Genomic DNA, 57671 nt, shown 5'->3' with positions numbered 1-57671 from the left:
ATGCGTTCTTCTATGAATTGTTCTTTATTAAGCTCTTTATAGCAAATCGTAATAAAATGACTCGCTTCCTCTATTAATTGCTTCGTTTTACTCATAAGCGATCTCCTTCTATTTCAACAAAACGTTACTACTTTACAGTATAAGCAAAAAGAATAAGAGTCACAAACGAAAGTCGAAGTGTTACTTTTATTGTACTATCTTTCAGAAAATTAAGAGATTACTATTGACTTTCATGAAAAATAGGTGTATTTTTTACTCAGGTAAATTATTTTTACCTAGACCAACTTTTAGAGAGAAAGGAGGAAATGTCATGTCTTCATTTCAATTGCCAAAGCTTTCATATGACTATGATGAACTAGAGCCATATATCGATAGCAATACACTTTCTATTCATCATGGAAAGCACCATGCGACATACGTAAATAATTTGAATGCCGCATTAGAAAACTATTCGGAATTACATAATAAATCTTTAGAAGAGTTACTATGTAATTTAGAAGCTTTACCAAAGGAAATTGTTACAGCTGTCAGAAATAACGGTGGTGGACATTATTGTCATAGTCTTTTTTGGGAAGTAATGAGCCCACGGGGTGGCGGCGAGCCTAATGGAGACGTTGCAAAAGTAATTGATTATTATTTCAATACCTTTGACAACTTAAAAGATCAACTGTCTAAAGCAGCAATTAGCCGTTTTGGAAGTGGTTATGGATGGCTTGTCCTTGATGGTGAAGAACTTACTGTAATGAGTACACCTAATCAAGATACACCTTTGCAAGAAGGCAAAATTCCATTACTTGTCATTGATGTATGGGAACATGCCTATTATTTAAAGTACCAAAATCGTCGCCCAGAATTTGTTACCAACTGGTGGCATACAGTGAACTGGGACCGGGTAAATGAAAAATATTTACAAGCAATTCAATCACAAAAACATTAGTCGTGCGTATAAGGTAAGTTTGGTAATGTAAAATTAGTATTGTCGAAATCCTCCAGAATCCCCCGGATTGCCACCGGGGGATTTATGATCATTTCATTGCATGTATGTAATAACGTAATACTTTTTCTATTTCTATTTTCAACCCTCGGAACGGGAATCCTAATTCATTAGCTTTTCCATTATGTAATGTACAATTAGTCAATTCATTATAAGGTGCTACATGATCTCCTACTTCTTGAATGAGTGATTTTATTCCCGTATTTTCTTCTATAAAATGAATAATTTCCCGAGTAGAAACTACCCCGTTGCTACAAGCATTAATTGGCCCTTCTATATCTTTCATCCCACACCAAGCTAAAAATTCCCCGGCTTCTTCTTCATGTATAAACGACAATTTTCCATCTAGATCATTCACTGCGACAGGTTCTTCTCTCACAATATGTTCAACGTAAAATTGTAACCTTTTCGTATAATCGTTTTCTCCAATAACAACCGGAAAACGGGCTGCAACAACTGGGAATGTTGCTTGTTGAAGTACAACGGCTTCGGCTAATCTCTTTCCTTCACCATAATTGAAGTCATTCCTATCTCCATACGCGATTGCATACTCGTACGGATTAAAGTCTTCTTCTGATAAGCTTAGTGCAGGTTCATAGACAGCCATTGAAGATGTCATAACATACTTCTTCGTTTTCCCTCGTAACACTTCACATATTATCTTCGCTGCATTCGAGCTATAGCATAAATTATCGTATACAATATCATAACTTTTATCTGTTAGACGCTCTGCTAGTTGTTTTTCATCTTCTCTATCTACAATAAGTCTTTTTACTCTACTCCCAAAAAAATCTTCCGTAATTCCTCTCGTCGCAATCGTTACATCGTGCCCATCTTGCAAAAGTGCTTCTACTAAATGTTTACCAAAAAATCTAGTTCCCCCTAGCACCAATACTTTTTTCAACTTTATCATCCCCATTTCGATAAATTGTAAAATACTACCTCTCTATTATAAATGCTAACATATAAAAAGCATGGAACTCGTTTAACGATTCCATGCTTTTCTACAAAAAATATATTAACGTACTCGATATTTATAAATACAATAACAGAAGTATAAAATAGAAATTACAGATACATAAACCCATAATTCATATACGAATCCCTCTCCCCATACTCCCATAAAATAAAAGAGTGAAGGTAACGTCAATGTTACCCATGATTGTACGAAGGCAATCCTTCCAAGATATTGATTGATGTTCTTTTTTTGTGTATTTAATACAAAGAATAAATACCAAAGTAATGCCCACATAAACCACGTTAACGCATTCACAACATCGTGGAATTGAACAAATGAAACAACCATATAGAATAAAGCAATAATTGCTACCCAAATGCAGAACCAACCTAAACCGCTACTATCCATTCCTTTTATAAAAGTAACACCTACATATAAATAGGTTAATCCGAATAAGAAAGTAGCTGCATATGAATATACCGTCCAATTACTTTGATCAGAAATCATGATTAAATAGAACGGAATAATAATTTGTAGTGCACCCACAAATAAATTAAAAACACCTGCACTTTTCATCTCTGCTTTTCCTAATATAACGAGACTATTTAAAAATAAAGCTGCACCAGAAAGTAATAATCCTACGTAACCCATATGTATTCGTGTGAAAGTCTTTCCCTTTCACACTTTTAACCCCCCCACAATATAAAGTAATTCTTTATTATTTTTCTTCCTATTTAAAACTACATACATAATTTTTAATCCGAATAAGTCAGACTTCATACCTTGAAGAACACCAAATTTAAAACGCTTTCAATCATAAATAACCCTATCAGAACATTAATAGGATTCCTTGATTATAAACGTACTCTAACCATGACACAAGTATTGATGTTATTTTAAATATTACGTTTTTTATTTCTATAAAAATTAATAGGATAATGCACTTTTTCTATCTTATTCTACTAATTTCTAACATGAAATATTATAAAATGAGCTAGTCAGTAATACATTCATCTTTATAAGATAATCGTATACTGACCTAAACTTTCATATTCAATATTGATAGTTTCTCATCCCTAATAATTGCTATTTATCATAAATATCATTCGGATTAATTGTAGGAATAAATCCATTTATAGAACTATATTTTTTAGATACGGTATTTGGAGTAACGGTAAACGTTACAATCTTATTACTTTGTTGTTTAAAATAGTGCATCCAATTTTGACTCCATTCATCTTTCGTAATAACTTGTTTATTGAAGTCCTCCCACAATACACCATGTATAAAATTCAAGGATGTATTTTTGATTGTGTCAAATCCCCAATTCTGTATAAGAAGCAAATCAGAATCAACACCTTTTATTTCTTTTAATAAATTTACATATGCTTCGCGAAATTTCCCTTGTGTAACTGGCTGATCATAAAAATAGTCGTCAATATCACCAGCGGTATCTAAAAACACACCGTCTATTCCTTTTCCAATAACTTGCTGTTTCACTTTATTTACAACAATCCGTCGGTAATGTTCATCAGCTAAATTCATAATATATGTATCCCACTGCTCAATCTTCATTTTCTTACCGTCTCGATAATAATAGTCTGATTCAACTACTTGCGATTTATGCCACGATTCTAATTCTAAAACACTAACATACCCAAGGACTACTGTTCCTGATTTTTTTAATTGCTGAACTTGCTCTTTCGAAAATGCATATGGCTCTATAATGACCATGTCATACTTTGAAAGTCCCTCAATTACTTGCTCATTTGCTTCACCATAATAAATTTTATAACTTCGTACATTTTTTAAAACTGGTTCCACGACATTTGCTTGGGTGGATGTACTTGAGGAAAAAATAAAAGAAAATATAGCTAAAAAGCATATGGAACGTTTCCACTCCATAATAATATTCCCCCCCTATAAAACTGTAATTTTTTACATTTTAAATATTAATACAAGTATAGTAATACAATAACATTTTACATTTTTTCAAGCTCGATATTTAATAAAAATCCCAATAAATACAATACATTAACAAAAATTAGAATTTATTTCACTTGAATTTACTACATCTCTGTTGATAAAATGATTTGGGCTTTATATATTTTAAAATAATTCTTTTAAATTATGTATTTTATTTCAGTGTACTATTCCTCAAAATTAAATTTGCAAACGAAAGAAGGGATTTTTTATGCACTATAGACAATCTAATTTATTACAAAAAATGATTGAACCTACGATTCTCTTTATTGCTCTATTTTTTCTCTCAATACTAACTGATTTTCTAACACCAACGTATGAATACTTCTTACTCTTATTTATTACATTAATTATTTCTAGCCGGTATGGCATATCTATCGCCCTTTTCACCTTTCTAGAAGCAATGATTTATATTTTTGTAAGCGGTATATATAAGGAAGATGATATATTACTGTACTTTTATTCATTAGATTACTGGATTAATTGGATTTTCTTACTTGTTATTAGTTTATGTTGTGGACTAATGAGTACTGCACAAAAGGAACGGTATGAAGATGTACATATGATAAATAATGAGCTAAAAGCCGAAAATAAAGAATTAAAATATGTTGTGAAACAATTGGATGAAACACGTATTACACTACGTTCTCGTGTACTTGAATCAAATAATCACTTATCTAAAATGTATCATATGTTTAAAGCTTTAAATCATACACATCCTGAAATTGTACTCGATGAGGGGATAAATGTATTAAAAATGTATTTCGGAGCAAAAAAAATTGGTATCTATCACGTCGATAACAATAAACAATCACTTCGTATTAAATTAAGAGCAGAAACTGGTAAAAATACCTTACCTCAATCCATTTTTGTTAAAAATGCTTCGCTAGTCATCAAAAATGCTCTAGCACATAATCGACCTTTTTTCCGTACAGAAGAGGATTTTCAAGACGCTCCACTTTTAGTTGGTCCCGTCCTATTCCAAGATGATGTACAATATGTCATTATCTTAGACGAAATTGAATTTTCAAAAGTAACTTCTGAGCAATTCGAACTTTTCACATGGTATTTACGCTGGATGGGTGATCGTTTACAAAACGCTTCTAATCTTTGGCTATCAAGTCAAGAGGATCGTACATTCCCTAAAACGAGCATTTATTATGAAGATGAATTTGAACATTTACTAAAAATAGAAAAGAAACGTTACGAAACATTATCTTATCCATATTCCTATTTTGAATTTACTGTTCCACAAGATTCCTTAGAAATGATAAATTCTATTTTAAAAGATCATTTGCGTGATATCGATATATTCGGTTATAGTATGACCGAACAAAAAGTTATGATTCTATTACCTGGCACTGAAGAAAAATTTTTATTACCAGTCAAAACTCGTATACAAAACGCTCTTTCTTCTAAAGGAGTGGTATTCTAATGATTTTACTCCTTCTTTACTTTATTTATGCTATTTTGGTTTTTCTTTTATTTCGATTTACGAAAGGTTTGATTACTGAAGATAAGAAAGGAATTATTGAGTTTTGCTTGATTATCTCTCTCCTTTTCCCGCTTGTCGGACTTATTGTATCAGCAATCATGTTATTACTGAATATAAGACGCTCCAAGACCGAGTGGTTACAGCAATACTCTGAGTATGTTTCCTTTCAAGTTGATCATTATGAAGATATTTTGGCATCAGCAAAACAAGATATGGACCTAATTTCATTTTCTTCTGGATTAGAACTAGATAAGCCTGAATTACATAAACAACTCATTGTACAGTTAAGCTCCTCCCCTATTTCTAATGAAGGAGGCTTATTGAAAGAAGCCATTCACCATAAAGATCCTGAAACTGTACATTACGCAGCAACTACTATTAATTTACTAAATGAACGGTACGAAAAACAGATCGAATACTTAAATAAGCAATTTCTACAAAATCCACAAAATGAAATTGCAAAAGAATTGGTTTCTAACTATTTAAGATATGTAGACAGTGGTCTTCTTTCTAATCAGCAAAAGGAAAAAATAATCGCCGAATTTATGAATTTTATTACACAAAGTGTAGAACTATTCCCTACCGAACCTCTTTATCCTTTCCACCTTGGAAATCTGTTTCTACATACAAAACAATATGCAAAGTCTGAAGAACAATTTTTAAATCTTATTCATTTCTATCCTGAATCATATTACGGTTACGTTGGGTTACTTGAAATATATTATGAGCAAAAGTTATGGGACGAGCTCTATAACTTAATCAATAATCTAGCAGCTGCAAAAAGAGTTCATATACTACCGCGTAAATATCAATTATTTGTAAGGCAGTTTGGAGGCGCACACATTGAAAAAGGGGATTAATATATATATCGGAATTGTTAGTATCATTTTATTTCTCTTAATTATATCCATCCTTATATATCGAACAGAAAATTTCTATCAAAAGTTTTCTGTTCCTAAAACTAAAGAAACAGATACTGTTAAAACACTCAAAGCAAAAGATGTAGCCCAAAATGGACAAAAAATGCAATTATACGTTTTAAAAACGGATAATACATTAGGGCAACAAGTCGAATTTAATACGAAAAAGGCAATGGATTACGCACACCTACACTATAAAAATATTACAGCTAATGAAATTAAGGGACTTACTCCCTCTCCCTATACAGGAATTATTATTACAGGTGAAATAATGGCGCAACTTCCACAAGCCGATATTCAAAATTTTGTACAAATGGGCGGAAGGATTATTATCGCAAACCGACTTGATTCAGATTCTTCCTGGAACACATTATTTGGTATTACAAAAAAAGAAGGCTTCAAAGATGTGAAGGGATTAACCTTTGAAGAAGTTTTATTCCCTGGTTATCCTGATCTCTCAAGTTCTTCTCCATTGTTCACTCATAGCTCAATGAATATTACGCTAGATGAGAATACAACTAATACTTGGATTACTGCAGAAGATACTCCCATCCTTTGGACCAATGACTACGGTGAAGGAAAAGTCTTATATTGGAATACAACAGCATTGAACGATAAATTAGGTAGAGGTATGTTCGTTCAATCACTGGGTACTATTTTCCCGACTTTCGCTACAGTACAACTTGGAGCGGAGATTATGTATATCGATGACTTCCCATCTCCAATTCCAAGTGGAGAACTAAAAAACTTAACAACAGAAAAAATTTCTGTTGAAGAATTTTATAAAAAACATTGGTGGAAAAATATGAAGGATATCTCTGAAGAGCTTGATATTAAATATACAGGGGTTGCAATTGGGACATATCAAAATAAAGTAACGCCACCCTTTGAAAATTTTACAGGTAAAAATAGAAATACCTATTTATTATTTGGGAGAGAATTATTAAGTCACGGTGGAGAAATCGGTATTCATGGCTATAACCATCAACCTTTATTATTACCACCAGACCCAGTAGATAAAGCGCTTGAATATGTTCCATGGAATTCAAAAGAGGATATGGAGAGATCCTTAGATACTTTACAAAAACTCGTGTATAACTTCTTTCCAAACGAAAAACTAAAAACCTATGTACCACCATCCAATATTATAAATACAACTGGATTAAGTGCATTAAACGACGCGGTCCCAACTATGGAAACAGTTGCTTCTCTATATGTGGGAAGTAAAAGTAACGGCAGTTTAATTCAAGAATTTGGACCAGACGAGCACAACAAAAATATTTATCACTTCCCACGTATTACAAGTGGCTATGCTATTTCAGATGAAGAACAATTTATTTTAGCTGATGTTACTGCAAATTTAGGGGTTATCTCACATTTCGTCCATCCAGATGATATCCTTGATGAAAAACGTTCGGGTAATTTAACGTGGGAAGAATTATTTAAAGCTTATAAAACGACAATTAAAGAAATACGAGAAAGATATCCTTATATAAAAAGTATGACACAAAGTGAAGCAACTGCTTCCATGAAAATTTATCAAACCGGTGATTTAGCTGTTTCTTATGAAGATGATGCTGTTCACATTGCATATAAAGGATTACCAAACCACACTGCAACGATTATACGTGTGGAAGAAGGGAAAAAATTGAAAACCGGTTCATTCCCATACGGCACAGTTACAAAGCTAGATTCACAAATTTATAGCGTTATATTAAAACAAGCTAACGCTACAATTCCAATTAAAGGGGTATAGCAGATGAGAATAGGTTTAGTCGTTGAAGGAAGTTATCCTTTTGTCAGTGGCGGAGTAGCAAGTTGGGTACAAATGATTATCCAACAATTTAAAGAACATGAATTCACCATTTTTGCGATCGTACCGCAAATAAAAACAGAAGAGGAATATCAATATGAAATTCCTAACAATGTAAAAGATATCATTATGATTCCCTTACAATCAGAAAGTGACTCAAACCATATAAAAACCAATTTAACGACTAATGAAGTACAAACACTTCAAAAATGGTTTACATTCCAAGCTAACGACACAGAAGCATTACAAATATTAGGGAACAAGCAAAAGCTAGGAACACTACATTCCTTCTTCGAAAGTCGTGAATTTTATGAAATAGTGAAAAAAAGCTATTTGTATGAAGAAAGTAGTGGTTCTTTCTTAAATTACTTTTGGATGTGGAGATCTATGTTCACACCAATCATTCAAATTTTACAAATTGATTTTCCTGAATTAGATCTTATCCATTCTGTATCTACAGGCTATGGTGGGCTTCTTGGAGCTGCAATTAGTGCCAAATCTGACATACCATTTATTCTAACAGAGCATGGTATTTATTCTCGGGAACGTGAAGAGGAAATACTCCAATCAACTTGGATACCAATCGAATACAAAAAAAGATGGGTTTCTTTCTTCCATCATTTATCTCACCAAGCATATGAACAAGCTGCTGATGTGATTACGTTATTCGGACGGAATAGTGCATATCAAAAGGAACTAGGAGCTCCGGCCCACAAACTAAAAATTGTTCCAAATGGTGTTACTTTATCTGACTATAAAGGGCTACGTAAGCCAAAACATAATTCAGATAAACTCATTATTTCTGCTATTATACGAGTTGTGCCAATTAAAGACGTAAAAACAATGATTTATGCAGCTAAATTATTATTAGAAAAAGATATTCCGTTTATCTTCTACTTATTAGGTCCTGATACAGAAGAACCAGAGTATGCCCAAGAATGTCGTGATTTAATTCAGCAACTTGGATTAAAAGAATATGTAATAATGACTGGCAGAGTAAACATTAAAGATTACTTAAAACAAACGGATATTCTCGTATTAACTAGCATATCTGAAGGGCAACCACTAGCTATGTTAGAAGGAATGGCATCGGGATTACCATGGGTTGTTACAGACGTTGGTTCTTGTAAGGAGTTAATTTATGGACAAGATGAAGATCCTTATGGCCAATGTGGCTTTGTTGTACCACCTGTATCTCCTGAACAAGTTGCCACCCACTTAGAATGGTATTATCGCCACCCTGAATCCATTCAACAATTCGGAAACAATGGGCGTAATCGTATTGAAGCATATTATCAATTATCAGGTGTTGTTGATAGTTATCGTAAGCTTTATTTAGAAAGGGGTGCGAAAACATGGCAGGTATAGGATTTCGATTACAAAAATTATTTCAGGAAGACTACTATTCTTCAAGGGTAAAAGCTTATGGATTTTCGTTATTTGTTACAGCTGGTCCTTGGTTAGTCGTTATTTTAGCAGTAACAACTATTAGATTCATTTTGAGTTTATTTCATTCTATTTCAATTGAAGAACAGCGTCTTTTCACTATTTCAATTTCATATTGCTTTATTTTTTCTCAAATTATTTACGGAGCATTGCAGCTCATTGTAACTAGATATGTAGCTGACCTTTTATACGAACAAAAAGCTGATAAAGTATTTTCTTCATTTTTAGGAATGACGAAGATCACACTTTTTTTAGCTATTATGTTATGGCTTTTGTTTGCATTTTTCACACCGTTAGCTTTATATTATAAAATCGTGATGCTATTTTTATTTTTAGCTTTAAATATCATCTGGATTCAGTCCATTTATTTAACAGCAGCTAAAGATTATCAATCAATTGCACTGGCATTTTTAATCGGATCCATTTTTTCCCTATTAGGAATTATCCTAATAGCTTACTGGCACCCTACACTTGGGTTAGAACACGGATCTGCCCTATTGCTTTTAATTTCTTTTACAATTGGTACTTTCATTACACTAGTATGGTTAAGTATCGTTATTGTACGAATGTTTCCAAATAGCGATGCTACTGAACAATTTACCTTTCTTTCTTATTTAGATAAATATCCAGAGTTATTTTGGTCAAGCCTATTTTACAATGTGGGTATTTGGGTATGTAATTTTGTTATTTGGTTTGGAGACGGTCGTGGAAATATTGAAAACACATTTATTTATCATCAAATTTATGATACTGCTGTTTTCTGGGCGTATTTAAGTATTATCCCAACCTATATTTTCTTTGTAGTATCCATTGAAACCAGGTTTTATGAAAGATATAAAAAGTTCTTCGGTTCGGTAAACAATGGCGGAACATTACATACGCTTTTACAATTAAAAGATTCCATGAACTTTGTCTTAAAGCAGGAAATGGAACGTATACTTCGTAATCAAGGTATTTTTTCCTTACTTATTATTTTTATAATATGGATGTTTAGTTCGCAATCTGGAAACACAACACTTAATTACTCTATTCTGCAACTAACTATAGTTGGTGCTTATGCAAATGGAATGGTGCTCGTTATTACATTACTACTCCTATACTTTGAGGATCGTAAAGGGGCATTTCGAACATCAGCTATTTTCTTTTTTGCAAACCTGTTATTAAGCCTTCTCTTGCTTCCATTTGGATTCAATGGTTACGGCATTAGTTTCGCAGTTGGATCTTCTATTACATTCCTATATGCTATTTCTAGACTCTTTACTTACATTAAAGATATTGATTATTATACATTTTGCCAGTCAAATATTCCTATAAAACAGCGGACCTTTTTTACCAAATTAGCTAATAAACTTAACGGGAAATAGATACAAAAATGACCTTTGCTCATGCAAAGGTCATTTTTTGTATCTACATATTAAACTTCCAAATAGCCATTTTTATTATTTGATTGCCATCTCCAAGAATCTGCACACATTTCTTCTAATCCACGTTTTGCTTCCCATCCTAGTTCACGTTTTGCCTTTGATGCATCTGCAAAACATATTGCCACATCGCCAGGACGACGCTCTGTAATTTTATAAGGAACTTTTTTTCCTGAAACCCTTTCAAATGCTTCAACCATCTCAAGTACACTATACCCTGTACCTGTGCCCAAATTATAAGCATCTACTCCTGTTGTATTCAGTACTTTCTCTAGCGCTTTTACGTGACCTTTTGCTAAGTCTACAACATGTATGTAGTCACGGATGCCTGTTCCATCTTTCGTTGGGTAGTCATTTCCAAATACACTTAATTCTTTTAGCTTACCTACTGCCACTTGTGTGACATATGGCATTAAGTTATTTGGAATTCCATTTGGATCCTCTCCAATACGTCCACTTTCATGTGCACCAAATGGGTTGAAATAGCGAAGTAATGCGATACTCCATTCTGTATCCGCAAATGCTACATCACGCATAATTTGCTCAATCATTAATTTCGTTTGACCATATGGATTTGTTGCACTTAATGGAAACTCCTCTGTAATCGGTGACGTTTCCGGGATACCGTATACAGTTGCGGATGAACTAAAAATCATCTTCTTTACATTATGTTTCTGCATTACTTCACATAGCACTAAAGTGCTCGTAATGTTGTTATGATAATATGTTAATGGAATTGCTACTGATTCCCCTACAGCTTTAAATCCTGCAAAGTGAATAACTGCTTCGATTGCATTTTCTTCAAAAATTGCGTCAAGTGCTTCTTGATTTAAAACATCTTCTTTATAAAACTTAAATTGTTTTCCTGTTATTTCTTTCACTCGATTTATAGATTCTACCGAGCTATTCGAAAGATTATCAACTACTATAATTTCGTAACCGCTATTTAGTAATTCTACACATGTATGACTACCAATATACCCTGCTCCACCTGTTACAAGTATTGCCATAATTATAGTCCTCCATATTTCATTCATTATAAACTTCTCAAAGTATATCACATATTTCTTATCCTATGTTTAATATGCGAACACAGAAACTTACATTTTATCCCATGATAATTTTATAACATATACGATTCCAATCAAGTAATAAGAAAAACGCCACATAATTTTTGTTATGTGGCGTTTTTCTTATTAAATTACGTAACAATATACACTTAGAAAATGTGCAAGACTACCTAATAATACAAAAACGTGAAAAATTTCATGATGTCCCATATATTTAAACTCTAGCCATTTTGGCTTTGTTCCATAAATAAATCCACCAATTGTATAAAAAATGCCCCCAAGTACTAAGAAAACAATGCCTCCTGTACTTAAATTCTCAGCTAACGGTGCAAAGAATAAAACAATTAACCAACCCATCGTAATATAAATTGCTGTCGATAACCATCTTGGACAATTAAACCAAAACATTTTAAACACAATGCCACAAATCGCAGTTGCATAGACTAAACAAAATAATAGCAAACCACTTGCTGAATTTAATGTAATTAAGCAAAAGGGTGCATATGTACCTGCAATTAATATAAAAATCATAGAATGATCTAGCTTCCTAAAGAAGTAAATAACACGTTCATTGGCCACAACACTATGATATACAGCTGATGCCGTATAAAGGACCATCATTCCAATCCCAAACAAAATAACAGCTGTAATTGCAGCAAATGATGGCATCTTGATAGAAACTTTCACAAGCATAGCTAATAAGGCAATAAATGATAATATCGCTCCACCTAAGTGAGTAAATGCATTAACTGGTTCCCTTACGTAAGCATTCATAATAACACCCCTCATATAATTACATGTAGTTTTGATAACTACGTGTAATTATATACATATTTCTTTTTAAGGTCAACATTTACAATTTATTTGTTTCGTAATACCATATTTAAGGATGTATTAGACATTAAGTTCCACTAAGTTATAAAAGTGAGGGATTCTACGTGGAAAATATAAATGAATTACTTGAGACATTGCATTTAGAAAAAAATATTAAACTTGAGGATATTCCAAATGTCGACTTATATGTAGATCAAGTTGTCCAACTATTTGAGAATACTTATGCAGATACAACGAGAACTGACGATGAAAAAGTATTAACAAAAACGATGATTAATAATTACGCAAAAGGGAAACTATTCATCCCTATCAAAAATAAAAAGTATTCAAAAGAGCATATGATTTTAATTAGCCTAATTTATCAATTAAAAGGTGCTCTTTCCATTAACGACATAAAAAGTTCATTAGAAACTATAAATGACTCCTTATTAAATGATGATTCATTCGAATTAAATACGTTATACAAAAATTATCTTGCTCTTACTGAAAGCAATGTCGAAAGCTTTAAACAAGACGTAAATAACCGTGTTACAGAAGTAAATGAGATTTCTTCCTTAGAAGACACAAAGCTAGAAAAATTTCTACTACTAACATCCTTCGTGACTATGAGTAATATGTATAGACGTTTAGCGGAGCAACTAGTGGATGATTTAAAAGAATCATAAATAAAAAACTATCCACCTATTAAAGTGGATAGTTTTTATTTACTTAATTGCTTCATGAACTTTTAGTTGTTTCCCTTTAATCGTTGTAGTCTTCATGACTTTCAAGACAAGTGGTCCTTTTCCATTTAATATTTCAACGTAAGAAACATTATCTTGTATCGTAATAATGCCTATATCTTCTGCTGTAACACCTTTAATTTTAGCGATTGTACCGACGAAATCTACCGCCCTAATTTTCTTTTTCTTCCCGCCATTAAAGTAAAGCTTCATAATGCCTTTGTTGATGTCTGCATTTTTATCTTTCTTTATAATTGGTTTAGTATGTATCTTTTCTTCAAATGCAGCTTTCCCTTTCATAACTTCTTCTTTTGAAGGTCCAATTTCCTTTGGAATTTCAAAGCCAATATACTCCTCAATCTCTTCTAAAAATCTATTTTCATATGGTGTTATAAATGTAATAGCTTTTCCACTATTTCCAGCTCGTCCCGTTCTTCCAGTACGATGTACATAGCTTTCTTTTTCAAGTGGAATATCATAATTAATAACATGTGTAATATTATCAATATCAATTCCCCTCGCAGCCACGTCTGTTGCTACTAAATAACGAAATTTTCCTTTTCTAAAATCATCCATGACTTCAAAACGATCTTCTTGTACCATACCACCATGTATTTTGTCACAAGGATAGTTAGCTCGGTTTAATTGTCTATATACATGATCTACATTTTCTTGTGTACGGCAGAAAATAATACAGCTATCAGGATTCTCAATCGTTGTTACATCTTTAAGTAGTGAAAGCTTCTCGTCTTCTATCGCCTCAAAAAGAGTATGTTCAATTTTATCCGTCGTAATCCCAGCCGCTTTAATTTCAATATGAGTTGGTGCATTCATATATGTACGTGATAACCTTTCAACATCTTCCGGTAAAGTTGCTGAAAATAGCATTGTCATTCTATTTGTAGGTAATTCATCAATAATTGCCTCTACTTGATCGATAAAGCCCATGTTTAGCATTTCATCCGCTTCATCAATCACTAAATATTTTAATCGCTCTAAAGAAAGGGTCTCTTTTTCAATATGATCCAATACACGCCCTGGAGTCCCTACTACAATATGCGTCTTTTGCTTTAACTCTAATTTTTGACGTGCAAATGGGGACTTACCATAAATTGCGGCGGCTTTAATTCTTTTGAATCGCCCTATATTTGTAATATCTTCTTTCACCTGTACCGCAAGCTCTCTCGTTGGTGTTAAAACTAATGCTTGTGGTTTATTCTCTGCCCACTCCACCATTTCACAAAGTGGAATACCAAATGAAGCTGTTTTTCCACTTCCCGTCTGGGACTTCACAACAAGATCCTTCTTTTGTAATGCGACTGGAATAACCTTACCTTGTACTTCTGTTGGATGATCATACCCTAAGCCAGTAAGTGCCCTTACAATTTCTTTACTTAATTTATACTCAAAAAAACCTTTTTTACTCATATATTAACCTCATTTTATTCTGTATTATTTTCTTTTTTATCTTTTGTATACGTTACTATCGCCCTACTTATTATACTTGAAACCTCACATAAAAAGATGGATTATGCCAGATTCATCTTTTTACATAGAAATAAACCTTATCATTTCATATATTGTTCAACTACTTGATAACATCTTTTGCTCGTATTGTTAGCATTAACCTTTTCATAGAATCCTACATCCACTCAAAAAAAATAAAAAGAATACATACATCCTTGTATAATTATCTTAATTTTTCAACCTTTTTTATAGACGAACAATATAAAACAAAAAACATTTTAAATTCGTTTTTAACGTTGTTTTTTACATATAAAATCTACTTTTTAAAAAAATGTTAAGAAATCCTTTGACTTTTTAATGAAAACAATGTAAATTATCATATGGACGAACATTTTTGATTAATAAAAATAAAATATTCGTATTTTAGGGGTGTAAATGATGGAAAACGTATTCGACTATGAAGATATTCAATTAATTCCTGCAAAATGTATTGTGAACAGCCGCTCTGAATGTGATACAACTGTCACTTTAGGTAAACATAAATTTAAATTACCTGTCGTACCTGCAAATATGCAAACGATTATTGATGAAAGAATTGCAACTTATTTAGCTGAAAATAATTACTTCTATATCATGCATCGTTTCCAACCAGAGAAACGAATCTCATTCATTAGAGATATGCAATCACGTGGATTAATCGCTTCTATTAGCGTTGGTGTAAAAGAAGACGAGTATGAATTCGTACAACAATTAGCTGCTGAGCACCTTACGCCTGAATACATCACGATTGATATCGCGCATGGACATTCTAATGCTGTAATCAACATGATTCAACATATTAAAAAGCATTTACCAGAAAGCTTCGTTATCGCTGGAAACGTTGGAACTCCAGAAGCGGTAAGAGAATTAGAAAATGCTGGTGCTGACGCAACAAAAGTTGGTATTGGACCTGGTAAAGTTTGTATTACTAAAATTAAAACAGGCTTTGGAACTGGTGGTTGGCAGCTAGCTGCACTTCGCTGGTGTGCAAAAGCTGCAAGTAAACCAATTATCGCTGACGGTGGTATTCGTACACATGGCGACGTAGCTAAATCTATTCGATTTGGGGCGACTATGGTTATGATAGGTTCTCTATTCGCTGGTCATGAAGAGTCTCCAGGGGAAACAATCGAAAAAGACGGCAAGCTTTATAAAGAGTACTTCGGTTCAGCTTCTGAATTCCAAAAAGGTGAGAAGAAAAACGTTGAAGGTAAGAAAATGTTCGTTGAGCATAAAGGTTCTTTAGAAGACACTTTAATCGAAATGGAACAAGATCTTCAATCTTCTATCTCTTACGCTGGTGGAACAAAATTAGACTCCATTCGTACTGTAGATTATGTAGTCGTGAAAAACTCTATTTTCAACGGTGATAAAGTATATTAATTTTTAAACTTAACTCGAAGGACAAGCATTTTTATGCTTGTCCTTTTTCATATATAGAAATGTAAAATATTTTCATTTTACTGAATTTTCTAGTATCATGTCTTTAGATACTTATAATAAGGGGGATATAATATATATGAAAGATGTAATTGAGAAACGCCATATTCGCGCAGAAGTTCCTACTGAATTAACATGGGACCTCTCTGATTTATACGAATCTGATAAAGAGTGGGAAACTGCATTACGTGTATTAACAGATGATATAAAAAAACTTGATGCGTTTAAAGGTCAATTACACACTAGCCCCACTATCTTATTACATTGCCTACTTTTAGAAGAAGAGCTTTTAATGAAGTTAACAAAACTATACTCCTACGCAAATTTAAAAGAATCTGTTGATCGTACAAATCCAGTTATTCAAGCGAACTCTTCCAAAGTTGCTGCTTTATGGACGAAAGTACATACTGCATTATCCTTTATCCATAATGAAATTCTCTCATTAGAAGAAGGCACAATTGAAAAATATTTAACGGAAGAAACAAAACTCGAACCTTTCCGTAAATCATTACTAGACATACTACAAAAAAGGCAGCACACGCTCTCTCCTGAAACAGAAGAAGCTCTTGCTGCACTTGGCGAAGTACATAGTTCTCCATACAAAATTTACGGTATGACTAAATTAGCCGATATGGATTTTAACTCCATACAAGATGAACAAGGAAATGAACTCCCTGTGTCGTTTGCATTATTTGAAAGCAAATATGAGTTTTCTCCAAGCGCAGACATACGCAGAAAGGCCTACTCATCATTTGTGTCCACCTTGAAGCGATATAAAAATACCGTGGCAACAACATATGCTACCGAAGTAAAAAAACAAGTAACACTCTCTCGTTTACGCAAATTTGAATCTGTTACTCATATGCTTTTGGAACCTCAAAAAGTTCCACTTGAAATGTATAACAATCAACTTGATATTATTTATAAAGAATTGGCGCCTCATATGCGCCGTTTTGCAGATTTAAAAAAGAAAGTATTAGGACTCGATCAAATGCTGTTCTGCGACTTACATGCACCTTTAGATCCCGAATTTAATCCAGCAATTACTTACGAAGAAGCTGGAAAACTCATTCAAGAATCTTTACAAGTACTTGGCGATGAATATAGTGCCATTATCAAAAAAGGATTCAAAGAAAGATGGGTGGATCTTGCAGATAACGTAGGCAAATCAACTGGGGCATTTTGTTCAAGTCCATATGGTTCTCATCCATACATTTTAATTACATGGCAAAATACGATGCGCGGCTGCTTCACATTGGCTCATGAATTCGGGCATGCTGGTCATTTTTATTTAGCAAATAAAAACCAGCGTATTATGAATGTACGTCCATCTATGTACTTCGTTGAAGCACCATCTACAATGAATGAATTACTATTAGCCCAGCATTTATTAGCGACGAATGACGATAAGAGAATGCGTAGATGGGTGATCCTGCAACTACTCGGCACATATTATCATAACTTTGTTACTCACTTACTTGAGGGAGAATATCAAAGAAGAGTATACAGCCTAGCAGAAGAAGGTGGAGCACTTACAGCTACAACTTTAACTGAAATAAAAGCAAATGTACTTTCAACATTCTGGGGAGATTCCGTAAAAATTGATGAAGGTGCTGGCTTAACCTGGATGCGTCAACCTCATTATTATATGGGCTTATATTCTTACACGTATTCCGCAGGCCTCACTGCATCTACTGCGGTGGCTCAAATGATTAAAGAAGAAGGACAACCTGCTGTTGATCGCTGGTTAGATGTACTTCGCGCTGGTGGTACGATGAAACCACTGGAATTAATGAAACATGCTGGAGTCGATATGTCAAAACCAGATACAATCCGCAGAACTGTTTCTTACGTTGGTTCCTTAATTGATGAATTAGAAAGCTCTTATCAAGAATAAAAAATAAGCCCTCGCTTTATGAGGGCTTATTTCATGTTTACTTTCCAAATCTTTTACGGTATCCACATTTTCTACATAGCTCTTCAACTGCAACTCTTCTGGAAAATCCATCAACAATGTTTGTTGCTCTTTCACCTTCTATAATGTTAGAAAATGAATCATTATTAATATTTCCAAGGTTAATAATCCCTTCACCATCTAAACAACAAGGAATAACCGTTCCGTTCGCTAAAATACCAGCTTGATTTCGAAGCCCATGACAGAATCCTTTTCCATCATCCTCTTCTTCATGCAATGCTGGCCACTGGAATTCATAGTCTTGATTAATAAAGACACGTTCCGCAATTTTTATACCTTTTCCTGGTGTAAGCTTCTCTTCAATTTGATAAGATAAATTAAACTCATTTTCAATGATAGATAATAACTCTCTATTCTTCTGAATTTCAGCATTCGTTTTATTATCCTGCGTTAAGTTCCATAATCTAAGTGAAACGATTAAATCCGATTGACTTGTCGCCTCTCTAATGAAGGAAAGTATACTTCTTACATACCCCTCTTTGTCTTGTGAACCTGGGTGCCCATCAAAACTATGCAGTGAAAAATTCATTTGTCTTAAAGCAGGCTTATTTAACAATCTATGCCTTCTCTTATTAATTAACGTTCCGTTCGTTGTAATATTAACTTTAAACCCTTTTTCATGGCTTAAATCTAACAATTGATCTATTTTTGGATGAAGCAACGGCTCACCCTTCACGTGCAAATAAATGTAGTCTGTGTGTGGTTTAATTTGGTCTAACCTTTTTGCAAAATCCTCCACAGAAATGAATTGCTTCTGCCTTTCCGTCGGCGGACAAAAGCTGCACGCAAGATTACATACACTCGTAATCTCCAAGTAAAATTTCTTAAACTTCTTCACCTTTAACTCCTCACTTCTATGACTACTTATACTTTTTCCTCTTCATATTACAGCATACTTTTTTAGAAATAGAAACATACTTATTTTAGGAAATATAGAAAACGGCCACATCTGTAGCCGTTTGAATGTACTATTACTATTTATGATACGGTTCTCCACGATTAATCCGAAACGCCCTATACACTTGCTCAAGCAATACTAATCGCATTAATTGATGTGGTAATGTCATCTTTGAAAAAGAAAGAGATTCGTTTGAACGTTTCATTACTTCTGAACTTAGTCCAAGTGATCCACCAATTACGAATGCAACTTTACTCTTCCCGTATGTAGCAAGACGATCTAAGCTTACTGCAAATTCTTCTGATGATTTTTGCTTTCCTTCTATCGCTAACGCAATAACATGCGTATCATCAGAAATTTTATCTAGTATACGTATACCTTCTTTTTCTTTTACAATTAACATTTCTGCTTCACTTAAATTTTCTGGTGCCTTTTCATCTGGCAATTCAATTACTTCTACTTTTGCGTATGCAGATAATCGTTTTAAGTATTCTGCTATACCTTGTTTTAAATATTTTTCTTTTAATTTCCCAATTGAAATAATCGAGATATTCACACGTATTCCCCACCTTACAAACATGTTATCCACATAACTTATCCACATATCCACAATTGTTACCCACATATTGTGTGGGAATCTGTGTTCGATACAACATATGTCGCCTCATTTTGACAAAATTCACATGTTTTTTTCTCTTTTTCTGAGTTATCCACATTGTTAATAACCGGCGCGACTTCACACTCATCCACAATAATATCTAAAGCTAATTCAACATGTTCTAAACAACAAGGTAAGTTCATATTCTTCACCTCACTTTTCTACAATAGAAAACAGGAGGTAGGCCCTCCTGTTTTTAATACTTTTGAATGCCTAGTTTAACCGTTGTTGTTGCTCGTTTTGTACCACGATAAAACGTAAGAGTCATTTTATCATTAATTTTTTTATCATATAAGGCCGTACGGAATCCGATAATATCGCGAACTGGTTTCCCATCTACTGCTACAATCACATCGTGTTCTCGCAAACCAGCATCTGTACCTGGCGAAGGGCTTTTCACATCTAAAATGCAAACTCCCTCTGTTACATTGCCTGGTAAATGCAATGTTTTTGACCAATAGTAGTTTGGAATTTCATTTAATGATCTCAGTTCAATTCCAACATACGGTCTTCTTACTTTTCCGTACTTCTCTAATTCATTCATAATTGGAACAGCTCTAGTAACAGGAATAGCTAGCCCAATTCCTTCTACTTCTTTTGCCGCAATTTTCATTGAGTTAATACCAATTAATTGACCTGCTGCGTTTACAAGCGCACCACCACTATTACCCGGATTAATTGCTGCGTCTGTTTGCAATACTTCTACTTGCCAATCATAATGTCCATCTTGATCTAAATCTACAGGGACAATACGCTCATTAGCCGAGATAATACCTTGTGTGACGGTTCCAGAAAATTGGAGCCCGAGCGGGTTTCCAATCGCAATGACTGGTTCTCCTCTACGAACAGTATTAGAATCGCCAATTTCAATTACTTTTTTCACATGCTTTGCATCTATTTCTAGTACAGCCAAATCTGTGACTACATCGGTTCCTAATACCTTTCCAGGAACCTTCTTACCATCACTTAAACTTACTTCAATACGATTTGCTCCAGCAACAACATGATTATTCGTTACAATGTAAGCTTGACCATCTGTCTTCTTATAAATTACACCTGATCCCGTACCTGCTTCTGAATCTGCCTCTGAAAAATTATCTCGTTGAATATTAATAACTCCAACAACAGCTTCAGACGCACGATCAACAGCATCCACAAAACTAATTTGTTTAATGCCTTGAGCTTCCGCCATATTACTTCCACTTGCTTCAGCTTGCGGAAACGCGTCCGTATCATTTGAAAATAAAGGAGCTCCAAATGCAAATAAAGAAGCTCCTACAATTGTTCCTGCTATGCTAGAAATAACAATACCTTTATGCTTCTTTTTTCTTGCACGTTTCATACGATAATTTTCTTCATCAATAAAGGACATATTTGTTCACCTATCTTCCTGAAAACAACTATATTCACCTTTATTGTTTACTAAAATGAAGAATTATACGTATTGAATTTTTGTCGGCATTTTTGGATCTGTATCGTGAATTTCAAAGGCTTCTCCCACTCCAAATCCCTTTTCCTCTAATACTTGTGATACTGACATACGCGCTAGTTCTTTCATGTTATTATCTAAACTTAAATGGGCTAAATAAATATGCTTTGTCTCATCTGTAATTACATCCGCCATCGCTAATGCAGCATCTTCATTACAAACGTGCCCCACATCACTTAAAATACGTCGTTTAATACTCCATGGATAACGTCCCATACGAAGCATTTCTACGTCATGATTACTTTCAAATACGAAAGCATTAGCTCCCTTAATAACACCTTTCATACGGTCACTCACGTACCCTGTATCTGTAATAAGGGCTAACTTTCTATTATTGTTATGAAAAGCATAGAACATCGGCTCTGCCGCATCATGAGACACCCCAAATGACTCGACCTCAATATCACCAAATGTTTTCACATCCCCAACTGAGAAAATAAACTTTTGCTCAGTTGGGATATTTCCTATTAAGTGTTCCATTGCATTCCATGTTTTCTCATTTGCATAAACAGGTAAATCATATTTACGTGCCAATACACCTAAGCCTTTAATATGGTCACTATGTTCATGTGTTACAAGAATACCCGATACATCATTTATATTTAATTCTGCCTGTTTAAATAAAGCCTCTGTTGCTTTACCACTTAAACCTGCATCGACAAGTAACTTCTTTTCATCTGTTCCTACATATAGCATATTCCCTGTACTTCCACTTGCAAGTACGCTAAAGTGCAAACCCATTCTTTCTCACTCCAGTATGTTCATCAACCACTTGATTTTCCTTTTCCCCTAATTCCATAACTTGTCCTTCAATTGCATTTACAAAGAAGTCCTGCTTCTGCTCCGTCTTTAAGTTCCACGTTGGAGCAAGTACTTGGTTATTAGAAGTAGATGCGGTAAGGTTGGCATAACCAATTTGCGCTTCTTTTACATGTGTATTCCCATGAATTTTATTTTTTAAATACAGATTTTCTAAAGCGGTTTGGGCAGTAATAATTTCTTGCTGTTTCGTTTTTTCACTTTCGCCCATTTCTTTTAAATCTGTTAACATCGTCTGCGTGTACGACACAAGTTCATTTTTTTCATTTAATTCCACAACAATCATCGCCTGATCGTTATAGAAAATAGGCTTATCTTTATATTTTTGGAAGAAGTAAATTTTAGAATCTTTCATCGCTCCAAACTCATACTTTTGTCCATCCAATACATAGTTCTTCAAAAAATCATTATACTTATCTTTTGATAACGATTTTGTATTTAAAAAGGGCTCTTTTAGCTTACTTTCTATCTTGTACATATTTTGTATATGCGCCGTTTGATTTTTTAAAGACTGTATGTCTTCTTCTTTAAATGCCTTGTTTTCAGCCCTAATAAATGACTCTTTTTTCGGTTCTTTAGGGAAATTACCCATAGTAATTTTGTTTGCTTTTAATTCTTGATCTATCTTTGTTTCTGCAATAAGCTCCAATTGATTACTATCTTGCTTTTGAATGAATTGAAAAATGAGAAAGAGGTCCAAAACAAAAAAGGTCACAATAAATATGGTTTTAATCCGATCCCAATCCATTTAGTCCCCCCTCATTCCACTCATATATTTTTTGTTTGCCAGCTTCATCTTCAACAAACTTTACATACCAAATTGGCTGTAGTCGTGCTACTTGCCCATCTAGTGATAATTTGTATCCAATCCCAATGTCTTTAATAGATCTTTTATCTACCGCGGCATTATTTTCTAAGGATGCTATTACAACATGACCTGACGGAAGAGTAACCTTCTGCTCTATACCTTTCGTATTTAAAGAAAGCAACGGTCTTTCATATTCCATTACTTCTTCTGATCCCCATACTTGTCTCAATTCAGCTAATCCATCAGTATTGAATACGGGATATCCATCTTCCTGTAAGCGGAATACTGTCTGTCCTTTATTCATATAGTCCAAACGATATGAATCCAAACTCCCACTATGACCATTTACAAAATCAAAACTTTTTTGTAAAAGCATTAAATTATCTGGCTTTTTCTCACTTAAAACAGAAGAATTTTTATACTTTAGCATATGCTGATCATTTTCAATCTCCATAGACCTAATACCATCTGTAAATATTTCTTTCGATCCCTCGATAATAGGGCTTAAATAACGTGGGTCACTAAAAAGAGCATTCTTAAATGTATCAACCGCCAAATTAGATGAAATATATGTTATATTACTTAATTCTGTCGTTCCATCTGGTAAAAATAGCTTTTTCATATCATTAATTTGATAGTCAAAATAAGGTTTCGCTGATACTATAAATTGATTTTGTGCATTTACAATATCTTTTAAATACACACCACTTAATTTTGCTTCATATATTCTAGAGTTATCACCATCGGAAACAAAATTAATTTTAATTTCTTGATCCCTACTTCTAGAAGGGTCAAGAATAATTCGATTAAAGTGTTTAGGCTTATCTATACTTTTTTCTTTCATACTAAACATAGATTTAACTGCATCAAATGGGATGTTGGTAGGGAAAATAAGTTCAATTTTCCCTTCACCATGCACATAAGAAAGGAAGTCAGCCTTAGCAATCGATATCTCTTTGAACTCATGTAATTCCCCTGCTTCCAAAGTTCTATAGATTGATTCTATATCTCCCTCTCTTTTGCTCCCGTAATGATTTTTATCTTTATGCACAATGATAGAAGTAGGGCGGACAACATCAGCGATTTTCGTTTGAGTATTTCCCTCATTCCCTTGTACAAATTTTGCGTTTTGCATAGATGTGGAATCTGGCACATACGTCCATAAGTTAAAAGTAAGAAATAGACTAATTACAACTAAATTAATTAAAACTATCGTTTTAACATTCTCCATACTCATTCCCATTCGTCCTCTTCATCTGCTGCCATAGGCAATGTGAAATAAATCGTTGTCCCTTTTCCTTCCTCACTCTTTGCCCAAATCGAGCCACCATGTGCCTCAATCATTTCTTTCGCAATTGCTAATCCAAGTCCTGTACCGCCCATTTGTCTTGAACGTGCTTTATCTACGCGATAAAAACGTTCAAAGATTTTATCGACGTTTTCTTTCGGAATACCCATTCCTTGATCACTTACACTAATCTCCAATAATTCTCCGCGATCACGTAAACGATATGTTACTGTTCCACCTTCTGGTGAATACTTTAATGCATTCGAAATAATGTTATACAATACTTGCGTAATTTTATCCGTATCCATATCAATAAATCGAGATTTTTTAGAGAAAGATCGTTTGAAGCTTACGTTTTGCTCTTTAGACATTTCAAAACGATCAATAATGTTATTAAAGAAGTCAGTAAAGTCGACCCATTCTTTCATTAAACGATGTTCTGTACTATCGAGTTTAGATAGTTGCAATAACGCATTTACAAGTCTAATCATTCTTTCTGTTTCTTCTTGTGTAACTGTTAAAAATTGTGGTGCAATATTTGGATCTTGCCACGCACCGTCTGTAAGTGCCTCTAAGTAACTGCGCATTGTCGTTAATGGCGTTCTTAATTCATGAGAGACGTTTGCTACAAACTCGCGGCGTTCTCTTTCTATACGCTCCTGCTCAGTCACATCATATAATACGGCAATTAAACCATTTGCTTTCCCTGTCTCTTTTTGAATAACAGAGAAACTAGCACGTAAAATATATGGCTCATTTCTCGTACTAAAATCTAATAAAACAGAATCCGGCTCTTCGTATAAATGATCGAGCGTAAATTCTTCTTGTATTCCCAATACTTCTAAAACAGATTGATCGAGCGCCGTTTCACGCGAAACATTTAGCATCTTTTCCGCAGGATCATTTAATAAAATAATGTCCCCTTTTCGGTCAGTAGCAATTACTCCATCTGTCATATGTGATAATACGGATGACAATTTACGTCTTTCACTTTCTGTTGAAGAACGAGCTTGTTGTAATTTTTTTGATAAATTATTGAAAGATAATGCTAATTGTCCAATTTCATCATGGCTATGCACTTTTACTTTTCTTGAATAGTTTCCTTTTGCCATTTCAATTGCTTGTCTTCGCATATCAGAGATTGGTCTCGTAATCGTTTGAGCTAACAAAATTCCAAGTACAGCTGTTACGAGTAATGCAATAACGGTTCCGGTCGCAAAGATTTGATTAATATCCTTCATCTGCTTATAAACATCTTCCATGGATGCAACAACGTAAATAGCACCAAGTGCATCTTTGTTGTTATCATCCATAATAGGGGTAATCATAACTTGTACACGGTGACCTGTACGACCATCCTTCTCAATTTTCACTTCTGGTTTTTTTTGTACCAATACCCGCTGAACAGCTATATCAGTTGACGTTCTATTTACCTTGTTTTGCTTTGACTCATCTGAAATAGCGAGCAGCTTTCTATTCGCATCAAATACACTTACCTCTTGAATATCCTTCTTTCGATCAGAGGCAAATTTTCGAATGGAAGTTTTAATCGTTTCACCTGTTGATTCTGTCTCTGCTTTTGTATAACTTTTTTTAAACTCTTGTTTCAAGTTATACGATAATAAGTTCGTTTGTTGCGTTAAAGAATCTCTAAAACCTTGTACAAGACTCTTTTCTAACTCTCTTACGAAATATACCCCAATAACTTGCATAGCTATCAATATTAATAGCATATATATGAGTACAAATTTTAAATGAATAGATTGAAAAAAACCGACTTTCTTCATATACTATTCCTGCTCTGGGTCACGCAAGTAATACCCTACTCCACGTCTAGTGACAATTAATGTAGGATGACTTGGATTATCTTCAATTTTTTCACGTAGACGACGTACTGTTACATCCACTGTACGTACATCTCCAAAATAGTCATAACCCCAAACTGTTTGCAATAAATGTTCACGTGTCATAACTTGTCCTAAATGTTTTGCTAAATAATGTAATAGCTCAAATTCACGGTGTGTAAGCTCAATATTTTCCTCACGTTTCGTTACACTATACGCATTTGGATTGATAACAATTGGTCCAATAACCATTTCCGTATTTTCTTCTTTTTCTGCCGCACCACCTTGCTGATGGCGACGTAAATTCGCCTTCACGCGAGCAAGTAATTCCCTCGTACTAAATGGCTTCGTTACATAATCATCTGCCCCAAGCTCAAGTCCTAATACTTTATCAATTTCAGAATCCTTCGCTGTAAGCATAATAATTGGCATTTCTGAGCTTTTACGTATTTCACGGCAAACCTCTAAGCCATCCTTACCTGGTAGCATAATATCTAATAAAACCATATCTGGCTGTTCTTCAGTCGCTTTTTCAATTGCTTCATCACCATCGTGCGCCATTACAATTTCAAAACCTTCTTTTTCTAGGTTGAACTTCAAAATATCTGCAATCGGCTTTTCATCATCAACTACTAAAATTTTCTTTCCCATCATCGTTTATTTCCTCCTTATAAAGTGAAACTTTAATCAACCCTCACCAATTGGGCTTTCACGGGCAGCCCTCCCTCCACCTAGCTTCTTTGCTTTCGCTGAATTTTAAGGTGGAGGCCTTACTGCCCATTAAATAGCGGGGTAAAAATATGGTCAATATCCCTAAACACATTGATGTCTACATAGTATGTCCCTATATGACCGCATCTTTTGCTTAAGTACTTTCTCCTCTATTCTCACAGACTCATGTATGATCCACTTTTACACGGAATCCTATACGATCTATAGAAAAACCTCTAGCTTCAACTGCTAGAGGCTCCTCATTCTATTTTAAAATAACTACTCAATTTTGTAAAATTACACAAATAAAAAGGATATTAAGTGGGCCCACTTAATATCCTGAGAGTGGCTCGGGACGGAATCGAACCGCCGACACGAGGATTTTCAGTCCTCTGCTCTACCGACTGAGCTACCGAGCCAAAACTATATATAAAACCACTAATGGTGGTATAAACAAAAGTGGCGGTCCCGACCGGGGTCGAACCGGCGATCTCCTGCGTGACAGGCAGGCATGTTAACCACTACACCACGGGACCAAAAATGAACATAAAAAAACATGACCCGTACGGGATTCGAACCCGTGTTACCGCCGTGAAAGGGCGGTGTCTTAACCACTTGACCAACGGGCCACGAAAAATAAAATGGTGAGCCATGAAGGACTCGAACCTTCGACCCTCTGATTAAAAGTCAGATGCTCTACCAACTGAGCTAATGGCTCATACTCACCAACGTCATATTTTCGTGACGACAAGATGTATCATAACATGTTTTATTTATTTTTTGCAATACCTTTTTTTATTTTTTATAAAAAACAAGAAAAAACTCATGCGGACATGAGTTTTTCCTTAAAAATATCAATTAAGCTTCGTATACGTTACGAACGATATTCGTTTGATTACGATCTGGTCCAACTGAGAACATAGATAATTGAATTCCTGTTAACTCAGAAACACGTTCTACGTATTTTCTTGCATTCTCAGGAAGTTCGTCTAATGATCTTACACCAGTAATATCTTCTGTCCAACCTGGAAGCTCTTCGTATACAGGCTCACATTTCGCTAAAATGTTTAAGTTTGCTGGAACTTCATCGATAACTTCGCCATTGTATTTGTAAGCAACACAAATTTTAAGAGTTGGAATACCAGTTAGAACGTCGATAGAGTTTAATGATAAATCTGTTAAACCACTAACACGACGCGCATGTCTTACAACAACGCTATCAAACCAACCTACGCGGCGTGGACGACCAGTTGTCGTTCCATACTCACGACCAACTTCACGAATTTGATGACCAATTTCATCATGAAGCTCAGTAGGGAATGGACCATCACCTACGCGGCTTGTATATGCTTTACATACACCTACAACGCGAGTAACTTTTGCAGGGCCAACTCCAGTTCCAACTGTTACACCACCAGCAATTGGGTTAGAAGATGTAACGAACGGATACGTACCGTGGTCGATATCAAGCATAACACCTTGTGCACCTTCAAATAATACACGGTGATTATTATCTAATGCATCATTTAATACAACAGACGTATCACACACATATTGCGCGATTTGTTGTCCGTACTCGAAGTACTCTTCGAAGATTTCTTCTACACTGAAACCTTCTGTATCGTACATTTTTTCAAACAAACGATTTTTTTGTGCTAAATTGCGCTCAAGCTTCTCTTTAAATGCTTCACGGTCTAAAAGATCAGCCATACGAATACCAATACGAGCAGCTTTGTCCATGTATGCAGGACCGATACCTTTTTTCGTTGTACCGATTTTGTTATCACCTTTACTTGCTTCTTCTAACTCATCTTGTTTTAAGTGATAAGGCAAAATAACGTGCGCACGGTTACTTACGCGTAAATTATCAGTACTTACACCACGATCGTGTAAGTATTTTAACTCTTCAAGTAATGCTTTCGGATCTACTACTAAGCCGTTTCCGATTACACAAATTTTCTCTTTATAGAAAATACCAGATGGAATTAAGTGTAATTTATATTTAACTCCGCCAAAAACAATTGTATGTCCTGCGTTATTTCCACCTTGATATCTTGCAACTACTTCCGCATGCTCAGAAAGAAAATCAGTGATTTTACCTTTTCCTTCGTCGCCCCATTGTGTTCCTACAACTACTACTGAAGACATTATTAAAGCACCTCCGCAATTTTCAAACGATCTATTCAAACAATATAATTGTACCAAAACCGAAAAAGAAGTCAACCAAAAAGCGAACATTTTTTTATCAAAAAACTTTTTCGTTCGTAAGAATTATATTTTCACACTATGAAAGCCTTATCTTTTCTATAAAAAAAAAGAAACACATCTTATTATAAGAAATGCGTTTCTTTTTTATACTATCGTTATGCCGGCGGCGCATGTCCATCTTCGAAACGACGTTCTAAGTTAACGAACTTATTGAACTCTTTAACGAATGCGAGCTCTACTGAGCCTACTGGACCATTACGCTGCTTTGCAATAATAATCTCAATCGTATTTTTATTTTCCGTTTCTCGATCATAGTAATCTTCACGATATAGGAAGGCTACGATATCGGCATCCTGCTCGATACTTCCCGATTCACGAATATCAGACATCATCGGACGTTTATCTTGACGAGATTCTACACCACGAGATAACTGTGACAAGGCAATAACAGGAACTTGTAATTCACGCGCAATCCCTTTTAGTGTACGAGAAATCTCAGATACTTCCTGCTGACGGTTCTCTCCTGATTTCCCACTTCCTTGAATAAGCTGTAAGTAGTCAATCAAGATCATGCCAAGACCCTGTTCTTGTTTTAATCTACGACATTTTGCTCGAATCTCATTTACTTTAATCCCCGGCGTATCATCAATATAAATACCAGCATTAGAAAGGCTACCCATTGCCATCGTTAATTTCGCCCAATCATCAGAAGTTAACGATCCGGTACGAAGTCTTTGTGCATCAATATTCCCTTCTGCACAAAGCATACGCATAACAAGCTGATCAGCACCCATCTCTAGACTAAAAATCGCTACATTTTCATCCGTTTTCGTCGCTACGTTTTGTGCGATATTTAATGAAAATGCCGTTTTACCTACCGACGGACGTGCCGCCACGATGATTAAATCATTTCGCTGGAACCCTGCCGTCATCTTATCTAATTCAGTAAATCCAGTCGGTATCCCGGTCACTTCACCTTTTTGATTATGCAAAAGTTCGATTTTATCGTAAGCATCTACAAGAACGTCTTTAATATTTTGGAATGCTTTCGCATTCGTCTGATGAGATACTTCTAATATTTTTTTCTCAGCCTCATTTAAAAGACCATCCACATCATCTTCTCTCTCATATCCATCAGACACAATATGAGTCGCCGTTCGAATTAAACGACGTAACAGTGCTTTTTCAGCGATGATTCTTGCATAATACTCTACGTTAGCAGCAGTCGGAACAACTTCTGCTAATTCTGCTAAGTAAGAAACCCCACCAACTTCTTCTAGTAATCCTTGATCAGCCATTGCTGACGTCATCATTACTAAGTCAATTGGCTCCCCCTTATCAGATAAACCAAGCATGACTTCAAAAATCTTTTGATGTTTCGTTCGATAAAATGAGTCAGGTACTAATAGTTCCGATGCCGATGTTAACGCATCCTGATCAATCAATATAGCACCTAAGACTGCCTGCTCAGCTTCTATATTATGCGGAGGGGTACGATCAGCCATTACATCACTCATACGCAATCCTCCTTGCTTAACTTAGTTTTATTGTTCACTAACATGAACTTTTACTGTTGCTGTTACTTGCGGATGCAATTTCACAGTAACGTTTGTATAGCCTAATGCACGAATTGCATCATCCATTTCAAATTTACGCTTATCAAGTTTAATATTGTGAGATTTTTGCATTGCATCTACGATTTGTTTACTTGTGATTGAACCGAATAGACGGCCACCTTCTCCAGATTTAGCCTTTAATTCTACAGTTAATTTCTCTAACGTTTCTTTTAATTGTTTTGCATTTTCAAGCTCTGCTGCTGCATCTTTTTCTTCTTTGCGCTTTTGAGCTTCTAAAGTTTTCATACTGCTATTCGTCGCTTCAGCAGCTAATCCTTGTTTTAGTAAGAAGTTATTTGCATAACCATCTGGTACGTTTTTTACTTCCCCTTTTTTCCCTTTACCTTTTACGTCTTTTAGAAAAATTACTTTCATGATTGTGTGCCTCCCTGTAAATAGTCATCAATAACAAATCGAAGCTTCTCCTCAGCTTCGTCTACTGTAATATTTTTCATTTGTGTGGCTGCATTCGTTAAATGCCCGCCACCACCTAAGTTTTCCATAATTAGCTGCACATTCACTTCACCTAAAGACCTGCCGCTAATTCCAATGAAATTCTCGCCACGTTTTGCAATAACAAATGATGCAATAATTCCTGTCATTGTTAATAATGTGTCCGCTGATTGCGCAATAAGCACTTGATCGTAGTAATCATCGCTATCAACTTTTGCAATCGCAATTCCATTTGTATAAATGTACGCATTTTTAATAGCTTTTGCAACCCGTAAATACTGATTCATATCTTCTTTTAAAAGCTCTTGTACAAGTACAGTATCTGCACCGTGTGAGCGTAAATAAGAAGCAGCATCAAACGTACGAGCACCTGTCCGGAATGTAAAGCTTTTCGTATCAACAATAATACCTGCTAATAATGCTGTTGCTTCTAGCATTGTCATTTTTAAATTTTTCGGTTGGTATTCAAGTAATTCCGTAACAAGTTCCGCCGTGGAAGAGGCGTATGGCTCCATGTAAACGAGCAATGGATCTTCAATAAAATCTTCTCCTCGGCGATGATGGTCAATAACAACTACATTTTCAATTTTGCGTAACAGCTTTTCTTCCATCACCATTGAAGGCTTATGTGTATCAACAACAACAAGTAATGAATCATCATTTGCAAATTCCATCGCTTGTTCTGGTGTAATAAAGTGAGACCATAACTCTTCATTTTGTTTCACTTTATCCATTAAACGCTTAATTCCCTTATCAGAATCATTTTCATCGAGCACAATATATCCTTTGCGCTCATTTAATTGCGCTACCTTTAAAATACCAATCGCAGCACCAATTGCGTCCATATCAGGAGCCCTATGCCCCATTATAATGACATTGCTACTTTCTAATACTAAATCCTTTAATGCATGCGAAATCACTCTGGCACGTACACGAGTACGTTTTTCCACCGGATTTGTCTTACCACCATAAAACTTAACTTTACCTGTCGCTTGTTTAATAGCTACTTGATCTCCACCACGCCCAAGCGCAAGGTCTAGACCTGATTGAGCCATCGCCCCAAGCTCGGATAAAGGTAAATCACCTGATCCAACACCTACACTTAATGTAAGTGGTATATTCCTTTTGGATGTTTCTTCACGTACTTGGTCTAAAATACTAAATTTCCCTTTCTCCATCTGCGCTAAAATACTTTCATTTAGTACAACGAAGAATCTTTCCGAAGATGCACGTTTTAAATATGCCCCATACTTAACGGCCCATTCATTTAGACGGGATGTCACAAGACTTGTTATATTCGTACGTAATTGATCATCTAATCCTTGTGTAACTTCATCATAATTATCTAAATAAATGACAGCTAAAACAGTACGTTGATCCTCGTACATCTTTTCAATCTCTGTTTGTTCTGTTACATCAAAGAAATAAATTAACTTTTCTTCTTTCCTTACAAAGACACGAAACTTTCGATTATTTAAAGAGACTATATCATCGGATGTTTCTCCCTTAATAAAAAGAAGTAACGTTTCTGATACATCATAAAGGTGCCATCCAGCTAATGCATGCTGCCCCAGACATGAAGATAAATAAGGATTTGCCCAATCAATCCCATAATCCTTATTGTATAACAAAATACCAATCGGCATCTGGTTAAATGCCTCATTACTCACTTTCTTTACCCTTGTAATCATATCTGTCGTATGTTTTTCAAAATTCTTTTGAAAGGTTAGTTCAAATCGTACAACAAGAAAAAGGACGATACAAAAAATAAAGAAGGAGACTATCCCCATTAGTAAATGAAAATAACAGAGGATTGAAATGAGCACAAACACAAAAAATGCCAATACGTAAACAGGATATAAAAACCACTGTTTCTTATAAAATTCAGGCATGTATACAACTCCTATAAAGTAAAACTAACTTATCTTCCAGTTAGTAATACAGATTAAAATAGTATAAGGAATATTATTTTATCCTCCTATTTTAGAACGCAATGAAATCCCTAAATCAATTATACCTAAGATTGTCACAAGAGGAAACAGCATCGGGATAAACATGCAGGCGATAAAACTAATAATAGGAACCCCTTTCGTAAAACCTTTGCTATGCGCCAGAAAAGCGATAAACGTCAAACCTTGCAGCACGAGTAGTAAAGCAAATATGACATATAGGTTAGAAAATACCATATGTAAATATGATGTCGGTTCTACTTTTATAAAAGTTGATAGCAAAATAAATATAACGTAATACCAAACAATACTCTTTGGTAATTGTATATCTTTGAACTTAGGCCAAGGTATAACATCATGCTTTAGCTTTCTCAAAACACTACTTGATATCATAACTGTAATCCATGAAAAACATACTGAGACCATGACAAGTAAACTCGGGAATAATGTTTGTAACACATCATTAAATTGTGCAAATAGCTCTTTTTGCTCTTTACTAATCGGCATACCCGCAGCGGTAACTATCTTTTCACTTTGCGTCATACTTTCATTAAACATATTTTGCATTTGCTTCATTAAATCTATGTTAAAAAACTTTATACTTGCAACATAAATGAGCATAATACCAATTAAGTAAGCAAGCGTCCCTGCCATCAAAATTTCTACCGGCTTTTTTTGTTTTTTATACATATACCCTAAAACGATGCCTATCAACCCAAACATAGTTGTCTTTACTAAGTTCATCGGTTGACTGACGATAACAGTAATAAAAAGCGCCGCCGTAAAAATTACAAAGGCACTGGATAATTTATATCTTATCGTTAGCAATATAAATGGCAACGGCAATGCAAACGTTACAACTGCACCTAAAATTGGAACATACATAGATATAAGCAATAGCATTGCATATATCGCTAACAACGCTGCACCTTCAGTAATAAATTTTGTGTTTTTCATCATCTAACCTCTCTTTCAAAAAAGAAAAGCATAGCAAAATGCACAGTAGAGTCCGACTCTACTGTGCATTTCATACGCTATTATTCACCAACATATGGTAAAAGTGCCATTTGACGAGCACGTTTAATTGCAACTGTAAGTTTGCGTTGGTATTTTGCGCTTGTTCCTGTTACACGACGAGGTAAAATTTTACCACGCTCAGAAACGAAACGTTTTAATAAATCAACATCTTTATAATCGATGCGAGTGATGCCGTTAGCTGTGAAGAAACACACCTTACGACGTTTCGCACGTCCACCTTTGCGTCCTGCCATGTCTATTTCCCTCCATTCTTTGTTAAAACTAACAAATTTACTGTATTAGAACGGTAAATCGTCGTCGGAAATGTCGATCGGTTGACCTACATTTGAAAATGGATCGTCATTCTTCGTAAATCCAGAGTTTCCTTGGTTACCTTGGTTGCCTGAATTACTAGATTGACCAAATGGGTTAGAGCTTTGGTTACCGAAACCAGCTCCTGATGGTTGCTGATTAAATGAACCACGTTGCTCCCCACCGCCATTACGCGGCTCTAAAAATTGTACGCTTTCCGCAAGAACTTCTGTTACATATACACGTTTACCATCTTGTCCCTCGTAATTACGAGTTTGAAGACGCCCATCTACGCCTGCTAAGCTACCTTTTTTTAAATAATTTGCTACGTTTTCTGCTTGTTTACGCCATATTACACAATTAATAAAGTCAGCTTCACGCTCACCTTGTTGATTCGCAAATGCGCGATTCACAGCTAACGTAAAAGTAGCTACTGCAACACCATTGGGCGTGTAACGTAAGTCAGGGTCCTTAGTTAAACGACCAACGAGGATAACACGATTCATCAATCGAACCACTCTCCCTTATATATCAATTATTTTTCTTCTTCTTTAACAACGATATGACGAAGGATATCTTCGTTGATCTTAGCTAAACGATCGAATTCGTTAATCGCTTCTGCGTTAGCATTCACGTTTAAGATCATGTAGAAACCTTCACGTAAGTCGTTGATTTCGTAAGCTAAACGACGCTTACCCCACTCTTTCGTGTTAATGATTTCTGCACCATTGTTTGTTAAAACACCTGCAAAACGTTCAACTAAAGCTTTTTGAGCTTCTTCTTCAACGCCAGGACGAATGATGTACATAATTTCGTACTTTCTCATTACACTTTCACCTCCTTTTGGTCTAAACGGCCCGTAATGGGCAAGGAGCAATTAATTTATAGTAATTACTCACGAGTTTAGATTATATCATAGTAAGTTAGATGAATCAACTCACCCATACATAAAAAACTTGGCAAACACATAATATATTTGCCAAGTTCATATCTTTATTTTTCCTAGGAAATATTAAATTAAACGTTGAAACGGAAATGCATAACGTCTCCGTCTTTTACGATATACTCTTTTCCTTCTAAACGAACTTTACCAGCTTCTTTTGCAGCTGTCATAGAACCGTTTGTCATTAAGTCTTCGTAAGAAACTGTTTCTGCACGAATAAATCCACGCTCAAAGTCTGTATGAATTACGCCGGCACATTGTGGTGCTTTCATACCTTGTTTGAACGTCCATGCACGTACTTCTTGCACACCTGCTGTGAAGTAAGTAGCAAGTCCTAATAAATCATATGCAGCACGAATTAATTGATCTAAACCAGATTCCTCAATGCCCAGTTCTTCAAGGAAGACTTTTTTCTCTTCCTCGTCTAGCTCAGCAATTTCTGATTCGATTTTTGCACATACAACGATTACTTGAGAATTTTCATTTGCAGCAAATTCTTTTACCATTTGTACGTATTTGTTTTCAGAAGGATCGATAACATCGTCCTCGCTTACGTTTGCTACGTATAACATTTCTTTCGTTGTCAGTAAATGAAGACCTTTAACAATCTTCATTTGCTCTTCTGTAAATTCAACAGTACGAGCTGGTTTACCCTCTTCAAAAGCTTCTTTTAAACGTACTAAAATTTCATGCTCATATACTGCTTCTTTATCCTTTTGTCTTGCTAATTTCGCAACACGTTCGATACGTTTATCAACAGATTCTAAGTCTGCTAAGATTAGCTCTAAGTTGATTGTTTCAATATCATCAATTGGGTCTACTTTACCTGAAACATGCGTAATATTTTCGTCTTCAAAACAACGAACAACTTGGCAAATTGCATCTACTTGGCGAATGTGAGATAAGAATTTATTTCCTAAACCTTCACCTTTACTCGCACCTTTTACGATACCTGCAATATCAGTAAACTCAAATACAGTCGGAACAGTTTTTTTCGGTTCTACTAATTCCGTTAATTTATTTAAACGCTCATCTGGTACTTCTACAATTCCTACGTTTGGATCAATTGTACAGAATGGATAGTTTGCAGATTCTGCTCCTGCTTGTGTAATTGCATTAAATAAAGTGGACTTCCCTACGTTAGGTAATCCAACAATCCCAGCCGTTAATCCCATATTTTTCACTCCTATGTCTCAATCTTTCATCATTATAGATAGTAACGAAAAAAATGACAAGTTTCCTCCAAACGAAAAAAAGTAACAGCTACCCACTGTAACTGTTACTTTCTCTCTATTCTTCGTGCTTCACAAGTATTTTTTTCACCTTACGATCAAACTCTCTTCGAGGAATCATTACTGAATGGTCACATCCCTCGCACTTAATGCGGATATCCATTCCCATACGAATAATCTTCCAACGATTCTCCCCACATGGGTGGGCTTTCTTCATTTCCACAACATCGTACAAGTTATACTGCTTTTGCTCCATTCTCCAAACCCCTCTCCATATTAAATTGCTTTTCCACTCACTAACTCTTCACGATTATATAAAACCATACGTGGATATGGAATTTCAATACCATGTAAATCTAGACGATTTTTAATTTCTTTACGAAGTGCCCTTGCAATAACTGCATGTTGCATCGGCTCTACTTCTGCAATAACACGTAATATAACTTCTGATGCAGCTAATGTTTGCACGCCTAATAACTGAGGCGTTGTTACCATTTGCTCATATTGTGCAGGTAATTCTTCTAATAATTCTTCAATGACTTGCTCTGCTTTTGCTATATCAGCCTCATACGAAATAGATACGTCAACAAATGCTACACTATTACTAACTGAATAGTTGGTAACCTGAACAATACTTCCGTTTGGTAAAGTATGAATTTCACCTGTCCAACTTTTCACTTTCGTTGTACGAAGTCCAATTTCTAAAACGACACCTTCAAACTGACCAATTTTCACATAGTCACCAACTGAAAATTGATCTTCTAACAAGATAAATAACCCTGTAATAACATCTTTCACTAAACTTTGAGCACCAAATCCGACTGCTAAACCAATTACCCCAGCACCGGCTAATAAACCTGATGCATTAATATTAAACACACCTAAAATCGCAATTAACATAATGAACATAACAACGTATGCCACAATATTTTCAAGTAACTTCGCTACTGTAACTGTACGACGTTCTGAAATTTGAATTGGAGAACGACTTCCCATACGAAACGCATTTCGTACAACCGCTCTTGCAATTCGCACTACAATTGCACCAATTGTTAAAATGATACATATTTTTAATGTCGCAATTCCAATATGAGCCCAACGATCAGCATCTAGTAAATACTGTTTCGTAGCATTAAACCACTTCGTTAATAAATCCATGTACCTCTACCTCTCCAGCCAAAATTTCTTTTTAATTATCTTTCTTATTGTATCAGAAGTCTCTTAATTGCTGAAAAAATTTTATGACTTTAATTCCATTTGTTAACCTCCATGCAGGTATAAAATGGAACGAATATATATATACTAGTACTATTATTTCCGTTCTCACTTAAATTTTACAGCAAGTACGCACTTATAGTTTTCCATTTTACTCACCATATAAAATATTTTGAAAATTTATTAAAAGGATGGGTGCTTCATGAATATTGGAAGTTTTCGCTTACCTTTTTTCGAAAAAGAAACTCAAAATGTTATGCACCAAGATTTAGAAGCCTCCGAGACAATTAGTAACTTCTTACTTTCCCATATCCCTATTAAAACTCATATACCAATCATTCTCGTTTGTATCGGAACAGATCGTTCCACAGGAGATGCACTCGGTCCGTTAGTCGGTACGAAACTAGAAGAAGTAGGAATTACAAACTTCCAAGTTTTCGGCACACTAGATGAACCAGTACATGCGCTAAATTTAGAAGAAAAAATTCAGAATATACAGAAAGATAATCCTACTTCATTTATCATTGCGGTTGATGCTTGTTTAGGAAAATCTCAAAGTATCGGTTCCATCACTACCGGAATGGGGCCTAGTAAACCCGGAGCTGCGATGAACAAGAAATTACCAGCAGTTGGTGATTTACATATTCATGGCATCGTAAATCTAAATGGTTTTATGGAGTTTTTCGTCCTGCAAAATACAAGATTAAGTTTAGTTATGAAAATGGCTGATGTAATTGCACAAAGCATAAAAGAAACAGACCAAAAATTATCTGTATTAAAAAAAGCAAACCATCTATAAATAATAAGATGGTTTGCTTTTTAGTTTTGCTGCGCTAATAATTCTAAAATACGATTTAAATCTTCTTTATTGAAAAATTCAATTTCGATTTTACCTTTTTCCTTTTTTGTTTCTTTAATTTTTACCTCTGTGCCAAACTTTTCTCTTAAGAACGTTTCGCGTTCTACGAAAAATATGTTTCTCTCTTTTTTTACTTGTTTTGTTTCACGTGAAACGCGTTGATTAATCTCCTGAACAATTTTCTCTAATTGACGAACATTTAATCCTTCTTTTTCAATTCGTTTCAGTAAAGATTTCAACTGCTCTTCATCTTTTATCGTAAGTAAAGTTCTCCCATGAGCCATTGAAAGTTGACCGTTTGCAATCATATCTTGCACAAAAGAAGGGAGGCTTAATAATCGCGTATAGTTTGCAATGTAAGGTCTACTCTTACCAAGACGTTTTGCTAATTGTTCTTGCGTCACATTTAGCTCATTCATTAACATTTGATATGCCATTGCTTCTTCCATTGGATTTAAATCTTCTCGTTGTAAGTTTTCAAGCAATGCAAACTCCATCATTTGCTGCTCATTTAATTGTCTTACAACGGCAGGTACTTTTTCGAGTCCCGCCTCTTTAGCAGCACGATATCTTCTTTCACCTGCAACAATTTCATATCCTTTAATACTCTTTCTAGCAATTAATGGTTGTAATATGCCGTGCTCTTTAATAGAGGCCGATAATTCCTGAATCGCCTCTTTATTAAAGTGTTTACGTGGTTGATATGGATTCGGTCTTAATTCAGTTATCGTAATCTCCTGAATTGTCTCTTCTTCTTTCACATCTAAATCAGGAAAAAACACATTGATTCCTCTTCCTAATCCTTTAGCCACCTGCAATCACTTCCTCTGCTAAATCTATATATACTTCTGCCCCTCTTGATTTAGCGTCATACTGCATAATTGGTTTCCCATGACTTGGTGCTTCACTCAAACGAACATTACGAGGGATAATCGAACGGTATACTTTATCTCTAAAGTATTTTTTCACTTCATCTATAACCTGAATCCCTAAATTTGTACGGGCATCTAACATTGTTAGCAATACACCTTGAATTGCTAGATTTTTATTTAAGTGCTTTTGCACAAGTCGAACTGTATTTAATAGCTGACTTAACCCTTCTAGTGCGTAATATTCGCATTGAACAGGAATAATAACAGAATCTGCTGCAGTTAATGCATTAATCGTTAATAACCCTAAGGACGGGGGACAGTCGATAATAATATAATCATATTCATCACGAACTGGCTGTAATGCCCTTTGCAAACGTACTTCCCGGGAAATAGTCGGTACCAATTCAATTTCAGCACCTGCTAATTGAATTGTAGCGGGTAGAACATCTAAGTTTTCAGTTGCGGTTTTCTGTATAACCCCTTGAACATCTGCATCTTCCACAAGAACATTGTAAATACATTGATCTAATTCGGATTTTTCAATTCCCACACCCGTCGTTGCATTTCCTTGAGCATCAATATCTACAAGAAGGACCTTTTTACCTACTTGTGCCAATCCAGCCCCTAAATTAACAGATGTTGTTGTTTTTCCAACGCCACCCTTTTGATTGGCTATAGCAATGATTTTTCCCATGATGTCACCTACTTTCAACCTTTCTATCTTATTCTAGTAACAATTACGTTTATTGTAACATGAAATAAAAGTTTTTCTTTTACGTCCTTATTAAACTTCAAAATTTATTTGTAAACTCCTTCTTCATCTAACAAGAAAATATAGTAAAAGAGACCTATCCAATAGGATCAGGTCTCTAACACGCCATTATTATTTTTTCTTCGGAATTTGAATTGTAATTTGATAGTACTCGTCAAACTCTTCTTCCTCAGAATTAACATTTAAACCACTGTCAGCAACCATTTGTAATGACTGCCTAATTGTATTCATGGCAATTCTCGTATCTCGACTTACTGCTTTTTGCTTTGCCTTACGCTTCGGTTTTGCTTCCTCTAGTAATTTCGCAATTCGTTCCTCTGTTTGCTTTACATTCAGTTGTTTCTCCACAATTTCCTGTAAAACCTTTAGTTGTAATTCCTCATTCTTTAAAGGGATGAGCGCACGGGCATGACGTTCTGTAATGCTTTTTTCTAATAACGCATTTTTTATTTCTTCAGGCAACTTTAACAATCGCAACTTATTTGCGATTGTGGATTGTCCTTTTCCAAGTCGTTGTGCCAATGCTTCTTGTGTTAAATTATGTAACTCAATTAGCTTTTGATATGCCACAGCTTCCTCGATTGCTGTTAGTTCCTCACGTTGCAAATTTTCGATTAAAGCTACAGAAGCTGTCTCTGTATCATTTAAATTCTTTATAATTGCAGGAACTTTTTCCCACCCTAACTTTGTTGCCGCACGGAAACGCCTTTCCCCAGCAATAATCTCGTACTTATCATCCTCATATTGCCTCACAACAATTGGCTGAATAAGTCCATGTGTACGAATCGTTAATGCTAGCTCCTCAATACGAGCATCATCAAAAACTGTTCGTGGTTGATAACGGTTAGGGGTAATATTTACTATTGGAATTTCTTGTATTTCTTCATATACCTTTTTATCTATTTCTTCATGGCTTTCGTCTTGTAATTCGAATTCGCTCTCTTTATCTCCAAAGCCAAATAAACGAGAAAACGTATTTTTCATACATATTCCACCACCTTTTAGGCCTATTGACTATTCTCCATAAAATGTTTCCTATGAAACATTTACGTTTTCATTTATATAATTTAATCTTACGTCTAATAAGATTTATTTTTCAATAGGTAATTTATTGGGTGTTCCCGGTTTGCGTGGATATTTCTTTGGTGTCTTGCGCTTTTTCTCGATTAATAAAATATTACGCTCGCTTTCTTCAAACGGTAATTGGAACGTAGACATTTCTTTTAAATTCCCGCCTAGCACCTCTAAAGCATACTTGCCATTTTCAATTTCTTCGTTTGCCGCGGCACCTTTCATTGCAATAAATGTTCCTCCAACTTTTACAAGTGGTAAACATAGCTCACTTAATACTGAAAGACGCGCAACCGCCCGTGCCATTACAATATCGTATGATTCACGTACACCTTCTTTTTTCCCAAATGTTTCAGCACGATCATGACAAAACGCAACGTCACTTAATTCCAACTTTTGTGCTAAATGATTTAAGAAATTAATACGTTTTTGCAATGAGTCTACAATCGTCACTTTTAAGTGCGGGAAACAGATTTTTAAAGGAATACTTGGGAATCCAGCTCCTGCACCAACATCACAAATTGAGAATGGTTTTGAAAAATCATAATAAAAAGCAGCTGTAATGGAATCAAAAAAGTGTTTTAAATATACTTCCTCTTTCTCCGTAATAGCCGTTAAGTTCATTTTTTCATTCCACTCTACTAATGTTTCGAAGTAGATTTCGAACTGCTCTAACTGTCTAGAAGAGAGGGTAATACCCTTCTCTTCTAGCATAGATTGAAATTGTTCTATGTTCATCTAACAATATCTCCTTACTATTTATTGGTTCGATACTCGCGCAATTTTTCCTTGTTCGATATACACAAGTAAAATGGAAATATCCGCTGGATTTACACCAGAAATACGTGAAGCCTGCCCCATTGATAGCGGACGAACATCTTTCAATTTCTGTCTAGCTTCAGAGGCAAGACTAGAAATCGCATCATAATCAATATCGACAGGAATTTTTTTACTTTCCATCTTCTTCATACGCTCTACTTGCTGTAAAGATTTTTCGATATATCCTTCGTACTTAATCTGAATTTCAACTTGTTCTGTAACTTCATCACTTAATTCTACTTCACTTGGTACTAAAAGATGAATATGCTCATATGTCATCTCTGGACGACGTAATAAGTCACTTGCACGTATTCCATCTTTCAATTCACTTCCACCAATATTGCGAATTAATTCTTGAACTTCAGGACGTGGTTTAATAATAATGCTACTTAAACGTTCCTTTTCCTGTTCAATTTGTAATTTTTTATTTGTAAATCGCTCATAGCGTTCTTCTTTAATTAATCCAATTTCATGACCAATTTCAGTTAAACGAAGATCCGCATTATCATGGCGTAATAATAGACGATACTCTGCACGAGACGTTAATAAACGATATGGTTCATTCGTCCCTTTCGTTACAAGATCATCAATTAAGACACCAATATAAGCATCCTCACGACCTAAAATCACTTCTTTTTTACCTAAAGAACGACATGCTGCATTAATTCCGGCCATAAGCCCTTGTCCTGCCGCCTCTTCGTAACCAGAAGTTCCGTTAATTTGTCCTGCTGTATATAAATTTTTAATTTTTTTCGTTTCAAGTGTTGGCCATAGTTGTGTTGGCACAATTGCATCATATTCAATTGCATAACCTGTACGCATCATTTCAACATTTTCTAGACCAGGGATTGTTCTAAGCATATCACGCTGTACGTCTTCTGGTAAGCTTGTGGATAAACCTTGTACGTATACTTCTTGTGTATTACGTCCCTCTGGCTCTAAGAAAATTTGATGACGTGGTTTATCATTAAACCTTACTACTTTGTCTTCAATTGAAGGACAATATCTAGGACCTGTTCCCTTAATCATACCAGAATACATAGCTGAGCGATGTAGGTTTTCATCTATTAAACGATGTGTTTCCGTACTCGTATACGTTAACCAACATGGAATTTGATCCATAATAAACTTTGTCGTTTCAAAAGAGAAAGCGCGTGGCTTATCATCACCTGGCTGAATTTCTGTTTTACTGTAATCAATCGTATTACTATTTACGCGCGGAGGTGTACCTGTTTTAAATCTAACAAGATCAAATCCAAGCTCCTCTAAATGTTCCGATAAAGTAATAGATGGTTGTTGATTATTTGGACCACTCGAATATTTTAAATCTCCCATAATAATCTCACCACGTAAAAACGTACCAGTCGTAATTACGACTGTTTTTGCTGTATATTCAGCACCAGCTTGCGTAATTACCCCTTTACATTCGCCATCTTCAACGATTAAACGCTCTACCATTCCTTGGAACAACGTTAAGTTTGGTGTTTCTTCAATTGTTTTCTTTAATTCATGCTGGTAAGAGAATTTATCTGCTTGTGCTCGAAGTGCGCGTACAGCTGGTCCTTTACCTGTATTTAACATACGCATTTGAATATACGTTTTATCAATGTTGCGTCCCATTTCTCCACCTAATGCATCAATTTCACGAACAACAATCCCTTTTGCTGGTCCACCAACAGAAGGGTTACATGGCATAAACGCTACCATATCTAAGTTAATTGTTAACATTAATGTTTTGGAGCCCATTCGTGCTGCCGCAAGACCAGCTTCACATCCTGCATGACCTGCACCGATTACTATGACATCGTATGAACCGGCATTGTATCCCATTGTTTATTCCTCCTAATAATCTCTATCTTTCTGAAACATCACTATATTATTTTCCTAAACAAAATTGAGAGAACAACTGGTCAATTAGGCTTTCATGAACGGTATCACCAGTAATTTCACCAAGTATTTCCCACGTTCTTGTTAAATCAATTTGCACCATATCAATTGGAACACCATTTTCTATCGCTTCAATTGCATCCCCAATTGTTTTTCCTGCTTGTGTTAATAATCCAATATGTCTCGCGTTAGAAACATATGTTACATCTGCAGAATCAATTGTTCCTTCAAAGAATAAATCAGCTATTGCCGTTTCAAGCTCATCTATTCCTTGTTCCTCAATTAACGACGTTGTAATAACACGATTTCCCTCTGCCAATTCTATAACACGTTCCATATCAATTGCTTGCGGTAAATCTGTCTTATTTACAATAACAATGAAATCTTTTCCTTGTACGGCACGGAATAGATCTTCATCCTCATTCGTTAAAGCTTCGCTATAATTAACGACAACTAACACTAAATCAGCTTGACTCATCATTTCTTTTGAACGCTCTACACCAATTCGTTCAACAACATCTTCTGTTTCACGAATACCGGCCGTATCTATAAGTTTAAGTGGTACACCACGCACATTAACGTACTCTTCAATAACATCACGAGTTGTTCCTGCAATATCAGTTACAATTGCCTTTTTCTCCTGAACGAGACTATTTAATAGCGATGATTTCCCAACATTAGGTCTACCAATGATTGCAGTAGCAATACCTTCACGTAAAATCTTTCCTTGCTTTGATGTTTCTAATATTTTTGCAATTTCAGCACGAACATGTGTAGCTTTCTCAATTAAAATATTATGTGTCATTTCTTCCACATCATCATATTCTGGGTAATCTATGTTTACCTCAACATGAGCTAACGTTTCTAATATATCCTGACGCAGACGGCCGATTAATTTAGATAATCGTCCTTCCATTTGATTAATCGCTACGTTCATTGCTCGATCTGTTTTTGCACGGATTAAGTCCATAACAGCTTCTGCTTGTGATAAATCAATACGGCCATTTAAAAAAGCACGTTTTGTAAATTCACCAGGCTCCGCTAATCGTACTCCTTGCGCTAAAATAAGCTGCAATACTTTATTTACCGAAACAAGCCCACCGTGACAGTTAATTTCTACTATATTTTCACGTGTAAAAGTCCTCGGTGCACGCATAATAGACACCATTACTTCTTCAATAACCTGATTTGTATCTAAATCAACAATATGACCATAATGAATTGTGTGAGAAGGAACCTCTGTTAAATCCTTCCCTTTAAAAATACGATTAACCTTTTCAACCGCATCATCCCCACTTACTCGAACAATGGCAATTGCACCCTCTCCAAGCGCTGTGGAAATCGCGGCAATTGTATCAAATTCCATGTCCTTTCACCTCACTTGCTTATTTATCTCTATTTCAACATGATTATTTTCTTCACTAAATTATTAGAATACCATAACGAACCTATCTACAAAAGAATAATAACTCATTTTATTATGTCCTCATGTAAAAAACACTAAACTTATTCACAGTGGATAAGTTTAGTGTTTTTTAGTTATCCACACCTTTTTTTCCCTCAAAAAAACCGGCACTCAATTGAGTAACCGGTCACTTGGAAGATATTACAACATGTCGATGTGGTTCTTTTCCTTCAGAAGTTGTAATGATATTTTGATGATTAGATAATGCTTGGTGGATAATCTTTCGTTCAAAAGATGGCATAGGCTCCAATACAACTCTTTTTTTCGTACTTACTACTTGTTTGGCTAATCGATAAGAAAGTGCTTCTAGCGTAGCTTTTCTTTTACTACGATAATTTTCAGCATCTAATGTGATACCAATGTACTGCTTCGTATTACGATTCGCCACAAGTTTTGTTAAATACTGTAAAGAATTCAAGGTATTCCCTCTTTTCCCAATCAAAACACCCACATTTTCGCCGTAAATTGTAAATTCAACTTCGCGTCCTTTTACAATTTTACTAATCTCAGCTTCCACACCCATATCGTGAATAACATTTTTTAAATACTCTTCACATTCTTGAATTGGATCTTTCTTCAATACAACTTCTACTACTGCAGGTCGGTTCCCAAATAAACCTAAGAACCCTCTCTTACCCTCATCGATAATATTTATATCTACTCGGTCTTTTGAAACATTTAATTGTCTTAAAGCATCCTGTACTGCCAGCTCGACTGTTTGTCCTTTAGCAGTAATTATACTCACTTGCTTGATCCTCCTGCCTTACTAGCCTTAATTTCCGGCCCTTTGATCAAGTACATTTGAGCGATACCAAAGATATTACCAACAACCCAGTAAAGTGATAATGCAGCTGGGAAGTTAATTGCAAAGATTAAAATCATGATTGGCATTAACCAAATCATCATTGCCATTTGCGGATTTTGACCAGCAGTTCCTGCCATTGCAAGTTTTTGCTGAATAAATGTCGTAATTGCCGCAACAACCGGTAAGATATAGAACGGATCTGCTTGTCCTAAGTCGAACCATAAGAATGTATGCTTACTAATTTCTGATGTTCTCATAATCGCATGGTAAAACGCGAATAAAATAGGCATCTGAACAAAGATTGGTAAACATCCTGCTAATGGATTTACACCATTTTTTTGATACAACTGCATCATTTCTTGTTGTAGTTTTTGCTGCGTTGCTTGATCTTTAGAGCTATATTTCTCTTTTAACTTCACCATTTCTGGTTGTAACGCTTGCATTGCTTTCGTACTCTTCGTTTGTTTAATCATTAATGGTAATAATGCAAAACGAATGATAAGAGTTGTAACAACAATCGCTAAACCGTAATTACTACCAAATAAGTTGGCAAAATACGTAATTAACTGAGAAAGCGGGTATACGAAGTATTCATTCCAAATTCCAGTGCTTTTTGGTGTAATTGGCTGATTTACTTCACTACAGCCAGCAGTAATCGCCATTAATACAACAACCATGGCTAGTAAACCTAATTTCTTTTTCAAAGCCTACTCCTCCTTGTATCGGTATGTATATAGTGTAATTCATTTCCTTACGCTACTTTTTTATTCTTTTCATACCAGAGCGTTTAAAGACATGAATTAAGCTTTTCTTTACTTCTTCATATGTCATCTCTGCACAAGGCTTCCTTGCTATTATAACAAAATCTTTTCCAGAATCTATCTCATCTTTTAATTCTGTGATCGACTGGCGAATCATACGTTTAATTCGGTTACGCACTACTGCATTTCCTATTTTCTTGCTGACAGAAAGGCCAATACGAAAGTTTGGCTGCTCTTCTTTATCTAGTTGATACACAACAAATTGACGATTCGCAGTCGATTTTCCTTTTTGAAAAACCGTCTGGAATTCATCATTCTTTTTTATACGATGTTTTTTCTTCATATCAATTGACACTCCTGTAGTTCATCAGCGGAAATTCACTATTATTAGAAAAAAAGACCACTGAACGATCAGTGGTCTACGCAGATAATACTTTTCTTCCTTTACGACGACGAGCTGCTAGCACTTTACGTCCGTTCGCTGTGCTCATACGGCTGCGGAAACCATGTACTTTGCTGCGCTTACGTTTATTTGGTTGGTAAGTTCTTTTCATTATATGACACCTCCCTGAGGAATATCTGTTAAAGACAGTCTTATAAATTATAGTTAATCAACTAGGAAAATGTCAATGGTTCTAGAAATTTTCATCAAATATTCATTTTGAACCTATTCACATACTTTTTCACAGACGCTATATTTCCTTGTGGATAAATGTTTTTTTCTGTTTTTTATATCCACAAACTCTTTTCGTACTTTTACACAGTATATCGTGTTGTGGACAAGTTTATTCCACAAGGTATTGATTTTGTGGATAACTTTCTTAATTTCATTGCTATAGCTACTTTTTTTTGATATTATAGTTGTGTTTTCACTTTGAATAAGTTTTCCACATCATTATCTTATCCACAATTTGTGTATAACATGTGGACAGTTTTAATCACATGTGGGTAAATGATTATCCACATTTGCTTTTTTTGTCGAAAACCCTATCTCATATACAAACGACGTTTTTAGGTTTTAAAATACGTTTCGTATAAATATACATTTTATATTTATTTAGGTTGTACATTTGTTGCGCAACCTTATTCTTTTACCATCTTAGTAAAGGAGGGACACCTTTGGAAAACATCTCTGATTTATGGAACAGCGCCTTAAAAGAACTAGAAAAAAAGGTCAGTAAACCAAGTTATGAAACATGGTTAAAATCAACGACCGCACATAATTTAAAGAAAGATGTATTAACAATTACGGCTCCAAATGAATTCGCCCGCGATTGGCTAGAATCTCATTATTCAGAGCTAATTTCAGAAACACTTTATGATTTAACAGGGGCAAAATTAGCTATTCGCTTTATTATTCCCCAAAGTCAAGCTGAAGAGGAGATTGATCTTCCTCCTTCTAAACCGAATTCAGCACAAGATGATTCTAATCATTTACCACAGAGTATGCTAAATCCAAAATATACGTTTGATACGTTTGTTATTGGCTCTGGTAACCGTTTTGCTCACGCTGCTTCATTGGCCGTAGCCGAAGCGCCAGCTAAAGCATATAATCCCCTCTTTATTTATGGGGGAGTTGGACTTGGAAAGACCCATTTAATGCATGCAATTGGTCATTATGTAATTGAACATAACCCAAATGCCAAAGTTGTATATTTATCATCAGAAAAATTTACAAATGAATTCATTAATTCTATTCGTGATAATAAAGCTGTCGATTTTCGTAATAAATACCGCAATGTGGATGTTTTATTGATAGATGATATTCAATTTTTAGCGGGAAAAGAACAAACTCAAGAAGAGTTTTTCCATACATTCAATGCATTACACGAAGAAAGTAAACAAATTGTAATTTCCAGTGATCGGCCACCAAAAGAAATTCCAACTTTAGAAGATCGTCTTCGTTCTCGCTTTGAATGGGGACTCATTACGGATATTACGCCACCAGATTTAGAAACGCGGATTGCAATTTTGCGCAAAAAGGCAAAGGCTGAAGGACTTGATATACCAAATGAGGTCATGCTTTATATTGCAAATCAAATCGATTCAAATATTCGTGAACTAGAAGGTGCACTCATCCGAGTTGTAGCTTATTCATCTTTAATTAACAAAGATATTAATGCTGATTTAGCAGCCGAAGCACTTAAAGATATTATTCCAAATTCTAAACCAAAAATTATCTCCATTTATGATATTCAAAAAGCTGTCGGAGATGTTTATCAAGTAAAATTGGAAGATTTCAAGGCGAAAAAGCGAACGAAATCAGTTGCCTTCCCTCGCCAAATTGCAATGTATTTATCACGTGAACTGACAGACTCCTCCTTACCTAAAATAGGTGAAGAATTCGGTGGACGTGATCATACAACAGTTATCCATGCTCATGAAAAAATTTCTAAGCTACTTAAGACGGATACGCAATTACAAAAGCAAGTTGAAGAAATTAACGATATTTTAAAGTAGTAGCTGAATAGTGTGAATAACTTTCCTTGTTTTACGCACAGTCTATCCACATGTAGATAGACTGTTTTTACATCCTTTAACAGGGTTATCCACATATCCACAAGCCCTATTACTATTACTACTATTTTTTATCTTTATTAATTAAATAAAATCTTATACTTACCGGAGGTTTTTCTTTATGCGTTTTACAATACAAAAAGACTATCTTGTAAGAAGTGTACAAGATGTAATGAAGGCTGTTTCTTCTCGTACAACAATTCCGATCCTTACGGGGATTAAAGTTGTCGCTACGGAAGAAGGAGTTACATTAACAGGAAGCGATGCTGATATTTCAATTGAATCTTTCATTCCAGTTGAAGAGAATGGAAAAGAAATCGTAGAAGTGAATCAATCAGGAAGTATTGTTTTACAGGCTAAATATTTTAGTGAAATTGTAAAGAAATTGCCTAAAGAAACTGTAGAAATTTCTGTGGAAAATCATTTGATGACAAAAATAACTTCTGGAAAATCAGAGTTTAATTTAAATGGTTTAGATTCTGCAGAATATCCATTGTTACCACAAATTGAAGAACATCATGTTTTTAAGATTCCAACGGATTTACTTAAACATATGATTAGACAAACTGTATTTGCAGTTTCCACTTCTGAAACAAGACCAATCTTGACAGGTGTAAACTGGAAGGTATATAACAGCGAACTAACTGGCATTGCTACAGATAGTCACAGACTAGCTCTTCGAAAAGCAAAAATCGAAGGCATTGCAGATGAGTTCCAAGCAAATGTTGTTATTCCAGGAAAAAGTTTAAATGAATTAAGCAAAATTCTAGATGAGTCTGAAGAAATGGTAGATATCGTTATTACGGAGTATCAAGTATTATTCCGTACAAAACATTTATTATTCTTCTCAAGATTGTTAGAAGGAAATTACCCTGATACAACTCGCTTAATTCCAGCGGAGAGCAAAACAGATATTTTTGTAAATACAAAAGAATTTTTACAAGCAATTGATCGTGCATCTCTTTTAGCAAGAGATGGTCGTAATAATGTTGTAAAATTATCAACTTTAGAGCAGGCAATGCTAGAAATTTCCTCGAATTCACCAGAAATCGGAAAAGTAGTAGAAGAAGTTCAATGTGAAAAAGTAGATGGAGAAGAGTTAAAAATATCTTTTAGTGCAAAATATATGATGGATGCACTAAAAGCATTAGATAGTACTGAAATTAAGATTAGCTTTACTGGAGCAATGAGACCATTCTTAATTCGTACAGTAAATGATGAATCCATTATTCAATTAATTTTACCGGTTCGTACTTACTAAGTAAGAAATAAGGGTTGCTAGTTTTCAGATGCTAGTAGCCCTTATTTGATTTTTGGGTATTACTTTCCTAATGCTAGTTTATTTAGTACAATGAAAGAATGAACACTTTCAGAAAGTGAGCGATTTTATGAAACGTATTAAAATTTCAACAGAGTATATTACACTAGGGCAATTTTTAAAGTTAGCCGATGTAATTGATACAGGTGGCGCTGTAAAATGGTTTTTACAAGAATATGAAGTGTACGTGAATCAAGAACTTGAAAATAGAAGAGGTCGCAAACTATATGCGAACGATATTATTGAAATTCCAGGAAGCGGAAGTTTCCAAGTTCAGTCATAAAGGGGGAGCCCTTTGTTTATTTCAGAAATACAATTAAAAAACTATCGCAATTATGAAAAGTTAGAGCTTTCCTTTGAAGATAAGGTAAATGTAATTATCGGCGAGAATGCGCAAGGGAAAACGAATTTGATGGAAGCTATTTATGTTTTAGCGATGGCGAAATCTCATAGAACCTCTAATGATCGCGAACTTATCCGTTGGGATGAAGATTTCGGTCAAATTAAAGGAAAGCTACAAAAGAGAAATAGTTCTTTGTCTTTGGAATTAAATATCTCGAAAAAAGGTAAAAAGGCAAAATTAAATCAACTTGAACAACAAAAATTGAGTCAATATATTGGCGTGATGAATGTTGTCATGTTTGCCCCAGAAGATTTAAATCTTGTAAAAGGAAGCCCTCAAGTAAGAAGACGCTTTTTAGATATGGAATTAGGCCAAATAGCTCCGGTCTATTTGTATGAATTGAGTCAATATCAAAAGGTGCTCACACAACGAAATCACTTGCTAAAAAAGATGCAAGGGAATAGTAAGAATGAGGAAACGATGTTGGATGTATTTACACTTCAACTTATTGAGCATGGTACAAAAATTTTGCAAAAACGCTTTGAATTTTTGCATTTACTACAAGAATGGGCAGCTCCAATTCATCGTGGTATAAGCCGTGGGTTAGAAGAATTAGAAATTGTCTATAAACCGAGTGTAGATGTATCAGAATCAATGGATTTGTCGAAAATAAAAGAAGTATACTATGAAAGTTTTCAATCCGTGAAACAACGTGAAATTTTCCGTGGTACGACTTTAATTGGTCCTCATCGTGATGATTTACAATTCTTCGTTAATAGTAAAAATGTTCAAGTCTTTGGTTCGCAAGGACAACAACGAACGACCGCACTGTCCCTAAAATTAGCTGAAATTGAATTGATTTACTCAGAAGTTAAAGAATATCCGATTCTTCTATTGGATGATGTATTATCAGAATTAGATGATTATCGTCAATCGCATCTGTTAAATACAATTCAAGGAAAAGTGCAAACATTTGTGACAACGACGAGTGTCGACGGAATTGAACACGAAACATTAAAAGAAGCGAAAACAATTCATGTAACGAACGGCACGGTAGATTGTGAAATAGATAGGGCGTAATCCCTGTTTAAATGGAAAAGTAGGTGATCTTTGTGTCAATGGAACAAAAGCAAATGCAAGAAAATTCATATGATGAAAGTCAAATACAGGTACTTGAAGGGCTAGAAGCAGTTCGAAAACGCCCTGGTATGTATATTGGATCTACAAGCGGAAAAGGACTTCACCATCTTGTATGGGAAATCGTCGATAATAGTATTGATGAAGCACTTGCAGGGTACTGTGATGAAATTAACGTTAGTATCGAAGAAGATAATAGTATTCGTGTAACGGATAATGGACGTGGTATTCCAGTTGGTATACAAGAAAAAATGGGACGTCCTGCTGTAGAAGTTATTATGACCGTTCTTCATGCTGGTGGTAAGTTTGGCGGCGGCGGTTATAAAGTTTCTGGTGGTTTGCATGGTGTTGGGGCATCTGTAGTAAATGCCCTATCAACAGAACTAGAGGTATTTGTACATCGTGAAGGTAAAATCCATTATCAAAAATACGAAAGAGGTATTCCGGTTGCGGATTTAAAAGTCATTGGTGACACAGATCAAACAGGAACGATAACTCGATTTAAACCAGATCCAGAAATTTTTCAGGAAACAACAGTATACGAATTTGATACGCTCGCAACTCGTATGCGTGAATTAGCATTTTTAAATCGTAATATTAAATTAACAATTGAAGATAAACGTGAACATAAGCAAAAGAAAGAATTCCATTATGAAGGTGGAATTAAATCATACGTCGAGCATTTAAATCGCTCAAAACAACCAATCCATGAAGAACCTGTATATGTAGAAGGATCAAAAGATGGTATTCAAGTTGAGGTTTCCTTACAGTATAACGAAGGATATACAAATAATATTTACTCATTTACGAATAACATTCATACGTATGAAGGTGGAACACATGAAGTAGGGTTTAAAACAGCTTTAACTCGTGTGATTAACGATTATGGACGTAAAAATAGTATTTTAAAAGATGCAGACAGTAACTTAACGGGTGAGGATGTTCGTGAAGGTTTAACTGCAATTGTATCAATTAAACATCCAAACCCACAATTTGAAGGACAAACGAAGACGAAACTTGGGAATAGTGAAGCGAGAACGATTACAGAGTCTGTGTTTTCAGAGGCATTTGAAAAGTTCTTACTAGAAAACCCGAATGTTGCACGAAAAATCGTAGAAAAAGGTACGATGGCAGCACGTGCACGTGTTGCAGCGAAAAAAGCACGTGAATTGACACGCCGCAAGAGCGCATTAGAAGTTTCAAGTTTACCTGGTAAATTAGCAGATTGCTCTTCGAAAGATCCAGCAATTAGTGAAATTTACATTGTAGAGGGTGACTCTGCCGGTGGATCAGCAAAACAAGGGCGTGATCGTCACTTCCAAGCGATTTTACCGCTAAAAGGTAAAATTATTAACGTTGAAAAGGCAAGATTGGATAAAATTTTATCTAACGATGAAGTGCGTACAATTATTACTGCAATTGGTACGAACATTGGCGGCGATTTTGATATCGAGAAAGCTCGTTATCATAAAGTTATTATTATGACGGATGCCGACGTAGATGGTGCGCATATTCGTACCCTATTATTAACGTTCTTCTATCGTTATATGCGTCAAATTATTGAACACGGTTATATCTATATTGCACAGCCACCGTTGTTTAAAATACAACAAGGTAAAAAAATTCAATATGCTTATAATGAAAAAGAGCTTGAAAAGATTTTAGCTGAATTACCAGCTCAACCTAAACCTGGTATCCAACGTTACAAAGGTTTAGGAGAAATGAACCCAACTCAGCTTTGGGAAACGACAATGGACCCAGAAGTGCGTTCATTACTTCAAGTTTCCCTTCAAGATGCAATTGAGGCAGATGAAACATTTGAAATTTTAATGGGGGATAAAGTAGAGCCACGTCGTAACTTTATCCAAGAAAATGCAAAATACGTGAAAAACCTTGATATTTAAATGAGTAATGACAGGAATCTGAGTATTCCTGTCTTCTACATATAAATCAATGTATGTGTAACGGAAATGTAAGAGGAGGTGCTCGTTGATGTCAGACAATCAACAACAAGCACGAATTCGAGAAATTAATATTAGTCATGAAATGCGTACCTCATTTTTAGATTACGCAATGAGTGTTATCGTATCTCGTGCATTACCAGATGTTCGTGATGGATTAAAACCTGTGCATCGTAGGGTTTTATATGCGATGAATGATTTAGGAATTACGGCTGATAAAGCGTATAAGAAATCAGCACGTATTGTTGGTGAAGTAATCGGTAAGTATCACCCTCATGGTGATTCAGCTGTTTATGAAACGATGGTACGTATGGCGCAAGATTTCAGTCAACGTTATATGCTTGTTGATGGGCATGGTAACTTTGGATCTGTCGATGGAGATTCAGCGGCAGCAATGCGTTATACAGAAGCAAGAATGTCTAAGATTTCTATGGAATTAATACGTGATATTTCAAAAAATACGATTGATTATCAAGATAACTATGATGGTTCTGAAAGAGAGCCAATTGTATTACCAGCGCGTTTTCCTAACTTACTAGTAAATGGTACGACAGGTATTGCAGTTGGTATGGCAACGAATATTCCGCCGCATCAACTTGGCGAAGTAATTGATGGGGTATTGGCATTAAGTCATAATCCTGATATTACTATTGCAGAATTAATGGAGTGCATTCCAGGACCAGATTTCCCGACGGCAGGTTTAATTTTAGGAAGAAGTGGTATTCGTAGAGCGTATGAAACAGGACGCGGTTCTATTATACTTCGTGCTAAAGTTGAAATTGAAGAGAAGTCAAATGGCAAACAATCTATTATCGTAACGGAACTACCTTATCAAGTAAATAAGGCGCGATTAATTGAAAAAATTGCAGAATTAGTTCGCGATAAGAAAATTGAAGGTATTACAGATTTACGTGATGAATCAGATCGAAATGGTATGCGTATTGTTATGGAAGTACGTCGTGATGCCAATGCTAATGTATTATTAAATAACTTATATAAACATACAGCACTTCAAACAAGTTTCGGTATTAACATGCTGTCTCTTGTAAATGGAGAGCCACAAGTGCTGAACTTAAAACAAAATTTATATCATTACTTGGAACATCAAAAGGTAGTAATTCGTAGACGTACAGCTTATGAACTAGAAAAAGCAGAAGCGCGTGCTCATATTTTAGAAGGATTACGAATTGCCTTAGACCATCTGGATGAAGTTATTACATTAATTCGTAGTTCGAAAACAGCGGAAATTGCAAAGCAAGGTTTAATGGAACGTTTCGGCTTAAGTGAAAAACAAGCGCAAGCTATTTTAGATATGCGTTTGCAACGTTTAACAGGTTTAGAACGCGAAAAGATTGAACAAGAATATCAGGACTTAATGAAGTTAATCGCTGAATTAAAAGCAATCTTAGCAGATGAAGAAAAGGTTCTTGAGATTATTCGTGAAGAATTAACGGAAGTAAAAGAGCGCTTCAATGATAAGAGACGCACAGAAATTACAATTGGTGGTATGGAGTCTATTGAAGATGAAGACTTGATTCCAGAACAAAATATCGCCATTACGTTAACTCATAATGGTTATATTAAGAGGTTACCAGCTTCCACGTATAAAACACAGAACCGTGGTGGACGTGGTGTGCAAGGAATGGGGACAAATGATGATGATTTCGTCGAGCATTTATTAACTACTTCTACGCATGATCATATTCTATTCTTCACTAATAAGGGGAAAGTATACCGTACGAAAGGATATGAAATCCCAGAGTATAGTCGTACAGCGAAAGGTATACCTATTATTAACCTATTAGGTGTAGATAAGGGCGAATGGATTAACGCCATTATTCCAATTCGTGAATTTGGTGACGATGAATTCTTATTCTTCACAACAAAACAAGGTATCTCTAAGAGAACACCACTTTCATCATTTGCAAATATCCGTACGAATGGCTTAATTGCAATCTCTCTTCGTGAAGAGGATGAAGTAATATCTGTACGTTTAACATCTGGTGATAAGGATATTATTGTAGGAACAAGCAATGGTATGTTAATTCGTTTTAACGAGCAAGATGTGCGTTCTATGGGACGTAACGCGGCTGGTGTAAAAGCAATTACATTAGGTGAAGAAGATCAAGTTGTAGGTATGGAAATTGTCGAAGAGGATGTAAATGTTTTAATTGTAACGAAAAATGGTTATGGAAAACGTACGCCGATTGATGAATACCGTCTACAAAGCCGTGGTGGTAAAGGTCTGAAGACTTGTAATATTACAGATAAAAACGGGAAATTAGTAGCTGTTAAATCTGTAACAGGTGAAGAAGATATTATGTTAATTACAGCAGCGGGTGTTATTATTCGTATGCCAGTTGATCAAATCTCTCAAATGGGACGTAATACACAAGGTGTTCGTCTAATTCGATTAGAGGATGAGCAAGAGGTAGCGACAGTAGCAAAAGCACAAAAAGATGATGAGGAAGAAACGAGTGAAGAGGTTTCTTCAGAAGAATAAGAGGGGAGATATCTCCCCTCTTTATTTTTTTATAATAATACTTGCATAGGGAAGGGAAAGCCTATATAATAGGCAGAGTCAGCAAATGAGAGATATAAGTTATCGAAAAAACTTGTTGACGAAAATAATATACTATGATATATTATAAAAGTCGCTGAAACGCGATGTTGAACTTTGAAAACTAAACGAAACAAACAACGTGAAACGTCAATTTTTATTTTAGATGCTAGACAAACTAACTTTATTGGAGAGTTTGATCCTGGCTCAGGATGAACGCTGGCGGCGTGCCTAATACATGCAAGTCGAGCGAATGGATTAAGAGCTTGCTCTTATGAAGTTAGCGGCGGACGGGTGAGTAACACGTGGGTAACCTGCCCATAAGACTGGGATAACTCCGGGAAACCGGGGCTAATACCGGATAACATTTTGAACCGCATGGTTCGAAATTGAAAGGCGGCTTCGGCTGTCACTTATGGATGGACCCGCGTCGCATTAGCTAGTTGGTGAGGTAACGGCTCACCAAGGCAACGATGCGTAGCCGACC

At 35.3% G+C, this 57671-nt stretch carries 53 protein-coding genes, 4 tRNA genes and 1 rRNA gene (1 of these 58 running past the window's edge); 17 read left to right on the top strand and 41 right to left on the bottom strand.

Annotation, left to right across the window (positions count from 1 at the left end; genetic code table 11):
- Positions 1-95, bottom strand: partial view of a nitric oxide synthase oxygenase gene (locus ACTFNE_RS17765; protein WP_046197950.1) — the 5' portion only. It extends 976 nt beyond the left edge of the window; 95 of the gene's 1071 nt are visible here — the first part of the coding sequence; its start codon is at positions 93-95; the stop codon falls past the left edge of the window.
- Positions 96-310: 215 nt separating this feature from the next.
- Between ACTFNE_RS17765 and sodA the strand changes: the two genes are divergently transcribed.
- Positions 311-937 (top strand): superoxide dismutase [Mn], encoded by a 627-nt coding sequence (gene sodA / locus ACTFNE_RS17760; RefSeq protein WP_000094046.1) that lies wholly within the window; start codon positions 311-313, stop codon positions 935-937.
- A gap of 88 nt (positions 938-1025) precedes the next feature.
- Here the strand turns inward: sodA and ACTFNE_RS17755 are convergent, their stop codons facing one another.
- From ACTFNE_RS17755 to ACTFNE_RS17745, 3 genes are all read right to left on the bottom strand, one after another.
- On the bottom strand, positions 1026-1907 hold the full coding sequence (locus tag ACTFNE_RS17755; protein WP_046198081.1) for an NAD-dependent epimerase/dehydratase family protein: 882 nt from the start codon (positions 1905-1907) through the stop codon (positions 1026-1028).
- Positions 1908-2012: 105 nt separating this feature from the next.
- Complete coding sequence (locus ACTFNE_RS17750) at positions 2013-2603, bottom strand: AmiS/UreI family transporter (protein ID WP_000542569.1); 591 nt, start codon at positions 2601-2603, stop codon at positions 2013-2015.
- A 435-nt stretch (positions 2604-3038) separates the two neighbouring features.
- Complete coding sequence (locus ACTFNE_RS17745; RefSeq protein WP_046197949.1) at positions 3039-3857, bottom strand: endo alpha-1,4 polygalactosaminidase; 819 nt, start codon at positions 3855-3857, stop codon at positions 3039-3041.
- Between the two features lie 289 nt (positions 3858-4146).
- Here ACTFNE_RS17745 and ACTFNE_RS17740 point away from each other — a divergent pair, with 289 nt between their 5' ends.
- From ACTFNE_RS17740 to pelG, 5 genes are read left to right on the top strand one after another with little or no spacing between them, the layout of a single operon-like run.
- Entirely contained in the window at positions 4147-5370 is a 1224-nt protein-coding gene (locus tag ACTFNE_RS17740; RefSeq protein ID WP_270705189.1) for a nucleoside-diphosphate sugar epimerase, read from the top strand.
- Positions 5370-6290 (top strand): tetratricopeptide repeat protein, encoded by a 921-nt coding sequence (locus tag ACTFNE_RS17735; protein WP_000601986.1) that lies wholly within the window; start codon positions 5370-5372, stop codon positions 6288-6290. The genes ACTFNE_RS17740 and ACTFNE_RS17735 overlap by 1 nt, the downstream gene beginning before the upstream one ends.
- Positions 6274-8106, top strand: coding sequence for a DUF2194 domain-containing protein (locus ACTFNE_RS17730; RefSeq protein WP_000715315.1), 1833 nt, complete (start codon positions 6274-6276; stop codon positions 8104-8106). Before ACTFNE_RS17735 ends, ACTFNE_RS17730 begins: the two co-directional genes overlap by 17 nt.
- A 3-nt stretch (positions 8107-8109) precedes the next feature.
- A complete protein-coding gene (gene pelF / locus ACTFNE_RS17725; protein ID WP_270705187.1) occupies positions 8110-9531 on the top strand; it encodes a GT4 family glycosyltransferase PelF in 1422 nt (473 codons plus the stop codon).
- Positions 9519-10973 (top strand): exopolysaccharide Pel transporter PelG, encoded by a 1455-nt coding sequence (gene pelG / locus ACTFNE_RS17720; RefSeq protein WP_046197945.1) that lies wholly within the window; start codon positions 9519-9521, stop codon positions 10971-10973. The genes pelF and pelG overlap by 13 nt, the downstream gene beginning before the upstream one ends.
- Positions 10974-11023: 50 nt before the next feature.
- Here pelG and galE read toward each other — a convergent pair whose 3' ends face one another.
- Together galE and trhA are read right to left on the bottom strand one after the other, a co-directional pair.
- A complete protein-coding gene (gene galE / locus ACTFNE_RS17715; RefSeq protein ID WP_046197944.1) occupies positions 11024-12040 on the bottom strand; it encodes a UDP-glucose 4-epimerase GalE in 1017 nt (338 codons plus the stop codon).
- Positions 12041-12226: 186 nt separating this feature from the next.
- Complete coding sequence (gene trhA / locus ACTFNE_RS17710) at positions 12227-12874, bottom strand: PAQR family membrane homeostasis protein TrhA (protein WP_000995364.1); 648 nt, start codon at positions 12872-12874, stop codon at positions 12227-12229.
- Between the two features lie 164 nt (positions 12875-13038).
- Between trhA and ACTFNE_RS17705 the strand changes: the two genes are divergently transcribed.
- Positions 13039-13599, top strand: coding sequence for a DUF1836 domain-containing protein (locus tag ACTFNE_RS17705; RefSeq protein ID WP_000427879.1), 561 nt, complete (start codon positions 13039-13041; stop codon positions 13597-13599).
- A gap of 39 nt (positions 13600-13638) precedes the next feature.
- On the opposite strand, the gene ACTFNE_RS17700 is transcribed toward ACTFNE_RS17705, so the two are convergent.
- The gene (locus ACTFNE_RS17700) at positions 13639-15084 is read right to left on the bottom strand and encodes a DEAD/DEAH box helicase (protein WP_270705186.1); all 1446 of its coding nucleotides are present in this window, start codon (positions 15082-15084) and stop codon (positions 13639-13641) included.
- A gap of 477 nt (positions 15085-15561) precedes the next feature.
- Between ACTFNE_RS17700 and guaC the strand changes: the two genes are divergently transcribed.
- On the top strand, positions 15562-16545 hold the full coding sequence (guaC, locus tag ACTFNE_RS17695; protein ID WP_000432434.1) for a GMP reductase: 984 nt from the start codon (positions 15562-15564) through the stop codon (positions 16543-16545).
- A 136-nt stretch (positions 16546-16681) separates the two neighbouring features.
- Positions 16682-18499 (top strand): oligoendopeptidase F, encoded by a 1818-nt coding sequence (pepF, locus tag ACTFNE_RS17690; protein ID WP_270705185.1) that lies wholly within the window; start codon positions 16682-16684, stop codon positions 18497-18499.
- Between the two features lie 37 nt (positions 18500-18536).
- Here pepF and ACTFNE_RS17685 read toward each other — a convergent pair whose 3' ends face one another.
- The 24 genes from ACTFNE_RS17685 to ACTFNE_RS17570 all read right to left on the bottom strand — a co-directional run bounded on the left by ACTFNE_RS17685 (position 18537) and on the right by ACTFNE_RS17570 (position 37980).
- Complete coding sequence (locus ACTFNE_RS17685) at positions 18537-19415, bottom strand: radical SAM/SPASM domain-containing protein (RefSeq protein WP_000713636.1); 879 nt, start codon at positions 19413-19415, stop codon at positions 18537-18539.
- Between the two features lie 136 nt (positions 19416-19551).
- Positions 19552-20031 (bottom strand): 23S rRNA (pseudouridine(1915)-N(3))-methyltransferase RlmH, encoded by a 480-nt coding sequence (gene rlmH / locus ACTFNE_RS17680; RefSeq protein ID WP_001027003.1) that lies wholly within the window; start codon positions 20029-20031, stop codon positions 19552-19554.
- Between the two features lie 59 nt (positions 20032-20090).
- A complete protein-coding gene (locus ACTFNE_RS17675) occupies positions 20091-20276 on the bottom strand; it encodes a CxxH/CxxC protein (protein WP_001052827.1) in 186 nt (61 codons plus the stop codon).
- 53 nt (positions 20277-20329) lie between these two features.
- Entirely contained in the window at positions 20330-21505 is a 1176-nt protein-coding gene (locus tag ACTFNE_RS17670) for a S1C family serine protease (RefSeq protein WP_000008039.1), read from the bottom strand.
- A 63-nt stretch (positions 21506-21568) separates the two neighbouring features.
- The gene (locus ACTFNE_RS17665) at positions 21569-22363 is read right to left on the bottom strand and encodes an MBL fold metallo-hydrolase (protein WP_000522836.1); all 795 of its coding nucleotides are present in this window, start codon (positions 22361-22363) and stop codon (positions 21569-21571) included.
- Complete coding sequence (locus ACTFNE_RS17660) at positions 22347-23189, bottom strand: two-component system regulatory protein YycI (protein ID WP_048557321.1); 843 nt, start codon at positions 23187-23189, stop codon at positions 22347-22349. The genes ACTFNE_RS17665 and ACTFNE_RS17660 overlap by 17 nt, the downstream gene beginning before the upstream one ends.
- Positions 23170-24486, bottom strand: a complete 1317-nt coding sequence (locus ACTFNE_RS17655) for a YycH family regulatory protein (protein ID WP_000061586.1) — start codon at positions 24484-24486, stop codon at positions 23170-23172. The genes ACTFNE_RS17660 and ACTFNE_RS17655 overlap by 20 nt, the downstream gene beginning before the upstream one ends.
- Positions 24483-26324 carry a cell wall metabolism sensor histidine kinase WalK gene (gene walK, locus ACTFNE_RS17650; protein ID WP_000755380.1) on the bottom strand — a complete coding sequence of 614 codons (1842 nt, stop codon included), beginning with the start codon at positions 26322-26324 and terminating at the stop codon, positions 24483-24485. The genes ACTFNE_RS17655 and walK overlap by 4 nt, the downstream gene beginning before the upstream one ends.
- Before the next feature lie 3 nt (positions 26325-26327).
- The gene (gene walR / locus ACTFNE_RS17645; protein ID WP_000971872.1) at positions 26328-27035 is read right to left on the bottom strand and encodes a cell wall metabolism DNA-binding response regulator WalR; all 708 of its coding nucleotides are present in this window, start codon (positions 27033-27035) and stop codon (positions 26328-26330) included.
- Positions 27036-27438: 403 nt separating this feature from the next.
- A tRNA-Phe gene (locus ACTFNE_RS17640) sits at positions 27439-27511 on the bottom strand.
- Positions 27512-27552: 41 nt separating this feature from the next.
- Positions 27553-27628, bottom strand: a tRNA-Asp gene (locus ACTFNE_RS17635).
- Positions 27629-27649: 21 nt separating this feature from the next.
- Positions 27650-27721, bottom strand: a tRNA-Glu gene (locus ACTFNE_RS17630).
- A 13-nt stretch (positions 27722-27734) separates the two neighbouring features.
- Positions 27735-27810 (bottom strand) — tRNA-Lys (locus ACTFNE_RS17625).
- Between the two features lie 140 nt (positions 27811-27950).
- Entirely contained in the window at positions 27951-29240 is a 1290-nt protein-coding gene (locus tag ACTFNE_RS17620) for an adenylosuccinate synthase (protein ID WP_000100224.1), read from the bottom strand.
- 215 nt (positions 29241-29455) lie between these two features.
- Positions 29456-30817, bottom strand: coding sequence for a replicative DNA helicase (gene dnaB / locus ACTFNE_RS17615; protein ID WP_001286244.1), 1362 nt, complete (start codon positions 30815-30817; stop codon positions 29456-29458).
- Between the two features lie 27 nt (positions 30818-30844).
- Positions 30845-31291, bottom strand: coding sequence for a 50S ribosomal protein L9 (gene rplI / locus ACTFNE_RS17610; RefSeq protein WP_000864231.1), 447 nt, complete (start codon positions 31289-31291; stop codon positions 30845-30847).
- The gene (locus ACTFNE_RS17605) at positions 31288-33261 is read right to left on the bottom strand and encodes a DHH family phosphoesterase (protein ID WP_270705183.1); all 1974 of its coding nucleotides are present in this window, start codon (positions 33259-33261) and stop codon (positions 31288-31290) included. The genes rplI and ACTFNE_RS17605 overlap by 4 nt, the downstream gene beginning before the upstream one ends.
- Before the next feature lie 78 nt (positions 33262-33339).
- Positions 33340-34275: a YybS family protein gene (locus ACTFNE_RS17600; protein ID WP_046197927.1), complete on the bottom strand. Its 936-nt coding sequence runs from the start codon at positions 34273-34275 to the stop codon at positions 33340-33342.
- 80 nt (positions 34276-34355) lie between these two features.
- On the bottom strand, positions 34356-34589 hold the full coding sequence (gene rpsR / locus ACTFNE_RS17595) for a 30S ribosomal protein S18 (RefSeq protein WP_000918873.1): 234 nt from the start codon (positions 34587-34589) through the stop codon (positions 34356-34358).
- Positions 34590-34634: 45 nt separating this feature from the next.
- Positions 34635-35156, bottom strand: a complete 522-nt coding sequence (gene ssb, locus ACTFNE_RS17590; RefSeq protein ID WP_000981967.1) for a single-stranded DNA-binding protein — start codon at positions 35154-35156, stop codon at positions 34635-34637.
- A 26-nt stretch (positions 35157-35182) separates the two neighbouring features.
- Complete coding sequence (gene rpsF / locus ACTFNE_RS17585; RefSeq protein WP_001233779.1) at positions 35183-35473, bottom strand: 30S ribosomal protein S6; 291 nt, start codon at positions 35471-35473, stop codon at positions 35183-35185.
- A 191-nt stretch (positions 35474-35664) separates the two neighbouring features.
- Positions 35665-36765, bottom strand: coding sequence for a redox-regulated ATPase YchF (gene ychF / locus ACTFNE_RS17580; protein WP_000524669.1), 1101 nt, complete (start codon positions 36763-36765; stop codon positions 35665-35667).
- 115 nt (positions 36766-36880) lie between these two features.
- The gene (locus ACTFNE_RS17575) at positions 36881-37078 is read right to left on the bottom strand and encodes a DUF951 domain-containing protein (protein WP_000436051.1); all 198 of its coding nucleotides are present in this window, start codon (positions 37076-37078) and stop codon (positions 36881-36883) included.
- 20 nt (positions 37079-37098) lie between these two features.
- Positions 37099-37980 (bottom strand): mechanosensitive ion channel family protein, encoded by an 882-nt coding sequence (locus tag ACTFNE_RS17570; protein ID WP_000365104.1) that lies wholly within the window; start codon positions 37978-37980, stop codon positions 37099-37101.
- A gap of 259 nt (positions 37981-38239) precedes the next feature.
- Here ACTFNE_RS17570 and yyaC point away from each other — a divergent pair, with 259 nt between their 5' ends.
- Entirely contained in the window at positions 38240-38836 is a 597-nt protein-coding gene (gene yyaC, locus ACTFNE_RS17565; protein WP_270705181.1) for a spore protease YyaC, read from the top strand.
- A 20-nt stretch (positions 38837-38856) separates the two neighbouring features.
- Here the strand turns inward: yyaC and spo0J are convergent, their stop codons facing one another.
- The 10 genes from spo0J to rpmH all read right to left on the bottom strand — a co-directional run bounded on the left by spo0J (position 38857) and on the right by rpmH (position 47902).
- Positions 38857-39708, bottom strand: a complete 852-nt coding sequence (spo0J, locus tag ACTFNE_RS17560; protein ID WP_001051838.1) for a stage 0 sporulation protein Spo0J — start codon at positions 39706-39708, stop codon at positions 38857-38859.
- Positions 39701-40462, bottom strand: a complete 762-nt coding sequence (soj, locus tag ACTFNE_RS17555; protein ID WP_000516114.1) for a sporulation initiation inhibitor protein Soj — start codon at positions 40460-40462, stop codon at positions 39701-39703. The genes spo0J and soj overlap by 8 nt, the downstream gene beginning before the upstream one ends.
- 189 nt (positions 40463-40651) lie before the next feature.
- Positions 40652-41524, bottom strand: a complete 873-nt coding sequence (gene noc / locus ACTFNE_RS17550; protein WP_000799023.1) for a nucleoid occlusion protein — start codon at positions 41522-41524, stop codon at positions 40652-40654.
- 105 nt (positions 41525-41629) lie between these two features.
- Positions 41630-42349, bottom strand: a complete 720-nt coding sequence (gene rsmG / locus ACTFNE_RS17545; RefSeq protein WP_046197925.1) for a 16S rRNA (guanine(527)-N(7))-methyltransferase RsmG — start codon at positions 42347-42349, stop codon at positions 41630-41632.
- Between the two features lie 21 nt (positions 42350-42370).
- Positions 42371-44260: a tRNA uridine-5-carboxymethylaminomethyl(34) synthesis enzyme MnmG gene (mnmG, locus tag ACTFNE_RS17540; protein WP_046197924.1), complete on the bottom strand. Its 1890-nt coding sequence runs from the start codon at positions 44258-44260 to the stop codon at positions 42371-42373.
- 46 nt (positions 44261-44306) lie between these two features.
- Positions 44307-45683, bottom strand: coding sequence for a tRNA uridine-5-carboxymethylaminomethyl(34) synthesis GTPase MnmE (mnmE, locus tag ACTFNE_RS17535; protein WP_000393775.1), 1377 nt, complete (start codon positions 45681-45683; stop codon positions 44307-44309).
- Between the two features lie 226 nt (positions 45684-45909).
- A complete protein-coding gene (gene jag, locus ACTFNE_RS17530; protein WP_000022804.1) occupies positions 45910-46527 on the bottom strand; it encodes an RNA-binding cell elongation regulator Jag/EloR in 618 nt (205 codons plus the stop codon).
- Positions 46524-47291 carry a YidC family membrane integrase SpoIIIJ gene (gene spoIIIJ / locus ACTFNE_RS17525; protein ID WP_000727751.1) on the bottom strand — a complete coding sequence of 256 codons (768 nt, stop codon included), beginning with the start codon at positions 47289-47291 and terminating at the stop codon, positions 46524-46526. The genes jag and spoIIIJ overlap by 4 nt, the downstream gene beginning before the upstream one ends.
- Positions 47292-47343: 52 nt before the next feature.
- Complete coding sequence (rnpA, locus tag ACTFNE_RS17520) at positions 47344-47691, bottom strand: ribonuclease P protein component (RefSeq protein WP_000726630.1); 348 nt, start codon at positions 47689-47691, stop codon at positions 47344-47346.
- 76 nt (positions 47692-47767) lie between these two features.
- Positions 47768-47902, bottom strand: a complete 135-nt coding sequence (gene rpmH, locus ACTFNE_RS17515) for a 50S ribosomal protein L34 (protein ID WP_000831901.1) — start codon at positions 47900-47902, stop codon at positions 47768-47770.
- 565 nt (positions 47903-48467) lie between these two features.
- Here rpmH and dnaA point away from each other — a divergent pair.
- The 7 genes from dnaA to ACTFNE_RS17480 form a co-directional block, all read left to right on the top strand.
- Positions 48468-49808, top strand: coding sequence for a chromosomal replication initiator protein DnaA (gene dnaA, locus ACTFNE_RS17510; RefSeq protein WP_000428025.1), 1341 nt, complete (start codon positions 48468-48470; stop codon positions 49806-49808).
- A gap of 178 nt (positions 49809-49986) precedes the next feature.
- Positions 49987-51126, top strand: a complete 1140-nt coding sequence (dnaN, locus tag ACTFNE_RS17505) for a DNA polymerase III subunit beta (protein ID WP_001212896.1) — start codon at positions 49987-49989, stop codon at positions 51124-51126.
- Positions 51127-51253: 127 nt separating this feature from the next.
- The gene (gene yaaA / locus ACTFNE_RS17500) at positions 51254-51466 is read left to right on the top strand and encodes a S4 domain-containing protein YaaA (RefSeq protein WP_000821367.1); all 213 of its coding nucleotides are present in this window, start codon (positions 51254-51256) and stop codon (positions 51464-51466) included.
- 12 nt (positions 51467-51478) lie between these two features.
- Positions 51479-52606 carry a DNA replication/repair protein RecF gene (recF, locus tag ACTFNE_RS17495; RefSeq protein ID WP_000470750.1) on the top strand — a complete coding sequence of 376 codons (1128 nt, stop codon included), beginning with the start codon at positions 51479-51481 and terminating at the stop codon, positions 52604-52606.
- 38 nt (positions 52607-52644) lie between these two features.
- The gene (gyrB, locus tag ACTFNE_RS17490; protein ID WP_000435991.1) at positions 52645-54567 is read left to right on the top strand and encodes a DNA topoisomerase (ATP-hydrolyzing) subunit B; all 1923 of its coding nucleotides are present in this window, start codon (positions 52645-52647) and stop codon (positions 54565-54567) included.
- A gap of 88 nt (positions 54568-54655) precedes the next feature.
- On the top strand, positions 54656-57127 hold the full coding sequence (gene gyrA / locus ACTFNE_RS17485; RefSeq protein ID WP_001282851.1) for a DNA gyrase subunit A: 2472 nt from the start codon (positions 54656-54658) through the stop codon (positions 57125-57127).
- Between the two features lie 241 nt (positions 57128-57368).
- Positions 57369-57671: ribosomal RNA gene (locus ACTFNE_RS17480) — 16S ribosomal RNA — on the top strand; the annotation flags it as partial.

Origin of the sequence: Bacillus cereus group sp. MYBKT111-2 (assembly GCF_051915205.1) — a bacterium.
GTDB lineage: Bacteria > Bacillota > Bacilli > Bacillales > Bacillaceae_G > Bacillus_A > Bacillus_A paranthracis.
This window is presented reverse-complemented; position numbering and strand designations above follow the sequence as displayed.

Excerpts from the sequence above, each read along its gene's own strand:
- ACTFNE_RS17605 (WP_270705183.1), bottom strand. The coding sequence starts at position 33,261 with ATGCCTGAATTTTATAAGAAACAGTGGTTTTTATATCCTGTTTACGTA.
- trhA (WP_000995364.1), bottom strand. The coding sequence starts at position 12,874 with ATGAATGCTTACGTAAGGGAACCAGTTAATGCATTTACTCACTTAGGT.
- ACTFNE_RS17700 (WP_270705186.1), bottom strand. The coding sequence starts at position 15,084 with ATGAGTAAAAAAGGTTTTTTTGAGTATAAATTAAGTAAAGAAATTGTA.
- yaaA (WP_000821367.1), top strand. The coding sequence starts at position 51,254 with ATGAAACGTATTAAAATTTCAACAGAGTATATTACACTAGGGCAATTT.
- ACTFNE_RS17665 (WP_000522836.1), bottom strand. The coding sequence starts at position 22,363 with ATGGGTTTGCACTTTAGCGTACTTGCAAGTGGAAGTACAGGGAATATG.
- ychF (WP_000524669.1), bottom strand. The coding sequence starts at position 36,765 with ATGGGATTAACGGCTGGGATTGTTGGATTACCTAACGTAGGGAAGTCC.
- ACTFNE_RS17660 (WP_048557321.1), bottom strand. The coding sequence starts at position 23,189 with ATGGATTGGGATCGGATTAAAACCATATTTATTGTGACCTTTTTTGTT.
- pepF (WP_270705185.1), top strand. The coding sequence starts at position 16,682 with ATGAAAGATGTAATTGAGAAACGCCATATTCGCGCAGAAGTTCCTACT.
- ACTFNE_RS17755 (WP_046198081.1), bottom strand. The coding sequence starts at position 1,907 with ATGATAAAGTTGAAAAAAGTATTGGTGCTAGGGGGAACTAGATTTTTT.
- noc (WP_000799023.1), bottom strand. The coding sequence starts at position 41,524 with ATGAAAAATACGTTTTCTCGTTTATTTGGCTTTGGAGATAAAGAGAGC.
- gyrB (WP_000435991.1), top strand. The coding sequence starts at position 52,645 with ATGGAACAAAAGCAAATGCAAGAAAATTCATATGATGAAAGTCAAATA.
- galE (WP_046197944.1), bottom strand. The coding sequence starts at position 12,040 with ATGGCAATACTTGTAACAGGTGGAGCAGGGTATATTGGTAGTCATACA.
- mnmG (WP_046197924.1), bottom strand. The coding sequence starts at position 44,260 with ATGGGATACAATGCCGGTTCATACGATGTCATAGTAATCGGTGCAGGT.
- ACTFNE_RS17670 (WP_000008039.1), bottom strand. The coding sequence starts at position 21,505 with ATGTCCTTTATTGATGAAGAAAATTATCGTATGAAACGTGCAAGAAAA.
- walR (WP_000971872.1), bottom strand. The coding sequence starts at position 27,035 with ATGATGGGAAAGAAAATTTTAGTAGTTGATGATGAAAAGCCGATTGCA.
- walK (WP_000755380.1), bottom strand. The coding sequence starts at position 26,324 with ATGAAGAAAGTCGGTTTTTTTCAATCTATTCATTTAAAATTTGTACTC.
- ACTFNE_RS17750 (WP_000542569.1), bottom strand. The coding sequence starts at position 2,603 with ATGGGTTACGTAGGATTATTACTTTCTGGTGCAGCTTTATTTTTAAAT.
- dnaN (WP_001212896.1), top strand. The coding sequence starts at position 49,987 with ATGCGTTTTACAATACAAAAAGACTATCTTGTAAGAAGTGTACAAGAT.
- ACTFNE_RS17575 (WP_000436051.1), bottom strand. The coding sequence starts at position 37,078 with ATGGAGCAAAAGCAGTATAACTTGTACGATGTTGTGGAAATGAAGAAA.
- ACTFNE_RS17620 (WP_000100224.1), bottom strand. The coding sequence starts at position 29,240 with ATGTCTTCAGTAGTAGTTGTAGGAACACAATGGGGCGACGAAGGAAAA.
- rplI (WP_000864231.1), bottom strand. The coding sequence starts at position 31,291 with ATGAAAGTAATTTTTCTAAAAGACGTAAAAGGTAAAGGGAAAAAAGGG.
- ACTFNE_RS17740 (WP_270705189.1), top strand. The coding sequence starts at position 4,147 with ATGCACTATAGACAATCTAATTTATTACAAAAAATGATTGAACCTACG.
- yyaC (WP_270705181.1), top strand. The coding sequence starts at position 38,240 with ATGAATATTGGAAGTTTTCGCTTACCTTTTTTCGAAAAAGAAACTCAA.
- ACTFNE_RS17655 (WP_000061586.1), bottom strand. The coding sequence starts at position 24,486 with ATGAGTATGGAGAATGTTAAAACGATAGTTTTAATTAATTTAGTTGTA.
- ACTFNE_RS17570 (WP_000365104.1), bottom strand. The coding sequence starts at position 37,980 with ATGGATTTATTAACGAAGTGGTTTAATGCTACGAAACAGTATTTACTA.
- ACTFNE_RS17735 (WP_000601986.1), top strand. The coding sequence starts at position 5,370 with ATGATTTTACTCCTTCTTTACTTTATTTATGCTATTTTGGTTTTTCTT.
- rpsF (WP_001233779.1), bottom strand. The coding sequence starts at position 35,473 with ATGAGAAAGTACGAAATTATGTACATCATTCGTCCTGGCGTTGAAGAA.
- soj (WP_000516114.1), bottom strand. The coding sequence starts at position 40,462 with ATGGGAAAAATCATTGCTATAGCCAATCAAAAGGGTGGCGTTGGAAAA.
- guaC (WP_000432434.1), top strand. The coding sequence starts at position 15,562 with ATGGAAAACGTATTCGACTATGAAGATATTCAATTAATTCCTGCAAAA.
- ACTFNE_RS17675 (WP_001052827.1), bottom strand. The coding sequence starts at position 20,276 with ATGAACTTACCTTGTTGTTTAGAACATGTTGAATTAGCTTTAGATATT.
- ACTFNE_RS17600 (WP_046197927.1), bottom strand. The coding sequence starts at position 34,275 with ATGAAAAACACAAAATTTATTACTGAAGGTGCAGCGTTGTTAGCGATA.
- pelF (WP_270705187.1), top strand. The coding sequence starts at position 8,110 with ATGAGAATAGGTTTAGTCGTTGAAGGAAGTTATCCTTTTGTCAGTGGC.
- rpmH (WP_000831901.1), bottom strand. The coding sequence starts at position 47,902 with ATGAAAAGAACTTACCAACCAAATAAACGTAAGCGCAGCAAAGTACAT.
- rpsR (WP_000918873.1), bottom strand. The coding sequence starts at position 34,589 with ATGGCAGGACGCAAAGGTGGACGTGCGAAACGTCGTAAGGTGTGTTTC.
- pelG (WP_046197945.1), top strand. The coding sequence starts at position 9,519 with ATGGCAGGTATAGGATTTCGATTACAAAAATTATTTCAGGAAGACTAC.
- gyrA (WP_001282851.1), top strand. The coding sequence starts at position 54,656 with ATGTCAGACAATCAACAACAAGCACGAATTCGAGAAATTAATATTAGT.
- dnaB (WP_001286244.1), bottom strand. The coding sequence starts at position 30,817 with ATGAGTGATGTAATGGCTGATCGTACCCCTCCGCATAATATAGAAGCT.
- mnmE (WP_000393775.1), bottom strand. The coding sequence starts at position 45,683 with ATGGAATTTGATACAATTGCCGCGATTTCCACAGCGCTTGGAGAGGGT.
- sodA (WP_000094046.1), top strand. The coding sequence starts at position 311 with ATGTCTTCATTTCAATTGCCAAAGCTTTCATATGACTATGATGAACTA.
- ACTFNE_RS17745 (WP_046197949.1), bottom strand. The coding sequence starts at position 3,857 with ATGGAGTGGAAACGTTCCATATGCTTTTTAGCTATATTTTCTTTTATT.
- rnpA (WP_000726630.1), bottom strand. The coding sequence starts at position 47,691 with ATGAAGAAAAAACATCGTATAAAAAAGAATGATGAATTCCAGACGGTT.
- rsmG (WP_046197925.1), bottom strand. The coding sequence starts at position 42,349 with ATGAACATAGAACAATTTCAATCTATGCTAGAAGAGAAGGGTATTACC.